This window comes from Streptomyces sp. NPDC058279, from assembly GCF_042881255.1.
Classification (GTDB): Bacteria; Actinomycetota; Actinomycetes; order Streptomycetales; family Streptomycetaceae; genus Streptomyces.
Genome location: NZ_JBHVYA010000003.1, coordinates 57,068 through 114,263, shown reverse-complemented (window position 1 = coordinate 114,263; position 57,196 = coordinate 57,068). Strand labels below are relative to the sequence as shown.

Sequence of the window (57,196 nt, the reverse complement as noted above, 5' to 3'; positions counted from 1 at the left end):
GCGAGTCGCGGATCGTGTTCCTGCGCAAGGGGGACGCGTACCTGGAACTCTTCGCCGCCGGCACCGATCCGGCGCGGCCGGCGCTGGGGGTCCCCCCAGCGGTAGCTGGGGGAGACGGGCCGCAGGCCCCGGGCCGGATGCGCCACCTGGCCTTCCAGACCGACAGCGTGGACGCGTTCCTCGCGGACTTGGGCGACGCGGCGGAAGTGACCCTGGGGCCGCTGGACTTCGACGACTTCATCTGCGGGTGGCGGACCGTGTGGGTCCGCGACCCCGACGGGGTGATCGTCGAGGTCAGCCAGGGATACGAGGACGACAGCTCTCACGACAAGGACGGTGTGTGAAACATGGCTGACGCCGTGGGTTTCTCCTTCTCCGACACGATCGCGGGCTACGTCGTCCGCTTCGACTCCCACAGCCGGCTGCTGCGGCTGAAGACCTCCGACGGCCGCGAGTTCGAGGTGTCGCTGGCCGGTGACCCGAGCGCGGAGCTCGTCCGCAACCTCGACGAGCCGTACATCGACGCCTCCGGGCACATCGACGAGATGCTCTCGCCGGGCCGGCTCCTGTTCGTCTACGGCGTCCACTACCCGGAGTCGGGCGGGCGCTTCGACGCCAAGCGCCTGGTCTTCCTCGGCCGCGGCGCCGAGGACTACCGGTTCGAGGAGCCCAGCTGGTGGATCAAGCAGATCGAGTCGCTGGCCGACTTCTACAAGCGGGCCCAGTTCGGCGACGGACCGGTGGACTTCGCCCAGTACCGCACCGAGATCCGGCTCGGCGGCGACAAGACCGCCAGCCACGTCCAGGAGACCGACACGATCTCCCGTCTGGTCTACGGCATGGCCTCGGCCTACCTGCTGACCGGCAAGGACGAGTACCTGGAGGTCGCCGAACGCGGCACCGAGTACCTGCGCAAGCACATGCGGGTCGTGGACAGCGAGGAGGACGTGGTCTTCTGGTACCACGGCATCCGCGTCGACGGGGACAGCGAACGCAAGCTGTTCACCTCGGAGTTCTCCGACGACTACGACGCGATCCCGATGTACGAGCAGATCTACGCCCTGGCCGGCCCCATCCAGACGTACCGCGTCACCGGTGACGTACGGATCAAGAACGACGCGGACGCCACCATCCGACTGTTCGACAAGTTCTTCAAGGACGAGGAACTGGGCGGCTACTACTCGCACATCGACCCGATCCTGTTCAGCGCCGACCACGAGTCGCTGGGCGAGAACGCGGAGCGCAAGAACTGGAACTCGGTCGGCGACCACGCGCCCGCCTACCTGATCAACCTGTACCTGGCGACCGGCGACCAGAGGTACGCCGACTTCCTGGAGTACACCTTCGACACCATCGCGGACAAGTTCCCGGACTACAAGAACAGCCCCTTCGTCCAGGAGCGCTTCTATCGCGACTGGTCGCACGACACGACGCACAGCTGGCAGCAGAACCGCGCCGTGGTCGGCCACAACCTCAAGATCGCCTGGAACCTGATGCGGATGAACTCCCTCAAGGCCAAGCCGGCCTACGAGGAACTCGCCCGCAAGATCGGCGAGATCATGCCCGCCGTCGGCAGCGACCGCCAGCGCGGCGGTTGGTACGACGTGGTCGAGCGGGTGAAGGAGGGCGACGAGGACTCGTACCGCTTCGCCTGGCACGACCGCAAGGCGTGGTGGCAGCAGGAGCAGGCGATCCTCGCCTACCTCATCCTGAACGGCACGACCGGCGGGGACGACTTCCTGCGCGAGGCCCGGCAGGCGGAGGCGTTCTACAACACCTTCTTCCTCGACCACGACGAGGGTGCCGTCTACTTCAACGTGCTCGCCAGCGGCACGCCGTACCTGCTCGGCACCGAGCGGCTCAAGGGCAGCCACTCGATGTCCATGTACCACTCGGCGGAACTCTGCTACCTCTCCGCCGTCTACAACAACCTGCTCATCAACGGCCGGGAAATGGACTTCCACTTCCAGCCCGACCCCACGGACCTGCCCGACCGCGTCCTGCGCGTCTCGCCCGACCTCCTGCCCGCGGGCTCCGTCGAGGTCGCGTCGGTGGAGATCGACGAGAAGCCGTGGACGGACTTCGACGCGAAGGGCCTCACGGTCCGGCTGCCCGACGTCCAGGGCCGGGTCAAGGTCAAGGTCCGGCTCCGGCCGGTCACCAGGTAATGCCCAACGGGGGGCGCCCCACCATGAGGGGAAGAAGACAATGACTCTTCACGTGAAAGAACGCCGGAACAAGGGCGGCACGGTGCTCGTCGCCACCGGTGAGATCAACAGCGAGACCTCGGGGCAACTGCTCCAGGCACTGCTGCCGCTCGTCCGCGAGGGCCGGTCGCTGCGCATCGACCTCACGGCCGTCACCTACGTCTCCAGCGCCGGCCTGCGCACCCTGCTCGTCGTCTACCGCGAGGCCCAGCACGCCGGGGTCGCCGTCACCCTGTACGGGGTGAGCGAGGAAGTCCGGTTCGTCATGTCGGCCACCGGCTTCCTGGACTTCTTCTCCACCGGCGAGGCGGAGGCGGCCACCGCGAAGGCCCGGGCAGCGCTATGAGCGAATCCACGACCGAACAGGTGCTGCGCGTCGACGCCTACCCCACCCACGAGGTGGGCGGGTACCGGGTCCGCGCCGGCAAGCCGTACCCCTTCGGGGCCAACGTGGTCCCCGGCGGGGTCAGCTTCTCCGTCTTCTCCGACCAGGCCACCTCCATGACCCTGGTCATCTACAAGCGCGGCGAGCCCGAGCCGATGGCCGAACTGGAGTTCCCCGAGGAATTCCGCACCGGCAGCGTCTTCGCGATGACGGTCTTCGGACTCGACCACGAGAACATCGAGTACGGGTACCGGGCCGACGGCCCCTACGATCCCGTCACCGGCCACCGCTTCGACGCCCGCCAGGTGCTCTCCGACCCCTACGCGCGGCTGATCGCCGGCCGCGACGTATGGGGCGTGGAACCGGACCGCAGCCGCGGCTACCAGTACCGCTCGCGGGTCTGCCTCCAGGACTTCGACTGGGGCGACGACACCCCGCTGCGGATCCCCGCCGAGGACCTCGTCGTCTACGAGGCCCACGTACGCGGGTTCACCCGGCACCCCTCCTCGGGGGTCACCGCGCCCGGCACGTTCGCCGGGCTGCGCGAGAAGATCCCGTATCTCAAGGAACTCGGGATCAACTGCATCGAACTGCTCCCGGTGTTCGAGTTCGACGAGAGCGACAACCCGCGGAGCAACCCGGAGACCGGCGAGAAGCTCTACGACTACTGGGGCTACAACACCATCGCCTTCTTCGCGCCCAAGGCCGGCTACGCGGCCACCGGACGCTACGGCATGCAGGGCGACGAGTTCCGCACCCTGATCAAGGACCTGCACGCCGCCGGCATCGAGGTCATCCTCGACGTCGTCTTCAACCACACCGCCGAGGGCAACGAGCAGGGCCCGACGATCTCCTTCAAGGGGCTCGACAACGCCACGTACTACATGCTCACGCCCGAGGGGTACTACTTCAACTTCAGCGGCACCGGCAACACCGTCAACTGCAACCACCCCGTGGTGCGCAACTACGTACTCGACTGCCTGCGCCACTGGGTCGCCGACTACCACATCGACGGCTTCCGCTTCGACCTCGCGGCCATCCTCGGCCGCTCCGAGGACGGCACCCCGCTGCCCAACCCGCCCCTGCTGGAATCGCTCGCCTTCGACCCGGTCCTGCGGCACACCAAGCTCATCGCCGAGGCGTGGGACGCCGGCGGCCTCTACGAGGTCGGCAACTTCCCCGCCTACGGCCGCTGGGCCGAGTGGAACGGAAAGTACCGCGACACGGTCCGCAGCTTCCTCAAGGGCGACCCCGGGGTCACCGGGGAACTCGCCACCCGGGTGGCGGGCTCGCCCGACCTCTACTCCAGCCGCGGCACCTCGGCGTCGGTCAACTTCCTGACCGCGCACGACGGGTTCACCCTCGCCGACCTGGTCTCGTACAACGACAAGCACAACGAGGCCAACGGCGAGGGCAACAACGACGGCGGCAACGACAACGCCAGTTGGAACTGCGGGGCCGAGGGCCCCACGGAAGACCCCGAGGTCAACGCGCTGCGCCTGCGCCAGATGAAGAACGCGCTGGCCATCCTCTTCACCAGCCAGGGCATCCCGATGCTGCTGTCCGGCGACGAGGTCGCGCGCACCCAGCAGGGCAACAACAACACCTACTGCCAGGACAACGAACTGTCCTGGTTCGACTGGGACCAGGTCGACGAGAACACCGAACTGCTCCGGTTCACGCGGGAGTTGATCGCATTCCGCAAGCACCATCGCGAACTGCGCTCCACCTCCCACCCCACCGGACAGATGCGGGACACCCTCGGGCTGCCCGACATCAGCTGGCACGGGGAGCGGGCCTGGCAGCCCGACTGGTCCCAGGACAGCCGGCTGCTGGCGGTGGCCCGCTGCGGCACCGGGGACGACGACGTGGTGTACGTGGCCATGAACGCCCACTGGGAGCCGCACGACCTGGAACTGCCCGCCCTGCCGGGCGGGCGGACCTGGCACCTGTTCGCCGACACCTCGGCCGAGGCGCCGTACGACATCCGTACCCCCGGTGCGGAACAGGAGCTGGACAACGCCGGCAAGTACCTGATCGGCCCCCGCTCCGTCGTGATCCTCGTGGGCCGTACGAACGAGCCCGAGACGACCGGGACGTTCTGACCGAAGGAGACCTGACATGCCGCTTTCCGTGTCCCTGAGCATCGAGGGCGACACCACCGTGATCGAACTGACGGGCGAGCTGGACGCCAAGACGGCCCCGGACTTCCACCAGACCATCGAGAAGGCCGCGGGCCACGGCACCAGCACCGTCGAGATCCGGATGGCCGGCGTCGGCTACATGGCCAGTGCCGGACTGCGCTCCCTGGTCTTCGCCCAACAGAAGGTGGCCGACCACGTCACCATCAAGGTGGTCGGCGCCATCGAGCCCGTGTCCCGGACCATCCGCACCGCCGGACTGGACCGGAGCATCCAGCTCTCCGACGACTGACGGCCGTGGGCGACATGGTCGAACTGGCGAGCAAGCCCGCGGTCCTGGACGTGCCCGCGAAGGTCGGGGCACTGGGCGAGATCGCCGCGTTCGTCCTGCGGCTGGCCGGCCGGGCGGGCCTGGACAAGCAGGCCACCTACCGGATCCGGCTGGCCGTGGACGAGCTGGCCACGAACGTCATCATGCACGGGTACCGGGGCGGCGGCGGACGCATCACCGTCCGCGGCCACTCCGGTCCCGGCGGGGTGCGGATCGTCATCGAGGACGCCGCACCTCCCTTCGACCCCGTCGAAGGCTGTCTGCCCCCCGCCACCGGGATCCCCCCGGAACGGCGGCGGGTCGGCGGCCTCGGCATCCACCTGGCACTCACCAGCGTGGACGAATTCGGCTACGCACGCATGGACGGCCGAAACATCAGCACCCTGACCGTGAGGGCCGCTGACTGTGCAGGCTGAGGGGACGGACCCATGCCCTCCACGACCGTGATCATCCTCGACGAGTACCCGCCTCCCACGCCCGAACTGCTCGACGCGCTCAGGCTGATGGACGCGGAACTCGTCCCCCGCACCCTGACGGAACTGCTGCGCGGCCCACTGGAAGTGCTGCCCGTCGCGGACGTCCTGCTCGCCCCGGCCGAGGCCGACGGCGAGAGCGTGCGGATGGCCGTCCGCCGGCTGCGCCGCTGGGCGGGGGCCCCGATCGTGGTCGTCTGGACCGTGACCGAGTTCGCCGCCCTGGAGCAACACGTACGGCTCGGTCACGACTACCTCGTACCGCCGTTCCTGCCGGCCCTGGTCGGCGCCCGGCTGCACAGCTGCTCCGAGCGGGCCGGGCTCGGCAGGACCCTGCGCGAGGCGGACGCCCGCGCCGAGCTGATGGGATACGAGAAGGAGTTGGAGATCGGCCGGGAGATCCAGGCCGGCTTCCTGCCCGAATCGCTGCCCGTTCCGGCGGGCTGGGAGATCGACGTACGCTTCCGGCCCGCGCGGCAGGTCGCCGGGGACTTCTACGACGTCTTCGAGATGTCCCGTGGCCGCCGGCTGGCGGTGGTGGTCGCCGACGTCTGCGACAAGGGCGTCGGAGCCGCCCTCTTCATGGCCCTCATCCGCTCGCTGCTGCGGCACACCGCGGAGAACAGCGGACTCCAACACCTGATGGCGGCGGGCCGCACGGGCGGCAGCCGCCGTACCCCGGTCGTCGGCGCCACCCCGCTGCTCAACGCGGTCACCGCGACCAACGGCTACCTCACCCGCAACCACCTGCGGCAGGGCTACTTCGCCACCTTGTTCTTCGGCGTGCTCGACCCGCTCACCGGCAGCCTCGTCTACATCAACGGCGGCCACAACCCGCCGCTGCTGCTGTCCGGCTCCGGCGACGTACCCGTCCCGCTCGACGTCACCGGGCCCGCCGTCGGCGTCCTGCCCGACTGCGTCTACACCCTCGGCTACGCCCAACTGAACCCGGGCGACACCCTCTTCGCGTTCACGGACGGGGTGCCCGAGGCCCGCTGCCCGGAAGGCACCTTCCTCGGCGACGAGCGGATGCTGGAACTGCTCGCCGGCCCCCCGGTGAGCGGCAAGGACGTCGTCGACCGGGTCGACCTGGCGGTGCGCGAGCACACCGGTACCGCCGAACAGCACGACGACGTCACCATGCTGGCCCTGCACCGGCCACGTGCGGCGCGGGGGCCGCACGCCGACCGAACGGCGGCGGCCTGATGACCCGGACCATCGTGGTGCACTCCCACCGCGGCGGTACCGGCAAGTCCTCGGTACTGGCGAACCTCGCGCTGCTGATCGCGGCCGAAGGGCGCCGGGTGGGGGTGGTCGACACCGACATCCAGTCGCCCACCCTGGACCTGCTCTTCCGGATCGGCCCCGGCTCCGGCTCGCTCGCCGACTATCTCCTCGGCCGGTGCGAGATCGAGACCGCGGCCCAGCAGACCGGTGTGCCCGGCCTGTACGTCGTACCGGCCCGGACCGGGACCCCGGCCCTGCGCGAGCTCATGGCCACCGGCTACGACGTGGGGCTGCTCCCGGAGGGCTTCGACCGGCTGGCCGAGCACTACGCGCTCGACGTGCTGTTGCTCGACACCCACGCCGGGCTCAACAACGAGTCGGTGACGGCCATGGCCAGTGCCGACGTGGTGCTGATCATGGCCCGCGCCGACCGCGTCGACCTCTCCGGGGTCGAGGAGACCATCTCCCTCGCCGGGCGGCTCGCCTGTCGGCGGGCGCTCGTCCTGAGCATGGCCCCCGAGGGCGTCGACCGGGTGGACGCCCGCCGGCGCGCCGAGGAGGTCTACGGCGCACCCCTGGCCGGAATCCTTCCGTACGTACCGGAAATGGCCGCTCTGTACGGCGAGCGCATATTCGCAGAAGCCCATCCCGACCACCCCCTGGTCGGTGAATTCCGCACCATCATCTCGGCGCTGGACGCACGTGACGAAGTATCGCGCGCCTGACGCTCCCCCCTTACGCCCCTCGCGGGCGGCGTGTTGAATCGGCAGCGATTCCAGAACAAGGAGATCAGTCATGAAGATCCTCGTCGTCATGACGGCAAAGGCCACGCTTCATCTGCTCGACGGGGAACAGCACCCCTCGGGATTCTGGGCCGAGGAATTCGTCGTGCCCTACACCCTCTTCCGCGCCGCCGGCCACACCGTGGACGTGGCGACGATCGGCGGCCAGGCCCCGACGGTCGACCGGACCAGCGTCGACCCGCAGTTCCTCCAATGGGTCCGGCCCGCCGGCTCCCCCGACGAGGACGCCGCCAACGCGGCCGAGTACGTCCGGGTCATCGAGAACACCCCGCAGCTGCAGAACCCGATCGCGCTCGAAACCCTCGGCGAGAAGGACATCGCCGACTACGACGGGATCTACGTCAGCGGCGGCCACGGCGCCATCGGGGACCTGCCCAAGTCCGACGAACTCGCCCAGATCCTGCGGTGGGCCATCGCCCAGGACAAGCCGCTGGCCACCGTCTGCCACGGCCACACCTCGCTCCTCGCGCTCCGTGACGGCGAGGGCCGCTGGCCGTTCGAGGGCTACCGGATGACGGCCTTCTCGCACAGCGAGGAGCTCGTCACCAACATGGCCGGCCGGCTCCCGCTGATCCTGGAGGCCGAACTCACCAGACTCGGCGCCCGCTACGAGAAGGCCGAGGCGATCTGGGACTCCCACGTCGTCGTCGACCGCAAGCTCACCACCGGCCAGAACCCGTACTCCTCCAAGGCCCTCGCCGAGACCTTCTTAGCGCAGCTCGCGAAGGGCTGACAGGCCCCCCGCACCCCAGACACGGAAGGCAGCCATGACCAAGCGTGAGCTGAGCGGCCAGCCCCTCGCCAACCCCGGGAAGCTCTTCATCGGCGGCAGATGGGTCCCCTCCCAGGACGGCCGGACCGAACCGGACGTCAGCCCCGTGGACGGGCGGGAGATCGTACCGGTGGCCCAGGCCACCGCCGCCGACGCGGACGCGGCCGTGACCGCCGCCCGCACGGCGTACGAGGAAGGCCCGTGGAGCAGACTGTCCGCCCAGGAACGCGCGCTGCGGCTGAACCGGGTCGGGGAGCTCATCGAGCGGGACCTGGAGGAGATCGCCCTGCTGGAGACGGTGGACATGGGCAAGCCGTTCGCCTTCTCCAGCACGGTCGACGCCCCCATGGCCGCCCAGCTCATGCACTACTACGCGGGTGCGGTCACCCGTGTCGACGGCTCCTCCCGCGCCCCGGCGGGCGGCCAGCTCGCCTACACCCTGCGGGAACCGCTGGGCGTGGTGTGCGCCATCACCCCGTTCAACTTCCCGCTGCTGCTCTCGATGACCAAGATCGCCCCGGCCCTCGCCGCGGGCAACACGGTCGTCCACAAGCCCTCCCCGGCCACCCCGCTCACCGCCTTGAAGATCGCCGAGCTGTTCCAGGAGGCGGAGATCCCGGACGGGGTGCTGAACGTCATCACCGGTCCGGGCGTGGAACTGGGGGAGACCCTCACCGACCACCCCGGCATCGACAAGATCGCCTTCACCGGTTCCACCGCCGTCGGCCAGGCCATCATCCGCAAATCGGCCGGCACCCTGAAGAAGGTCACGATGGAACTCGGCGGCAAGTCCGCCAACATCGTCTTCGCCGACGCGGACCTCGCCGCCGCCGAGGAACTGGCCTTCTTCGGTATCTACTACAACAAGGGCGAGATCTGCACCGCCGGCTCCCGGCTGCTGCTCCAGCGCCCCATCCACGACGAGATGGTCGAACGGCTGGTGCGGCGGGCCTCCGCCCTCAAGCCCGGAGACCCCCGCGACCCGGCCACCCTGTTCGGGCCGCTCGCCCACCGGGGCCAGTTCGACAAGGTGAGCTCGTACATCGAGGTCGGCGAGAAGGAGGGCGCCGTCCTGCGCACCGGCGGCAGCGGGTGGACGCCCGAGGGCGCCGCCACCGGCCTGTCGGGCGGCCTGTACTTCCTGCCGACCGTCTTCACCGGCGTCGACAACGGGATGCGGATCGCCCAGGAGGAGATCTTCGGGCCGGTCCTGTCGATCATCCCGTTCGACACGGAGGAGGACGCCGTACGCATCGCCAACGACAGCGCGTACGGCCTGGCCGCCGGGGTGCACACCAAGGACCTGCGGCGCGCCCACCGGGTCGCCTCGCAGATCAAGGCGGGCACCGTCTGGGTCAACTGCTACAACCAGTACGACCCCTCCGTGCCCTACGGCGGCTACAAGGCATCCGGCTACGGCCGTGAGTGCGGGCCCGAATCCCTGGAGAGCTACACCCAGACCAAGTCGGTCTGGATCGGCATGGACTGAGGAGCGTCAATGCGGACAGGCATCATCGGCACCGGACGGATCGGCACGGTCCTCGCCCGCGTCCTGGTCGCCGCCGGCCACGAGGTCGTGCTCGCCAACGCCCGCGGCCCGCGGGCCCTGGCCCCGCTGCTGGCCGAACTGGGCCCCACGGCCTCGGCGGCGCACCCCGCCGAGGCCGCCGGCCGGGCCGACCTGGTGGTGCTGATGGTGCCCTTCGATCGCGTAAGGGGGCTGCTGCCCCCGCACGTCGTGCAGGACAAGGTCCTGGTGGACGCCACCAACGCGTTCGGCGGGTCCGGGTCCCCCGCCGACCTCGGCGGGCGCGGCTCCAGCGACCTGGTCGCCGACTGGTATCCCGGCGCCCGCGTCGTGAAATCCCTGAACACCATGCATTTCGAGACTCTCGCCGTGGCCGGCACCGCACCGGGCGAACGACTGGCCCATTTCACGGCGGGCGACGACGGGAAAGCGAAGGAAATCGTCGCGGGAATCATCTCGGATCTGGGATTCACCCCCGTCGACACCGGCCCGCTGCACTCCGGAGGAATTCTCCAACAGCCCGGCGGACCCCTCTTCAACCGGCCGCTCACGGAAGCGCAGGCGCTCGCATGGATCTCTCACTGAACGTGAACGGAAGACCCGAGCAGTTCTCGGCCCCGCCGAACGAACTGCTCGTGGAACGGCTCCGTGACGGCCTCGGACTGACCGGGACCAAGGTCGGCTGCGACACCGGCCAGTGCGGCTCGTGCGTCGTCCGGCTCGACGGCAGGTCCGTCAAGAGCTGCCTGATCCTCACCGCCTCGGCCGCGGGCTCCCGGGTGACCACCATCGAGGGGGTCACCACCCCCGGCGGTGAACTCACCGGCCTCCAGGAGGCGCTGCGCCAGGAGCACGGCACCCAGTGCGGCTTCTGCACCCCCGGCATGGTCATGGCCCTCGGCGAACTCGTCGACAACACCGCCGACCGCGAGGCACCCACCGAGCCCGAGATCCGCGAGTGGCTCACCGGCAACCTGTGCCGCTGCACCGGCTACCACAGCGTCGTGCGCGGAGTGCAGCGCGCCTGCTCGGCCGCCCGCGTCGAGGAACCCGCCGACGCGACCGCGACCGCGACCGCCACGGCCACCGTCGCGTCCGGACAGGAGGTGTGAGGCGATGACAGCAGTAACGGGGGAGAGCGCTCTCCAGGGCAACGGAGTGCTGGGACAGCCGCTGGACAGCCGGGAGGACCCGCAACTCCTGCGCGGCGAGGCCACGTACGTCGCCGACATCGACCTGCCGGGCACCGCCCACATGGCGATCCTCGGCAGCCCGGTGGCCCACGCGAAGATCCTGTCCATCGAGACCAAGGCCGCCGAACAACTGCCCGGCGTGCTGAAAGTGGCCACCGCCGCCGACTTCACCGACGTCATGCCGCTGCCGTGCATCTGGATACCCGGCGGGGTCGAGAGCCACTTCCCACCGCACCCCTACGGACTTCCCGGCGCCCGCCCGGTCCTGACCGGCGACACCGTCCGGCACGTCGGCGACCCGATCGCCGTCGTCGTCGCCGAGACCCCGCGCCAGGCCGCCGCCGCGCTCGCCGCCATCGCCGTCGAGTACGAACCGCTGCCCGTGGTCACCCGGGCCGACGAGGCCCTCGCCGAAGGCGCGCCCCAACTGCACGAGGCCGTGCCCGGCAACCTGAACGCGTACTGGACCTGCGGCGACAAGGAACGCACCGACGCGGCCATCGCCGAGGCCGAGGTCACCGTCGAACTCGACCTCGTCAACCAGCGCACCATCAACAGCCCGATCGAGCCCCGCGGCGCGGTCGGCGACTACCACGCGGCCACCGGCGAGTACACCCTCTACGCCTCCACGCAGGGCCCGCACAACCACCGCTTCCTGCTCTCCGCCCTGGTCCTCGGCATCCCCTTCAACAAGCTGCGGGTGATCGCGCCGACCGTGGGCGGAAGCTTCGGCACCAAGGGTTACCTCTACCCCGACATGGCGCTGGTCCTGCTGCTGTCCAAGGCGCTCGGCCGGCCCGTGAAGTGGGTGGACACCCGCACCGGCCTGATGAACTCCACCGTCCAGGGCCGCGACCACCGCCAGCACGTCACCCTCGCCGGCACCCGCGACGGCCGGATCACCGCCCTGCGCGCCACCAGCTACGCCAACCTGGGCGCCTACCCCTCCACCATCGGCCCCGGTGTCGCCACCGCCCTGATGGGACGCTCCATCAGCGGCATGTACGACATCCCCGCCGCCTTCTGCGAGGTCTACGCCGCCTTCACCAATACCGTCTCGCTCGGCGCCCAGCGCGGCAGCGGACGCGCGGAGGCCGCGTTCCTGATGGAACGCCTCGTCGACCGGTACGCCTCCGAGATCGGCATGGACCCGGCGGCGGTGCGGCGCAAGAACCTGGTGCCGAAGGAGAAGTTCCCGTACGACAACGGGCTCGGCTGGACCTACGACTCCGGGGACTACCAGCTCAACTTCGACCGGGCCGTGGAGCTGTCGGGGTACGCCGACATGCCCGCCCGCAAGGCCGAGGCCCGCACCCGCGGCAAGCGCCTCGGCGTGGGCCTGGCCACCTACGTCGCCATCTGCGGGGTCGGCCCCTCCACCCGGATGTCGAAGGAGGGCATGCTCGGCGGGACCTGGGAGAGCGCGAACATCCGCGTCCACCCCACCGGCGAGGTCACCGTGACGGTCGGCTCCGCCTCCACCGGCCAGAGCCACGGCACCGTCTTCGCCCAGGTCGCGGCCGACGAACTCGGCATCGACCCGGCGCAGGTGCAGGTGCTGGAGGGGGACACGCAGAAGGCCCCGTACGGGCAGGGCACCTACGGCTCGCGCTCCTACAGCATGGCCGCGCCGGCCGTCGCCCTGACCGCCCGCAAGCTCAAGGCGAAGCTGGTCAAGGCGGGCGCCGTCTTCCTCGGTGTCCCCGAGGACAAGGTCGTCTACGCGAACGGCGGCGTCCACGAAGAGGGCAACGAGGCGAACGCGAAGACATTCGCCGAGCTGGCGATGGCCATGTGGTACGGCTGGGGGCTGCCCCCCGAGATCGAACCCGCCCTGGACGAGACCACCCACTTCGACCCGCCGGACTTCAACTACCCGTTCGGCACGCACGTCGCGGTGGTCGAGGTCGACGAACTGACCGGCGAGACCGAGGTGGTGTCCTACACCGCCGTGGACGACGCGGGCCACATCGGCAACCCGAAGATCGTCCTCGGCCAGATCGAGGGCAGCATCGTGCACGGCCTCGGCCAGGCGTTGATGGAGATCGCCGAATACGGCGAGGACGGCCGGCTCGTCAGCGCCGACCTGAACCACTACGCCCTGCCGCGCGCCGCCGACGTGCCCTTCTTCTCCCTCGACAAGACGACCACGCCCAGCCCGCACAACCCGCTCGGCGCCAAGGGGGCCGGCGAGATCGCCACCGTGCCGCCGGCCGCCGCCGTCGTCAACGCCGTCGTCGACGCGCTCTCCGACCTGGGCGTCCGGCACATCGACATGCCCCTCACCCCCGAGAAGGTCTGGCGCCGCCTGAGAGGGGAAGCCCAGTGATCCTCACCGAGTTCGACTACGCACGGCCCGTCGGTCTGGACGAGGCGCTCACCCTCCTCGCGGCCACCCCCGGGGCGCTGGCCCTGGCGGGCGGCCAGAGTCTGCTGCCCGACCTGCGGGCCGGCGCCGCCCGGGCCCGCCTGCTGGTCGACGTACGACACCTGGAGGAACTCCGGGGCGTCGAAACGACCCCGGAGGGGACGCTGCGGATCGGGGCGCTGACCACGCTCGCCGAACTCGCCGCGCACCCGCTGGTGCTCGCGCGGGCCCCGGAGATCGCCGCCGCGGCCCGCGCCAACGGCGACCCCCAGGCCCGCAACCTCGGCACCACCGGGGGGAACCTGGCGGCCACCGGTCGGGCCACCGACCTGCCGCCGGCGGCCATCGCCGCCGGCGCGGAGGTCGAACTGGCCGGCCCGCGGGGACGGTCGACGGTGCCGGCCGAGGACCTCGCCGCCTCCGGGGTACCGCAGGGCCGGGTGATCACGGCGCTGCTGGTGCCGGCCGGCGGATCCGCCGCCGCCTTCGAGAAGAGCGCCGACCGGGCCACCCGCTACCCGCTGTGCGCGACCGCCGTACGCCTCACCGCCGACGGCCCCCGCATCGCGGTGACCGGAGCCACCACCCGCGCCGTGCGCCTGCGCGGGGTCGAGGACCGGCTGCGCGCAGGCCCGTACACGACGGAGAACGTGCTCGCGGCCTTCCGCGCCGAACCCCGGGAACTGTTCGTCCCGGGCCGCGGCACCTCGGCCGAGTACCTCGGCCACCTCGCGGGCGTACTGACCGCCCGCGCACTGGCGAGGGCCCAGGCGCTCGCCTGACCACCGCCCACCACGGGGGAGTTGACGACAGTGGCCGAACCGACCAAGACGACCACGACGACGGGGGACATCGCGCACCCGACCGGCCGGCCGGCCGGTGGGACCGCAGGCACCGGCTTCTGGGTGGTGGGCGCCGTCCTCGTGCTGCTGATGCTCTCCTCCTCCGTGCCGTCCGCCCTCTACGTGCTCTACCAGCAGAAGTGGGGGCTGTCCTCGGGCACCATCACCGTGGTCTTCGCCCTGTACGCCGTCACCGTGCTGGCCGGGCTGCTGCTGTTCGGGTCGCTGTCCGACACCCTCGGACGACGGCCCGTGCTCGCCGCGGCGCTGGTCCTCGCGATCGTGTCCATGGGCCTGTTCGCCGGCGCCCAGGGGCTCGGGCTGCTGTTGGCCGCCCGCGCGGTGCAGGGGCTGGCGGTCGGCCTGGCCACCGGGGCGATGGGCGCGGCGCTGCTGGAACTGACCCCGCGCTCCAGACCCGCGCTCGGGGCCCAGGTCAACAGCGCGGGCCCCACCGTGGGCATCGGGCTCGGCGGCCTGGGCGCCGGCCTCCTCGTCCAGTACGGGCCGGCCCCGACCGTACTGAGCTACGCCCTGCTGGTCGGGGCCTTCGCGCTCACCCTGGTCGGGGTGGTCCGGATGGGCGAGAGCGCACCGGGGCTGCGGGGCGGCCGCTTCCGGGTCGCCCCGCACCGCATCCGGATACCGCCGGGCGCGGGCGGTCGCTTCGCCGTCCTGGTGCTCACCATCGTCGCCGTCTGGTCGGTCGGCGGCTTCTACCTCTCGCTCGGCCCGCACCTGGCCCTGTCCCTGCTCCGCAGCACCAACTACCTGGTCGGCGGCGCCACCGTGGCCCTGCTCGCGGGCGCCGCGACGGCCGCGCAACTGCTGCTCGGCCGCACCGAGGCGCTGCGCACCGCCGTCGTCGGGCTGCTGGGCCTGCTGGCCGGCCTGGCGCTGGTGCTGCTGGCGCTCGGACTCGGCTCGGCCCCCGTCTTCCTCGGCGCCACGGCCGTGCTGGGCGCCGGCTGGGGCGCCGCCTTCCTGGGTTCCTTCCGGGCCCTGAGCACCCTCGCCGACCCGGCCCACCGCGGCGAACTCACCGCGGCCGTCTACGTGTTCGCCTACCTCGCCATGAGCGTCCCGTCGGTACTCGCCGGAATGCTCACCAACGTCCACGGTCTGCACCGCACCTCCGTGGGCTTCATGGCCGCCGTCGCCGGGGTGTGCGCGCTGGCCCTGATCGTGACCTTGCGGCTGTCGGCCCGTACCAGGGCAGAGGGGAGAACCGCATGAGCGGCCCGGAGTTGCGGTCGGCCCTGCGCGAACTGGAGATCTTCGCCGGTCTCACCGAGGAACAACTGGACTGGCTGGTGTCGGTCTCCGAACCCCGGGTGCTGAGCGACGGCGACGTCCTCTTCCGCGACGGTGACGAGGCCACCTGTTTCCACGTGCTCCTCGCCGGCGGACTCGTCGTCACCAAGGTCATCGACGGCCGGGAGGAGGTGCTCACCCGCCACTCCACCGAGGAGGAGAGCGCCGCCGCCGAGGAACACGACGGCAAACCCTCCGCCGCGCACCGCTTCACGGGGGAGCTGCCGCTGCTGACCGACGGCTCCTACGTGGCCACCGCGTCCGCGTCCGGTCCCGCGACCACCGTCGTCGGCTACCCCAAACCGGTGTTCTTCGAGATGCTGACCCGCTGCCACGGCGTGGCGGCCGTCCTGCTGCCCGTACTGGCCTGGCGGATCAAGTCCTCCGAGGTGCAGGCCCGCAAACGGGCCACCGTGGAGGCGCTCGGCACCCTCGCCGCGGGGCTCGCGCACGAGCTGAACAACCCGGCGGCGGCGGTGGCCCGGGCGGCGCAGGAACTGGCACCCGCGCTGGAGCGGCTGACCCGCACCGCGCACGCCTGGGGGGCGGCGGCCTCGGGTCCCGAGCGCTCCCTGCTGGACCGGCTGACCGACGAGTTGGACAAACTGCCGCCGCCGCAGACCGCCGACCCGCTGGCGCAGGCGGACGCCGAGGAGGAGATCGCCGACTGGGCCGAGGAGGCGGGCACCGAGCGGCCGGGACTGCTCGGCGCGGGCGTCTCGGACCTCGGGCTGGAGCTGGGCTGGCTGCTGGAGCGGCTGGAGGGGATCGGCGAGCCGGCCCTGCCCGCCGCGCTGGACCACCTGGCGGCGCTGCTGGAGATCCGCTCCCTGGCCGCCGAGCTGCGGGCGGCGGGCCCGCGCATCTCCCAGCTCGTCGCCGCCACCCGCGATTACGCCAACCTCGACCGGGCCCCCGAACAGCGCTTCCCGGTGACGGACGGGCTGGAGAACACGCTGGTCGTGCTCCGGTCGAAGCTCTCCGGCATCACCCTGGTACGCGAGTACGAGCCCGACCTCCCCGAACTGACGGGCTATCCGGGCGAGTTGAACCAGGTGTGGACCAACCTCGTCGACAACGCGGCCGAGGCCATGGAAGGCGCCGGCACCCTCACCCTGCGGGCCCGGGCCGAGGGGGTCTGCATGGTCGTGGAGGTCGTCGACACCGGCCGCGGCATCCCCGAGGACGTGCTGCCGCGGATCTTCGAACCCTTCTACACCACCAAGGACGTGGGGAAGGGCACGGGTCTGGGGCTGCACCTCAGCTACCGGATCGTGACCCAGCGCCACCACGGGTCGATCACGGCCCGCTCCCGTCCGGGAGAGACCCGGATGGTCGTGCGGCTGCCGCTCGCCACCCCGCCGCCGACAACCGCGGCAGCCGCTCCGGCCGGGTGAGCCGGTCGGAGCACCAGTTGAGCCCGTTCCCGTCGAGCCCGTTTCCGTCCAGCCCGTTCCCATGGAAAGAGTGGAGTCCGACATGGCCACGTACGACATCTCCAAGCTGCACCCCGTCTTCGTCCGCCAGATGGAGGCGCTGGCCGCCCTCGACATCGAGGCGGTCATGAAGAACTACACGGACGACGCGGTGCTGCTGCGCTTCGAGGGGGCCTCGGTGGGGATCGAGGCCGTCCGCGAGACGTTCACCGGCTACCTCTCGGTCAAGCCCACGCTCGTCGAACTCCAGGAGTACGTCGAGACCGAGGACACGATCTTCTACCGGGCGATCATGAACCTCAACGGACAACCGGAGCACGCGTTCGGGACACTTGTGGTCCGTGATGGCCGGATCTGGCGGCAGACCGCCGGATTCGGCGGCTGAGCCCCGAGAACTGGGTAGCGTGTGCGGGGAGGGCGGGGGCAGCGCCCTCCCCGCATGCGCGGAACGAGTGACAAAGGGGAGTCAATGGAGCGCGAAACCGGTCGCGTCGAGGCATTCAGCGACGGCGTGTTCGCCATCGTCATCACGATTCTCGTTCTGGAACTCAAAGTTCCGAAAGAAACGGGGTCGGAGTTCTGGCGCGGCGTGTGGGAACAGTGGCCGCATTACGCCGCCTATGTGGTGAGTTTCCTCATCATCGGCGTCATGTGGGTGAACCACCACACCATCTTCAGCCACCTCAAGCGGGTCGACCGACCGCTGTTGTTCCTGAATCTCCTGGTGCTGATGGTGGTATCGGTGATCCCCTACACGACCACCGTCCTCGCCGAACACCTCATGGAAGAAGGCGGATCGGCCAACGCGGCCGCCATCCTCTACAGCTCGCTCACCGTCGCGTACGCCCTGGCGTTCCTCGCCTTCTGGTGGTACGTCACCCGGGTCGGCCACCTCTTCCACGAACAAGTCGACAAGGACGGCGCCCGGGCGACCCGAATGCGGTTCGGTCTGGGGGCGATCGCTTACCCCATGACGGTGCTCCTGTCCTTTTTCTCCGCACCACTCACTCTCGTCGCACACTTCCTGATCGCGCTCTACTACGCGGCGAACCAGATCCCGATCCCGCTCGTGGTAGAGGAAGAGCGGCTCGCGACTGCCGGCGACCTCAGGAAGTAGCCGCCCTGGCCTACGGCCGTTCTACGCGGTCAAGTAGGGTATTGGATCTAGCTGGTCGCGGGGGAGGCCCAGATGGCTCGCGTAGTCCTGCCGGAGGATTCCGCAAAGGAAATCTCCGAGTTGATCGATGTCCTGATCTCTCTGTTCTTCGAGTCATTACCCCGGCGGGACCAGCGAAACTGGGCCCGCGTTTATCTCAATGGTCTGGTGCGGACCAATGGGAAGAAAACAATCCGTAACATCGCCGGAACCGGCGCGAGTTCCGTCGAGCAGAGCCTCCAGCAGTTCATCAGCAAATCCCCGTGGGACTGGACCCCCGTACGCCGGTCCCTCGCCCAGCACATCGAACGCACCGCCCAACGCCCGCTCGCCTGGGTGGTGCAGCCGATGGTCATCGAGAAGGCCGGCGACCGCTCCGTGGGGGTGGGCCGACAGTTCGTCCCCCAGCTCGGGCGCACCGCGAACTGTCAGCAGGCCGGGGGGATTTGGCTCGCCTCCAGCGAGGCCAGCTTCCCGGTCGAATGGACCCTCACCCTCCCCGGCCCCTGGACCAGCGAACTGCTGCGCCGCCGCCGGGCCGGCATCCCCGACACCGCGCGCTCGCTCACCCCCGCCCAGGACGCCGTACACGCCGTCCAGCGCATGGCCGCCGGCTGGCAACTCCAGCGGCGCCCGGTGGTGATGGAGGTCTCCAACAGCGACCTCCCGCAGTGCGTCGAGTCGTTCACGCTCCAGGACATCCCCTTCGTCTTCAAGGTCGACGGCTCGCTGCCCGTCTCCTTCGGCGGGTCCGGGCGCCACAAGCCCGGACCGCACACCGCGCCCGCCCGGGAACTCATCGACTCCCTGCGCTCCCAGCGGCGCGTCGTCGAATGGACCCGCCACGGCCGCGCCGAGGGCGCGGTCACCCTGCTGACCTCGGCCTCCATCCTCGCCACCGCCGGCGAGGACCGGGCCGCCCCGCCGCCCGCCACCCCGCTGTTGCTCGTCGGGGCGTGGACGGAGGCGGCCCTGCTGCCCTCCGAGTTCTGGATCACCAACATCGGCGATCGGCCGCTCGCCCAGCTCTTCCTGCTGGCCAAGCTCACCGACCGGGTCTCCCTGGACTTCGCCGAGACCTGCGAACCCGTCGGGATCCGCGACTTCGAGGGCCGCTCCTTCCGCGGCTGGCACCACCACGCCACCCTCGCCAGCGTCGCCCACGCCGCCCGACTGCTGGGCAGCGCCGGGGGCCGCCTCCCCGACCCGACGACCCTGCCCTACCAGGGCCCGACCAGGCCCCGCCCGCCCGCCGTCCTGCCGCCGAGGCCGCTCATACCCGGCCAGGCACCCCGTCGCGCGTACATCCGCTGATGTGGGACATCGCGGGGGAACTCCGCACCTGGTGCGCCGAGCGACGCGAGTTCGCACTGGCCACCGTCGTCGCCGTCAGCGGCAGCGCGCCGCGCGGGCCGGGTGCCTCACTGGCCGTCGACGCCGGGGGCACCGCGCTCGGCTCCCTGTCCGGGGGCTGCGTGGAGTCCGCCGTCCACGAGCTGTGCCTGGAGGCGATCACCACCGGCGAAGGGGGCGTCCACCGCTTCGGGTACAGCGACGACGACGCCTTCGCGGTCGGGCTGACCTGCGGCGGAATCCTGGACGTGCTGATCACCCCGCTACGCGGGCACGATCCCGTGCGACCCGTCCTGCGCACGGTGCTCGACCACGCCGGGACCGGCGCGCGGCCCGCACTGGCCCGGGTCGTCTCCGGCCCGCCCCGCCAGCTCGGCCGGGCGCTGGCCGTCCACGCCGACGGCTCCTACGAGGGCCACCTGGGCGGGGAGCCCGCCCTGGACCGGGCCGCCGCCGAACGGGTCCGGGACCTGCTGCTCGCCGGGCGGACCGGCACCGTCGAGCTGGGGACGGCCGGCGGGCTGTGCGGCCGGCCCCTGACCCTGCTGGTCGAGTCCGCCGCGGAGCCGCCCCGGCTGATCGTCTACGGGGCCATCGACTTCGCCGCCGCGCTGGCCCGGATCGGGGCGTTCCTCGGCCACCGGGTCACCGTCTGCGACGCCCGGGCCGTCTTCACCACCCCGACCCGGTTCCCCGAGGCCGACGAGGTGGTCGTGGAGTGGCCGCACCGCCATTTGGCCGCCGAGTGGGAGGCGGGCCGGCTCGACGCCCGTACCGCCGTCTGCGTCCTGACCCACGACGCGAAGTTCGACGTACCGCTGCTGTCCCTCGCCCTGCGGCTGCCGCTCTCGTACGTGGGGGCCATGGGGTCGCGACGCACCCACACCGAGCGGGCCGCCCGGCTGCGGGAGGAGGGGCTGCCGGAGACCGCGCTGGCCCGGCTGCGCTCACCCATCGGCCTGGACCTGGGCGGCGGGACCCCGGAGGAGACGGCCCTCGCCATCGCCGCCGAGCTCACCGCCGTCCGCCACGGCGGCAGCGTGACCCCGCTGACCGACCGCCCCGGTCCCGTCCACCGCCGGATGCTCCCGGTGGGCGAGCCGGCGGGGAGGGGATGAGGTCGTCGGGCGGCCCCGCCGGCGGCGGGGCCGCCCGGTCGCCGCGGTCGCGACGAGCCGGGGGACGGCCCCGGTCTGGAGGAAGCGACCAGGTGGTCCCTTATGTCCTGGACGATCGGACCGGGCTGCATAAACACCGGGCCATGGGAGAATGAAGTACGTGCGTTTCCTCGGCTGCCCTGTCGAGGGCCAACTCCGATCGACTGGGATGTTCAGCACGTGCGTTTCCTCAATGACCAGAAGCCGCCGTACGACCTGACGTACGACGATGTGTTCATGGTGCCGAGCCGCTCCGCGGTCGGTTCCCGCCAGGGCGTAGACCTCTCCTCGCCCGACGGCACCGGCACCACCATTCCGCTCGTCGTGGCCAACATGACCGCCATCGCGGGCCGCCGGATGGCCGAGACCGTCGCCCGCCGCGGCGGCATCGTCGTCATCCCGCAGGACATCCCGATCGAGGTCGTCACCGACGTCATCTCCTGGGTCAAGACGCGCCACCTCGTGCTGGACACCCCCATCACCCTGGCGCCCACCCAGACCGTCGCCGACGCGCTGTCGCTGCTGCCCAAGCGGGCCCACGGCGCGGGCGTCGTCGTCGACGCCGACAACCGGCCCGTCGGCGTCGTCACCGACCACGACCTGACCGGCGTGGACCGCTTCACCCAGCTCTCCGAGGTCATGTCGAAGGAGCTGCTGCTCATCGACGCCGACATCGACCCCCGCGAGGCGTTCAACAAGCTCGACGCCGGCCACCGCAAGCTGGCCCCGGCCGTCGACCGGGACGGCAGGCTCGTCGGCCTCCTGACCCGCAAGGGCGCCCTGCGCGCGACCCTCTACACCCCGGCGACCGACGCCAATGGCAAGCTGCGCGTCGCCGCCGCCGTCGGCATCAACGGCGACTTCGTCGGCAAGGCCAAGCAGCTGCTCGACGCGGGCGTGGACACGCTCGTCATCGACACGGCGCACGGCCATCAGGAGTCGATGATCAACGCGATCAAGGCCGTCCGGGCGCTGGACCCGCAGGTCCCGATCGTGGCCGGCAACATCGTCGCCGCCGAGGGCGTCAAGGACCTGATCGACGCCGGCGCGGACATCATCAAGGTCGGTGTGGGCCCCGGCGCCATGTGCACCACCCGCATGATGACCGGCGTGGGCCGCCCGCAGTTCTCCGCGGTGCTGGAGTGCGCGGCCGAGGCCAAGAAGCACGGCAAGCACGTGTGGGCCGACGGTGGCGTCCGACACCCGCGCGACGTGGCCATGGCGCTGGCCGCCGGCGCGTCGAACGTGATGATCGGCTCCTGGTTCGCCGGGACCTTCGAGTCCCCCGGCGACCTCCAGCAGTCCGCGGACGGCCGCTTCTACAAGGAGTCGTTCGGCATGGCGTCGGCGCGCGCGGTGCAGAACCGCACCTCGGAGGAGTCGGCGTACGACCGGGCGCGCAAGGGCCTGTTCGAGGAGGGCATCTCCACCTCGCGCATGTTCCTGGACCCGACGCGGCCTGGCGTCGAGGACCTGATCGACTCGATCATCGCGGGCGTGCGGTCCTCCTGCACCTACGCGGGCGCGGGCTCGCTGGCCGAGTTCGAGGAGAAGGCCGTGGTCGGCGTCCAGTCGGCGGCCGGCTACGCCGAGGGCAAGCCCCTGCACGCCAGCTGGAGCTGATACCTTCCCGTGGCCCCGGACCGTCCGCTCGGACGGGTCGGGGCCACGGGAAGGTCCGGGACCGACCACCACCGTTCGACCGGTGGACGGTGCCGTTCGGCGGCGCCGTTCGACCGGTCGGCGCCCGGGGCGCCCGGATACGTCAGGCGGCGGATAACTCCGCGCCGGGACGGGGTCACGCTCAGGTCATCCGACCCGGAAGAGGTGACCCGGTGACCACCGACCTCGCGCGCCGCACCACCGATGAGCAGGCCCTCGCCCGCCTCCACCGCGACCACGGCAAAGCCCTCCACGGATTCCTGCTCGGCCTGACCTTCGGGGACCGCCACCGCGCCGAGGACCTCGTACAGGAAACCCTCCTACGGGCGTGGCGGCATCCGGAAGCCGTCGAGAACGGGGACCACACCTCGATGCGGCCGTGGCTCTACACCGTCGCCCGGCGCCTCGCCATCGACGCGCGGCGGGCCCGGCTGGTGCGGCCCGCCGAGGTCGCCCCCGACGCCCTGGACCAGTCCCCGGCCGCCGACGACCGCACCGAGCAGGCCGTCGCCGCCCTCGACCTGCGCGAAGCGCTGCGCATGCTGAGCCCCCCGCACCGCGCCGTACTCGACCTGATCTACTTCCGCGGCGCGTCGGTCTGCGAGGCCGCCGCGCTGTTGGGCGTACCGGCCGGGACCGTCAAGTCCCGTACGTACTACGCCCTGCGGGCCCTGCGCGCGCTCCTGCCCGGCTACGGCCGCGCCGCCGCCTGAGCCGCCACCGCCGCCCGCGAGCGGACCTGGAGCTTGGCCAGGATGTGCGAGACATGCGTCTGGACCGTCCTGGGGGAGAGGAACAGGGCCGCCGCGATCTCCGGGTTGGTCCGGCCCTGCCCGACCAGCAGCGCGACCTTGAGCTCGGCCGGGGTCAGCGCGTCCCAGCCGCTCGACGCCCGGCGCCGCGCCGCCCGGCTGCCCCGGCGCACGCCCAGGCTCCGCAGCCGGGCGTCGGCCCGCGCGATGTCCCACCGGGCGCCCAGGCCCTCGTACGCGCCCACCGCCCCCGCCAGCGACTCCCGCGCGCCGACCAGGTCACCGCGCCACGCCCGGGCCACCGCGAGATCCTCCAACGTGTGCCCCAGCACCAGCGGCCGGCCGCCGGGCCCGGCCCGTGCCACGGCCCGCTCCAGCGGCTCCGGGTCCTGCGCGAACAGGCCCCGACAGCGCAGCAGCGCCAGCGCCGGTCCGGGGTACTCCGGCAGGGCCGCCGCGGTACGGGCGCAGGCCGCGACCGCCGACCGGGCCGTCGCCGCGTCCCCGCACTCCAGCGCCAGGCGCACCGCCTCCGACAACACCCACGGCCGGTCGTACACCGTCGCCCCCTCCACCCCGTCCTCCAGCGCGGGCAGCAACGCCGCCAAGGCGTCGGCGGGCCGCCCGTCCCGCTCCGCGAGCAGCGCCCGGGCCAACAGCACGTGCGAGGCGTACCGGCGGGCGGCCGGGCTGTCGAACGCCTCGGCCGGCAGCGCCGCCAGCTCCGCCGCGGCCGCCGCCCGGTCGTCGCGGTGACCCAGGACCAGCGCCCGCAGCCCGTGCACCACCACCGGCAGCCAGCCGTCCGACACCGCCAGGCCGTCCGCCCGCGCCACCCCGGCCAGCGCCGCGTCCCACTCCCCGCGCCGGTAGCGGAACTCCGCGGACAGCGCCTCGGTCACCACCAGCCGCCCCGTCGAACCGGTCCGCGTGGCCAGCTCCCGGGCTTCCCGCAGCGCCTCGGCCACCACCTCCGGCTCGTCGAACCGCAGGTGTTCCTCCGCCTGGTTGGCGAGCAGCAGCAGCCGCATGTCGTTGGCCGCCGGACTGCGCCGGGCGCAGGCGATGCCCTCCGCGACGTGCCGCAGCGACTCCCGGCCCCGGTTCAGGTGGAACAGCGCGAACGCCATCGCGTGCTCGGCCTCCGCCCCGCACAACGGATCACCCAGCCGCCGGGCCCGCTCCACCAGCGGCCCGGCCCGTTCGTACGCCTCCTGCGGCCGGTGCAGCTCGGCCAGCGCCAACACCCGGCAGGCCTCCAGGCGCAGCCGGTACGAGGCCGAACCGAACGGCTCCGCCAACGCCCGCCGGGTCACCTCCAGGGAACGCTCCATGTCGCCCCGGATCATCAGCGCGGACACCAGCTTGAAGGCGAGGGCCGCCCGCCGCTCCGGTTCCCCGGCCCGCTCCCACAGCGTGTCCAACAGCCGCACCGACCCCGGGCGGCGCAGCAGCAGTGCCGCGTCCGCCAGGTTCTCCTCCAGCGCCTCCAAGGCACCCGGCTCCGTCGCAGCCCCGCCCGGGGCCCGCGCGATGGCCCGCTCCAGCAGCTCCGCCGCGACCCCCGGGGCCACCGGGATCAGCTCCGGCGCCGCCCGCGCGAGCCACCGCACCGCCCACGCGTCCGGGACCCCGCCGCCCAGCAACTGCCCGGCGGTCCGGGCCGGTTCCAGCCCGGCCTCGGCGAAGGCCCGGGCCGCCTCCCGGTGCAGGGTGGAGCGGACCGACCGGGGGGTGTCACGGTAGAGCGCCTCGCGAAGCACCGGGTGCCGGAAGCGCAGGTGCTCGCCGGTGTCCTCCAGCAGCCCCTCCAGCAGCGGTTCCTCCAGCTCGGCGAGCAGCTCCCACACCGGCCGTTCCCGTACGACGGCCAGCTCGCGCACGGTGAAGGACGGACCCAGGACCGCGGCGTGGCGGAGGGTGGCGCAGGCCGCCCGGGACAGACCGTCCAACCCGCCGGTCACGGCGGCGGCCGGCGGGGTCAGGTCCCGCGTGGAGAGCGCCAGTTCGGCGACACCGGCCTCGACCCCGATGCTCCGGGACCAGTGCCGGGCGAGTACCCGTATGAGCCGCGGGTTGCCCCCGGCGGCCTCGGCCGCCGCCCGCAGCCGCGGTCCCGGGGGAGCCCCGAACAGCCCTTGGAGCAGCGCCGCCGACTCCTCGGCCGACAGCGGCCCCAGCCGCAGCACCCGCGCGCCCGGCTCGGCGCACAGCCGCTCCACCTCGGGCCGCCGCGGCACGGCCCGTCGGGTCGCGGCCAGCAGCAGCGGCAGCCGGCCCGCCGCCCGGCCCAGCCGCCGCCACACCAGCAGGCTCGCCGGGTCCGCCCAGTGCAGGTCGTCCAGGACCAAGAGCAAAGGGCCGTCCGCGCACCACGCCTCCACGGCGGCCACCAGCCGGTCCGTCGCCGCCAGCAGGGCCCCGCCCGGCCGGCCCGGATCGTCGGCCTCCCGCAACAGGGCGATGACCGCCGCCCGGTCCGGTCCGTCGGGGTGCAGGCAGTCCAGTACGGCCCGCAGCGCCGGACCCGCCCCGAGCGGGTCGGCGACGCCGTAGCGCACCCGGCAGCCCAGCGTCCGCGCCTCGACCAGCGCCTCCCGCACCAGAGCGGTCTTCCCCGCGCCGGCTTCCCCCTCCACGACCAGCCGGCCCCCGCCGCCCACCGCGCCGCCGCGCACCCAGTCCCGTAAAGCCTCACGCTGATGCTCTCGCCCGACCCGCACCTCGGCGGTCCCTCCGGTCATGCCGCGCCTCCCGCAGGATGCCACGTTCAAGGCCGGTCGGACCGTTCCCCCGGGCCCGAAGTGTGCACGCCCGCCCGGTACTTGGGAATCCGTACCGTGACCTTCATCCCGGCGCCGACCCCCGTTTCGATGACGAGCCCGTAGTCGTCCCCGTAGACCTGCCGCATCCGTTCGTCGACGTTCGGCAAACCCACCCCCGAGGAGGATCCCGTCCGCTCGCCGGCCAGGATGCGGCGCAGCAGGGCCGGATCCATCCCGACGCCGTTGTCCTCGATGGTGAGCACCGCCTCCGCACCCGCGTCCCGGGCCGCGATGGTGATCCGGCACCGGTCGGTGGAGTCCTCCAGCCCGTGCTTGACCGCGTTCTCCACCAGCGGCTGGAGACACAGGAACGGCAGTGCCACCGGCAGCACCTCCGGCGCCACCTGCAACGTCACCGTCAACCGGTCCCCGAACCGGGCGCCCGCCAGGGCCAGGTACTGCTCGATGGAGCGCAACTCCTCGGCGAGGGTGGTGAAATCGCCGTGCCGGCGAAACGAGTACCGGGTGAAGTCGGCGAACTCCAGCAGCAGGTCACGTGCCCGCTCCGGGTCGGTGCGCACGAACGAGGCGATCGCGGCGAGGGAGTTGAAGATGAAGTGCGGGGAGATCTGCGCCCGCAGCGCCTTGATCTCCGCCTCCATCAGCCGGGTCCGCGACCGGTCCAGTTCCGACAGCTCCAACTGGACCGACACCCAGCGCGCCACCTCCGTCGCGGCCCGCACCAGCACCGCCGACTCCCGCGAACCGTACGCGACGAGCGCGCCCAGCACCCCGTCCTCACCGGTCAACGGGGCGAACACCGCCCACTTCAGCGGGCAGTCGGGGCGCTGACAGCCGGTGCGCAGGCTCAGGCTCCGCCCCGACTCCAGCATCCCCGCCACCCGGGCCATCGCCCGCCGCTGGTGGTGGTCGGCGCCCGGGCCGTCCCAGGCCAACACCGTCTCCCGGTCGGTCAGGCACAGCGCCTCGGTACCCAGCAGCGACCGCAGCCGCCGGGCGGCCTTGCGGGCCGCGTCCTCGGTCAGGCCGGCCCGCAGCGGGGGAGCGGCCAGCGAAGCGGTGTGCAGGGTGTGGAAGGTGGCCCGCTCGACGGGGGTGCCCAGGTCCATCCCCGCGACGCGTTCCCCGCGCCGGGCGTGCCACCGGCCCGCCGCCCAGCCCAAGGCCGGCAGCCCCACCGTCGCCAGCGCGGCCACCGCCGGCAGCACCGCCCCCGTCACCACCTCTGCCGCCGCCCCCGTCATCGCCCCGGCCACCGGGCGCCCGCGGCCCGGCCCCCGGCGACGGCCTCCGGCAGGTGCAACCGGGCCAGGGTGGCCGCGGTCCCGGCCGGGACCCGGGACCGGGTGGCCAGCGAGACCGCCACCATCGTCAGGAACCCCAAGGGCACCGACCACACCGCCGGCCACGCCAGCAGGGTGTGCGCCCAGCCCGCCGGCACCAGCCCGGCCCGGGTCGCCACCACCGCGCCGAGCGCGGCCCCGCCCCCGGTGACCAGCCCCGCCACCGCGCCCGGCGGGGTCAGCCCGCGCCACCAGATGCCCAGCACCAGCAGCGGGCAGAAGGACGACGCCGACACCGCGAACGCCAGCCCCACCGCGTCCGCCACCGGCACGTCCGTCGAGAGCACCGCCCCCAGGAGCGGCACCAGCATCGCCACCACCACGGCGAACCGGAACGTCCGCACCCGGCGCCCCGGCAGCACGTCCTGGTGCAGCACTCCCGCCACCGCCATCGTCAGCCCCGAAGCGGTGGACAGGAACGCCGCGAAGGCGCCCCCGGCCAACAGCGCCCCCAGCAGCTCCCCGAGCAGTCCGCCCAGCACCCGCGCCGGCAGCACCAGCACGGCGGCGTCGGCGTCCCCGGTCAGGGCCAGTTCGGGCGCGTAGATCCGGCCGAGCGCCCCGTACACCGGCGGCAGCAGGTAGAACACCCCGACGAGGCCGAGCACCACCAGCGTCGTGCGGCGGGCGGTCCGCCCGTCGGGGCTCGTGTAGAAGCGCACGGCGACGTGCGGCAAACCCATCGTGCCGAGGAAGGTGGCCAGGATCAGCCCGTACGTGGCGTACAGCCGGTGTTGCCGCCCGGTTCCCGCCAGCCGTTCCGACCGACCGGCGCCCCCCGGGCCGGCCTGCGCCGCGGCCTCGGGCACCGCGCCGTCCCGGGGGAACCGGAGCACCGCGTGGGCCCGCACGGTGTGCTGCCCGGCGGCCAGGGTCACCGGCTGCGCCGCGTACGAGCGGCCGTCCACCTGCCCCGTCACCGTCAGCGTCAGCGGCGCCGCCAGCGATATCCGCAGGTCCTCGGCCGGGGTGACGGTGGTGTGCTCGCGGAACACCGCCGGGGCGTCGAAGGTGGCGCGCGGCGCCCCGTCCCCGGCCCAGGCGCCGATCAGGAAGAACGCCGGGACCAGCAGGGCGGTGAACTTGAGCCAGTACTGGAACGCCTGCACGAAGGTGATGCTGCGCATCCCGCCCGCCCCCACGGCCGCCGTGACCACCGTGGCGACGACGACGCCCCCGACCCAGTGCGGGGCCCCGGTCAGGATGGCCAAGGTCAGCCCCGCGCCCTGCAGTTGGGGCAGCAGGTACAGCCAGCCGACACCGATCACGAACAGCACCGCGATCCGCCGTACCGCCCGGGACTCCAGCCGGGCCTCGGCGAAGTCGGGCAGCGTGTAGGCCCCCGAGCGCCGCAACGGGGCCGCCACCAGGACCAGCAGCACCAGGTACCCCGCGGTGTACCCCACGGGGTACCAGAGCATCTCGGGCCCCTGGAGCAGCACGAGCCCCGCGATCCCGAGGAAGGAGGCGGCCGAGAGGTACTCGCCGCCGATCGCCGCCGCGTTGAGACGGGGCCCGACGGTGCGCGACGCCACGTAGAAGTCGGAGGTGGTCCGGGATATGCGCAGACCCAGCGCTCCGACCAGCACGGTTGCCAGGACGACGACGGTGACCGCGGTCAGCGCGTACGTCTGGTTCACCGGCGCGTCCTTCGACAGGGAGAGGGGTCTTGGGAGTGTACGCAGCGCCGAGGACCGGGCGACAGACGCGATCCGGCACAACGCCGGCCGAACCGCAGGTCACCCCGCGGGGGTTCGGACGGGGGCGGCAGGCGGTCGCCGGCGGCGGGGGATCAGACGGCCGGGTCGCGGTGTTCCGCGCAGTCCCGCAGGGCGATCTCCAGCTCCACGTACGACTCCTCCGCCCGCCGGAAGGCGAGCGTCAGCGCCGCTTCCGCACGCGGTGGCACCTGCTGCCGCGCGCCCTCCTGGGCGTCGTACAGCACATCGGCCCAGCGCGCCGCCACGCTGCGCAGCCGGGCGAGCAGCGCCTCCGCCTCGGCGGGGCCGGCGGGCCGGGTCCGGGGCAGTCCGGTGAGCGCGTCCAACAGCGCCTGGATGTCGGGCATGTGCGGGGCTCCTCCCGGACCGGAAGATCCACGATACGCAAGGGCCCTGCGGCCGGAGCGGGTTCCGTCCACCGCTGCGGCCGACGGGGCCGCCGGATCGCCGTACGCCCGTCCCGGCGCGACGAACGGCGCCCGCGCACGCCGGACGGTCGGCGGATGCCGTACACCGCGGGCCGGACGGCACCGCGCGCCGCCGGCCCGGGGCCCGGTGGCGCGGCCGAACTCCCGGCCGGACAGCGCCGGATCGGCCGGCGCCGAGCGGGCCGTGTTCCGCACCGCCCCCGGCCCGGGCCCGTCGGTCAGCCGGTCGCCTGCCGCATCAGCAGCTCCCGCAGCTCCCGCGCGTGCCGGCGGCTGACCTGGAGTTCAGCCGACCCGACGCGGACGCTGGTGGTGCCCCCGTCGAGGCGCAGTTCGTCGATCCGGCCGAGCGCCACCAGATGCCGCCGGTGGATCCGTACGAAGCCGCGCGCCGCCCAGCGTTCCTCCAGCGTGGACAGCGGGATGCGCACCAGGTGGCTGCCGTCGTCGGTGTGCAGTCGGGCGTAGTCGCCCTGGGCCTCGACGTACGCGATGTCGGCGATCGCCACGAAACGGGTCACGCCGCCCAGTTCGACGGCGATCTGCTCCGCGGACCGGTCGGCGACGGTGACCTCGGGGGTCGGCCTGCGCTGCGCGGGCACGGCCGGGGGAGGCGACGCCGGGGCCCCGATCGGGTCCCCCGGGGCCGCGGGTTCCGCCGCCCGGCCCAGTTGGGCGCAGGCCCGGCGGACGGCTTCCGCCAGCCGCTCCGGCCGGACCGGCTTGAGTACGTAGTCCACCGCCTTCAGGTCGAAGGCTTGGACGGCGAACCCCTCGTGCGCGGTGACGAACACGATCAGCGGGGGCGCCGCGAAACCGGCCAGCAGTCGGGCCACGTCCAGTCCGGTCAGCCCGGCCATGTGGATGTCGAGGAAGACCACGTCGATGCCGTCGGGCCCGTCCGGGCCGCTCTCCAGCGCCCTCGTGACCCGACGCAGGGCCTCGGTGGCGTCCGAGGCGCCCTCGGCGGTGCGCACGCGCGGGTCGGAGCGCAGCAGGTAGAGAAGTTCCTCCAGGAGGGGCTTCTCGTCGTCGACGGCGAGTACGCGCAGCATGGAGCCGAGTCTAGGTTCCGCTCCGCCGTGGGGGAACGGTGGAGGAGGACGGGTGCGCGGCCCCGGCCCTCGGGGGGAGGGGAGGACGGGGGCCGCGCGGTCCGTGGGTCGTGCCGGGCCCGCTACGGGGCCGTGATGAGCTTGCCGTCGGGGGCGACCGCGTACCAGGTGCCGCCCACGCCCTGGCCGTTGGTGTCACCGGCCTTCTTGTCCCCGGTGAAGGTGTAGACGGGCCAGCAGTTCACCGTCTGCTGCTTCTTGCCGTCGGGCCGGTCCAACACCAGGAAGTTCTTCTCGACGATGCCCTTGGCGTTCGCCTTGTCCACCGGCGGCACCACCGGCCACTTGGCCACGCAGTCGCCCTCGCACTTGGAGACCATCGGCCAGGCGGTGTCCGGCTTGAAGCGGTAGACCGTCATCCCGTTGCCGTCGACGATGTGCTCACCGAGCGTGGGATCCTTCGCCACGGTCAGCGCGCCCGTCGCCTGACCGGCGCCGGCGGGCGCGGCGGCCGGCTTGGCGGCCTTCTTGCCGTCCGGCGCCGCGGCGAACCACGTGCCGCCCACGCCCTGACCGTTGGTGTCGCCCGCCTTGGTGTCCTTGGCGAACCGGTACAGCGGCCAACCCGCGACCGTGAGCTGCTTGCTGCCGTCGGTCCGCACCACCTCGCCGAGCAGCGACGCGTCCATGCCCGCGGCGGCGGTGGCGTCACCGGCCGCGACCGCCGGCCAGTTCTTCGCGCAGTCGCCGTCGCAGTTCGACTTGGCGGGCTTGGCGGTGTCCTTGTCGAAGCGGTAGAGGGTGAAACCGGCGCTGTCGGTGAGTACCGAACCCAACTGGCCGTCGGCCGCGATCGCCAGCTGCCCGGCGCCCTTGGCGGCCGACGCGCCGGTCGCGCCGGCCGCCGCCGGGTCGGCCCCGTAGGGATCGGCGACGGGAGCCTGGGAGGCGACGGCCGCGGCCGGCTTGGTGGTGTCGGCCGCCTTGTCGTCGCCGCCGCACGCGGTCGCCGTCATGGTGACGACGATCGCGATCGCGGCCAGGGACGTTCCGCGCTTGATGCCCATGGTGATGTCTCCCACGTGTGGTGTCCGCCGAGTCCGTCGCCGGAGCGTCGGCAATGTGTGCAGGACACGTCGTCGGGGGAGCGCTCTGTTCAGCCCGGCCGGTGTGGGCTCTTTCACCTACCCCGCGTCGAACCCGGCCCGCCGCAGGGCCGTGACCACAGCGAGGCCCAGGACCCGGTGCCCGTCGTCGTTGGGGTGCAGCCCGTCCGCGAGGTGCTCGGGCCCGAGCAGGTCCCCGCCCGGCAACAGGGCCAGCCGACCGTCCCCGGCCGCGATCCGGTCGTGGACGGCGCGCTCCATGGCGTCCCGCAGGGTGCCCAGGGTGGCGCCGAGCCGGTTCGGGGTGCGCTCGGCGTCGGGGCGCAGCAGGGGGGACAGGAGCAGCAGGGGGGTGCGCGGGTGGCCCTGCCGGACGAGGTCGAGGAACGCGCGCGTGGTCTCGTAGAGCATCGGGGCGGAGAAGGGCACCCGGGACCAGCAGTTGGTGCCGAAGGCGAGCGTCAGGACGTCGGCGGGGAGCTTGGCGAGCTGTTCGGCGGTGGCGAGTTCGCCGCGCGCGGCGCCCGCGTACCCCAGGTTGACGGTGTCCCAGCCGAGTTCCCGCCCGGCGACCGCGGCCCAGCCGTGGGCGGGGCGGGTGGACCACCAGCCCTCGGTGATGGAGTCGCCGTGCACCACCCAGCGGAGGGTCGGCGGGGCGGGGGCGAGGGGGCCGCCGATCCCGCGCACCGCGAGGATCAGCGGCGCCTGGGCCTCGGGCGGGTGGACGGTGAACGGCCCGGGGCCGCCGGGCAGTCCGATCCGGACGACGGCCTCGGGGGCGGGCTCGGTCCACACCTCGCGCAGGGCCCCGTGGCGGTCCCAGAGGGCGAAGCCGTGCGCGACGTCGCGCAGCGCGTCGGTGGGCCCGGGCACGGTCGCCCGGTAGCGGATCTCCAGGGCGTGGGCCCGGTCGGCGGTGAACTCCAACCGCACCCCGATGGGCAGCGTCGCGCGTTCACCGGTGTCCCAGGGCAGCCGCATGGTGTCCGCCGGGTCGGCGCGCACCGGCCGGCCCTCGTCCAGCCAGGCGACCCCGCGCAGGAAGGGGCCCGGGTCCTGCCACGCGTCGTCCGCGCCGCTCACCGCTCTCACGCATCGCCTCCGGTCGTCGGGTGGGGGAACGCTTCGATTCGTACCCCGCCGAGAGGGGTTCACCGCCCGCGCGGTCGAACCCCTCCAAAAGCGTCCGTGGGGTGGTCTGCGCAGTGATCGATCATCCGCGCGCAACAAAGGACCATCCGGGACAGATCCGCGCAACGATCGTGCGTCAATGTGCAAGGATGGTGCATTACGGGCGGTATCACTCAGCTCGTAGGCTCACTCGCTGTACGTGGAGTGGCGCGGACCGCCTGCTCGGCGGTCCCCCATGCCCAGGCAGGCTTCCCGCTCGCCTGTTCTGCTCCGGATCGCTGCGGTCGACGCCTGAAAGTCCCCATCCGCAGTGTCAAAGGAGTCCTTTCGTGCTCGAAACCGGCCAGGCGCCACCGCTCACGTCCGAGCCCCGCAAGCCTGCCCATCCTTTGCTGCGCCGCAAGCCGGTCGAGCAGTTGGTCGCCGAGGGCGGCCAGGGTGAGGGCGGCTCCCTGCGCCGCTCGCTCACCATGTGGCAGCTGACCATGATCAGCATCGGCGCCACCCTGGGCACCGGCATCTTCGTCGTCCTCGGTGAGGCCGCCCCCAAGGCGGGCCCGGCCGTGACGATCTCCTTCATCCTCGCGGGCCTGACCGCGCTGTTCTCGGCCCTGTCCTACGCCGAGCTCGCCGGCTCCGTCCCCGTCTCGGGGTCCTCGTACTCGTACTCCTACGCCACCATGGGCGAGTTCGTCGCCTGGGTCTGCGGCTGGTGCCTGGTCCTGGAGTACGCGGTGTCCGTCGCGGCCGTCGCCGTCGGCTGGGGCCAGTACCTCAACGAACTGCTCGACGGGACCATAGGCGTCACCCTCCCCGAGAAGATCGCCGCCCCGATGGGCGAGGGCGGCTGGATCAACCTGCCCGCGCTCGTCGTGGTGCTGCTCGCGATGGTCTTCCTGATGCGCGGCGCCAAGGAGAGCGCCACCATCAACTCGATCATGGTCGGCGTGAAGATCGTGACGCTCGTCCTGTTCATCGGCATCGGCGTCATGGGCATCAAGTCCGGCAACTACACCCCGCTGGCCCCGCTCGGCGTCACCGGCATCAGCGCTGCCGCCTCCACGCTCTTCTTCTCCTACATCGGCTTCGACGCCGCCTCCACCGCCGGTGAGGAAGCCAAGAACCCGAAGAAGGACCTGCCGCGCGCGATCATGCTGTCGCTGGGCATCGTCACGGTCCTCTACGTCCTCGTGGCCTTCGTCGCCGTCGGCGCCATGCCGTGGAAGGACTTCGAGCACACCGAGGCCGCGCTCGCCCAGATCATGACCGACGTCACCGGCACCAGCGTCTGGGGCGTCGTCCTCGCGGCCGGCGCGGTCGTCGCCATCGCCTCCGTCGTCTTCGCCGTGCTCTACGGCCAGACCCGCATCCTCTTCGCGATGTCCCGCGACGGCCTCGTCCCCAAGGTCTTCGCCAAGGTCGACGCCAAGACCGGCGCGCCCCGCGCCAACGTCGTGATCGTCTCGCTCTTCTGCGGCGCGCTCGCCGCCTTCATCCCCCTGGGTGAGCTGGCGAACGCCACCAGCATCGGCACGCTCTTCGCCTTCGCCCTGGTGAACGTCGCCGTCATGATCCTGCGCCGCACCAAGCCCGACATGCCGCGCACCTTCAAGGTGGCGCTGTACCCGGTGACGCCGATCCTCGGCTTCATCGCCTGCGCCTACATGATGTACAGCCTGCCGGGCGCCACGTGGGTCGCGTTCGGTGTCTGGATGGCCGTCGGCCTCGTGGTCTACTTCCTGTACGGCATCCGCCGCTCCCGACTGGCCACGGCAGAGAAGTGATCCACCCGCAGTGCGACTGAACGATCTCGACGAACGCATCGTGCACGCCCTCGCCGAGGACGCCCGCCGCTCCTACGCGGACATCGGCTCCGAGGTCGGCCTCTCCGCCCCCGCCGTGAAGCGGCGCGTGGACCGGTTGCGCGCGGAAGGGGCCATCACCGGCTTCACCGTCCGTGTGGACCCGGCCGCCATGGGCTGGGAGACCGAGGGCTTCATCGAGATCTACTGTCGCCACAACACCTCGCCGGACGACATCCGGCGAGGTCTGGAGCGGTACCCCGAGGTGGTGTCCGCGTCGACCGTCACCGGCGACGCGGACGCCCTCGTCCAGATCTTCGCCTCCGACATGCGCCACTTCGAGCGGGTGCTGGAGCGCATCGCGGGCGAGCCCTTCGTGGAGCGCACCAAGTCGGTCCTGGTCCTGTCCCCGCTGCTGCGCCGCTTCACCTCCGGCGCCCCCGCCTGAGTCCGCTCGGACGGTCCGCTCAGACGCGGGCCGGGGTGCGGTCGTCCAGCAGGGCGCGGCGCTCCTCTTCCGTGAGGCCGCCCCACACCCCGAACGGCTCGCGGGTCGTCAGCGCGTGTTCCAGGCAGGCCGCGCGCACCGGGCATCCGGCGCAGACGCGCTTCGCCGCCTCGTCCCGGACCTCGCGGTCCTCCCCCCGCTCCCCGGCGGGGTGGAAGAACCGGCCGGAACCCAGGTCCCGACAGGCGGCACGGGCCTGCCACTGCCAGTGGTGGTGGACGGAACCCGGCAGGCGGGAGACGTCGGACATGGCGGTTCCTTTCCGTGGGAAGTCGTCGGTATCAGCCCGTGTGACCCGTCCCCGCGCACTGAAACCGTTCCTGATCAGTGAGCAGGAAAAGAGTCTTGGACCCAAGCGTGGTCAACTGGCGCATCCCGAACGGTTGTGGATGCACTGGTCACCTGCGTTCGCGCCGCGTCCGGCGACACGGATCGTGTCCGTGGTCCGGGGATAGGGGGGCGGGTTTCCTCACACCCGCGGGTGCCGTGTCCGGCCTGGGCGGTCCGATGCCCTACACGATCGCTCTGGTCGTGTGGGGGCGGTGCCGTCCGTCGCCGGACGCGGTGCCCGAGAGCGCGTCGTCCGATCGCGACGCCGGCGGCGTCGTGGCGGGTGGTCTTGCAGTTCTTGCTGTTGAGGGGCTTCTGCCAGTGCTCGGCGCCCCAGCGGGAGGTGTAGGCGGGATCGACGACAACGATGCTGATGCCGAGTGCGGCGGCCATGGACACGAGCCGTGCCCGAAGTTCGGCGACGGGCAAATGCCGGAGATCAGCTTGCGGAACCGCTTCCTGCGGCCGTGCTTCTCCCGCGTCTTCTCCGCGCCGAAGTCCAGGTCCTCGATCGCGATGGAGACGTCTTCGCTTCCTGCCCAGTGAAGGAGGCGAGTGAGGGCGTGCCTCACCTGGGCGTCCCGGTAGGTGGCCGGCCCGTCGAGGTCGTAGAAGAATCGGCGGGGCTCACGCATCGGGTTGCCGTGCTCATCCAGACGCCACGCGGCGAAGTGGTCGGCGTTGGTGTCCACACCGATCAGCCCGTTCGCCCTGGCTACGGCCAGGGGAACGGTCTGGACCGGAGGAATCTTCCACGACGCGGTGAGGTACCAGCGGCCCCGGTCCACGTCCAGGTGGATGCGGTAGGCGACAGCACGGTTCGCCGATACGCGGTCGGCCCACTCTTCGCCGCGGTGCCGGAAGTCGACCCGGCCGTCGAGCACGTACCGGCCGCGCGGGGCGTTGGCCAGATGAGCCAGCGGAGCCGGGAGCTTGATGCCCATCTCGCCGTCGGAGCCGACGCGGATGGTTTCGTTCCCAAAACGCTTCCCCGACTCCCCGTCTGCCCGGAGGAACCAGCGTTCGGCATCCCAGCGCCTGCGCCACTCGTACTCGGTGAGCTGGGCAGCTTCCAGATTGTGCCGGTGTCGAGCCAGTCGCTTCCCGCCCCGCACCACGTGCACGACACCGGCCTCACGGTCGGACCGCTCGCGTTCCAGCCGGTCTTCCAGCACATGCAGGCGCCGGGTCTTTCGGAACCACTCCTGCTTCGTGCGGTAGCCGCCCGGCGCCCGCTTCGCACCCTCCTCCTACGGGAATCCCCCCTGCCCCCTGCCCCCTGCTGCCTGCCGGCCCCTGCCCCGGGCCCGCTTTCGCGCCGGCCCCTCCGGGTCTTGAGCGGGGGGTGGGGCGGGCGCCCGACCACTGCGTGTCCGCCGTCACCCCCCTGTTCATCACTCAACCCGGCGACGACGCTACGGGAGCGGTCGGCCGCACTCAATGAACGCCGTGTTTCGGCTTCCTTTCCACGTCAGAGGCCAGGTCTGGCGCCGCCCCCGGGGTCGCGTCCGGCTCGGCGGCGGGAGTGCGCAGCCCGATGAACACCGGCTCGCGGCGCAGGGTGAAGCCCATCGACCGGTACAGCCGGATCGCGCCGGTGTTCGCGGCGGCGGCGTGCAGGAAGGGGACGTCCCCCCGCTCGCGCACGGCGGCGACGACCGCGCGGACCAGCCGCCCGGCCAGGCCCTCGCCCCGGTGGTCGGGACGCGTGCACACCGCGCTGATCTCCGACCAACCGGGCGGCCGCATCCGCTCACCGGCCATCGCGACCAGTCGGCCCCCGCGCCGGATCCCGAGGTACGTGCCCAGCTCCACGGTGCGCGGGGCGAACGGGCCCGGCTCGGTCAGGCGCACCAACTCCAGCATCTCGGGCACGTCGGCCGCTCCGAGCCGGACCGCCTCGGGGTCGGCCTCGGCCCGCACCGCGCTGCCGTCCAACTGCACGCCCGGTATGGACCGCACCGTCTCCCACCCCTCGGGAGGGGTGGGCAGGCCGGTGAGCCAGACCTCCCGGCCGGGACCGACGAGCGCCGCCAGGTCCGCCCAGGCCCGGGGGTCCGCCGGATCGGCGAGGGCCGCGAAGGGGCCGGCGTCGCGCAGGTAGCGGGCCGCGCGGCCGGCGACTTCCGCGAAGTCCCGGTGCGTTCCGGTGAGGGCGGCCCAGACCGGATTGTCGAGGGGGTGGGCGGCGGTGGCGGTGAGGGTGTCCGAGTCGGGGGCCATGGACGGCGGGGTCCTTCGGGTCGGAGGCGGAGGCATCGCGGCGCGTCCCCCTTCTTGACGGCCCTGCGGGACGCCACGACACTGCGGGGGACGGTCAGCATCGTCAGCGCCCGCACCGGGCGCTTTATGCCCGAGGACAGGATGGGATCGGTGGACATGCCCCGGACACCCGGCACGGAGGCCCAGCCCCTCCGCCGCTGCCGGCTGACCCGGCGCCTCTACATCGACCTCCTGCGGGTCTGCGGCGCGCAGCGCGCCTGACCCGTCGTCCCCGGCGCCGCCCGGCGCGAACCGGTCCCGTGGGCGCACCGCGCCCCGGCGGGCAGCCGGCGACGCCCCCGCCCCGCCATCGTGGCGCACCCGCACGCCCGGTCGCCTTGTCCGTGCGCCCCTTGCCGTGCCCGTGTGCCCGTGTGCCCTGCGCCCCTGTGTCCCCGTGTCACTCCACCGCACCCACCCAGGAGAGCCATGCTCCAGATGGTCCTGCCCCGCACCGGCCCCGCCCCGACCCTGCGCGGCCGCATCGGCGCGGGCTTCTCGCCCGAGCCGCACCGTTACCACCTCTACCTCTCCGCCGGCTGTCCCCGCTCCCACAGCCTGACCACCGCCCTCTCCCTGCTCGGCCTCGCCGACTCCGTCGGCACCACCGTCCTCGGCCCGCCCGCCACCCACGCGGCGCTGCGCCGCGCCTACGAGGCCACCGGACACCACTACGACGGGACCCTGACCGTGCCCGCCCTGTGCGACACCTGGAGCGGCCGCGTCGTCAGCAACCACACCCCCGACATCCTCGAAGGCCTCGCCCGCCTCGCGGGCCGCCCCGACCTCGCGCCGCCCGGCGAAGGCGTCCGCTGACCCCGGCGCACGGACCGGCGCGGGCCCGCGCGTACCCTCGTACGTACGCCGTTCCCGCGCCCCCGCCTCCGCGATGAGGGGCCCACGCGGCGGCCGACGCAACGAATGTCCGTAGCGGCCCCGAAACACGCAACGAATCGATGCTCCGAGCGCAACGGACACCTCTTGTCGTGGTCTGACGGGCGAACGTACCGTCTAGGGACACCCTTCCCACCCGTCACAGAGGTACGCCCATGCCCCCGCTGCGCACCGCTCTCCTCCAGAGCTCCGGAGTCCTCGGCCACCCCGCCGAGAACCTCAAGAGGCTCGACGAGGCCGCGGCGCGCGCCGCACAGGGCGGGGCCGGGCTCCTCGTGACCTCGGAGATGTTCCTGACCGGCTACGCGCTGGACCTCCAGGACATCCCCGGGCTCGCCGAACCGGCCGACGGCCCGTCCGCCGTCGCCATCGGCGAGATCGCCCGCCGCCACGGTGTCGCCGTCCTCTACGGCTACCCGGAGCGGGCGGGCGCGGCGGTCTACAACTCCGCGCAGCTCATCGGCCCCGACGGGAGCGCGCTCGCGAACTACCGCAAGACCCATCTCTTCGGCTGCTTCGAACAGGACGCCTTCACCCCCGGCGACACCCCCGTCGTCCAGGCGGACCTGAACGGCCTCCGCGTCGGCGTCATGATCTGCTACGACGTGGAGTTCCCCGAGAACGTCCGGGCCCACGCGCTCGCCGGGACCGACCTCCTCCTGGTCCCGACCGCGCAGATGCACCCGTTCCAGTTCGTCGCCGAACAGCTGGTCCCCGTACGGGCCTTCGAGAACCAGATGTACGTCGCGTACGTCAACCGCACCGGCCCCGAGGGCGAGTTCGAGTTCGTCGGCCTCAGCTGCCTCGCCAGTCCCGACGGGGTCACCCGCACGCGGGCCGGCCGCGGCGAGGAGCTGGTCCTCGGTGACGTGGACCCCGAGCTGCTGCGGGTCTCGCGCGAGACCAACCCGTACCTGCGCGACCGCCGCCCCGGGCTCTACGCCTCCCTCGTCTGAGCCCGCCCCCGCCTGATCCCCCCCACCTGCCACAGTCCGTTCGCAAGGAGCCGTACCCCATGACGTCCACGGTGCCCACCGCCGTCCCGCACAGCGACGGACAGCCCCCGATCACCATGTTCGGTCCGGACTTCCCGTACGCGTACGACGACTTCCTCGCCCACCCGGCGGGGCTGGGCCAGATACCGGCGACCGAGCACGGTACCGAGGTCGCGATCATCGGCGGCGGGCTGTCCGGCATCATCTCCGCCTACGAGCTGATGAAGATGGGCCTCAAGCCCGTCGTGTACGAGGCCGACCAGATCGGCGGCCGGCTGCGGACCGTCGGGTTCGACGGCCCGGGCACGGACGGCCTGACGGCCGAGATGGGCGCGATGCGCTTCCCGCCGTCCTCCACCGCCCTCCAGCACTACATCGACCTCGTCGGCCTGGTCACGGAGCCCTTCCCGAACCCGCTCGCCGAGGCCACCCCCTCGACGGTCGTCGACCTCAAGGGCGAGACCCACTACGCCGAGACCATCGCCGACCTCCCGCAGGTCTACCGCGACGTCGCCGCCGCGTGGAACGCCTGCCTGGAGGAGGGCGCGGACTTCTCCGACATGAACACCGCGATGCGCGAGCGGGACGTCCCGCGCATCCGCGAGATCTGGGCGAAGCTCGTAGAGAAGCTCGACAACCAGACCTTCTACGGCTTCCTGTGCGAGTCGCAGGCCTTCCAGTCCTTCCGCAAGCGTGAGATCTTCGGCCAGGTCGGTTTCGGTACCGGCGGCTGGGACACCGACTTCCCGAACTCCATCCTGGAGATCCTGCGCGTCGTCTACACCGAGGCGGACGACCACCACCGCGGCATCGTCGGCGGCTCGCAGCAGCTGCCGCTGCGGATGTGGGAGCGCGAGCCCGAGAAGATCATCCACTGGGCCCAGGGCACCTCGCTCTCCTCCCTGCACGACGGCGCCCCGCGCCCTGCCGTGACCCGCCTGCACCGCACGGCCGGCAACCGCATCACCGTCACGGACGCCTCCGGAGACATCCGCACCTACCGGGCGGCGATCTTCACGGCCCAGTCGTGGATGCTGCTGTCGAAGATCGCGTGCGACGACACGCTCTTCCCGATCGACCACTGGACGGCGATCGAGCGGACCCACTACATGGAGTCCAGCAAGCTCTTCATCCCCGTGGACCGGCCGTTCTGGCTGGACAAGGACGAAGAGACGGGCCGCGACGTCATGTCGATGACGCTGACGGACCGGATGACCCGCGGTACCTACCTGCTGGACAACGGCCCCGACCGGCCGGCCGTCATCTGCCTGTCGTACACCTGGTGCGACGACAGCCTGAAGTGGCTGCCGCTGTCCGCGAACGAGCGGATGGAGGTCATGCTGAAGTCCCTCGGCGAGATCTACCCGAAGGTCGACATCCGCCGCCACATCATCGGCAACCCGGTGACGGTGTCCTGGGAGAACGAGCCCTACTTCATGGGCGCGTTCAAGGCGAACCTGCCGGGCCACTACCGCTACCAGCGCCGCCTGTTCACCCACTTCATGCAGGACCGCCTCCCCGAGGACAAGCGCGGCATCTTCCTCGCGGGCGACGACATCTCCTGGACGGCGGGGTGGGCGGAGGGCGCGGTCCAGACGGCCCTCAACGCGGTCTGGGGCGTGATGCACCACCTGGGCGGCTCCACCGACGCCACCAACCCCGGCCCGGGCGACGTCTACGACGAGATCGCCCCGGTCGAACTCCCCGAGGACTGACCCTCCCCGGACCCTGATCCCGGGCCGCCCCCGCGCTTCCCCCCAGCGCGGCGGCGGCCCGTTCCCATACCCGGCCCGTTCTCATGCCCGGCCCGTCCGGATACCCGGTCAGGACGCGAAGGCCCGGGCCACACGGGGAGCCAAGGGCGTCGGGGTCAGCAGGCAGCGGCTGACCAGGCCGACACTCGCGTCGAGGGATTCGCGGAACTCCTCGGCGATGTCCGGGGTGCGGCGCAGCGTCCACAGCAGCCGGGCCGCCGCCCAGGCGCCCGAGCGGGCCCGCTCCAGGCTCCAGGAGCCGAGCAGGTGCGTCAGCGGATCGGCGACCTCCAGCAGGTCGGGACCCGGCATCAGGTCCTCGCGGATGCGCTCCTCCAAGGAGACCAGCACGTCCCCGACCCGGTCGAAGTCCCCTTCCAGCGCCGCCGGTTCGCAGTGCAGCCGGTGGCAGGTGGCGACCACCGCCAGCGCCAGGTCGTGCCCGATGTGCGCGTTGATCCCGGCCAGCGCGTGCTGGAGCGGACGGACGCCGGGGTGGCGGCGGTACTGGATCAGGGGCCGCCAGCAGGCCGGGGCCCGGTCCGCTTCCACCGCCGCCAGGTAGCGCTCGGCGAAGCGGACCGTCAGGGTCTGGGCCCGGCGCGGCGCGGGGAAGTCACCCTTCCGGACGCGCCGCTGGAGCGTCTCCGTCACCGTCAGGTAGACCCGGTTGAAGACGGCGACGCCGTCGTGCGCGGGCAGCCGCTCGTCCAGGGCGCGCATCCGCGCGAGCACCGCTTCCACTGTTCTCCCTGAGTCGTCTCCGGGGCCTGCCGCGGCGCAGTACGCTGAGCGCCTGCTCTTGAGCAGCGGTCAGGGCTTGGCCGTCACGAGGCTCGATGTAGCCAAGTGAGAAGCCACCCCGTTCGCGGGGTGGAGGAGTCACGGAGGCAGCGTCGCAGACTGCAGTGCAGGTCTGGGCAACTCGGCCTCAACCTTCGCCGGATTGGGCGAACGGCGCTCAAGACCGCGTGTCCTGGGCGCCCGGCCCCCTGTCGTCCTGGTCGTCGTACGCGGAGGTGCCCGCGTCGAGCAGCGGCCCCGGGCCCTTGAGGTGCGCGGGCGCGAAGTACCGCAGCGCGTGGTAGCCGCCGACCACCACGATCGTGCCGAGCGCGATGCCGCCCAGCTCGAACGTGTCGGTGATGTGCAGCTTGACGCCTCCGATGCCGATGATGATGCCCGCCGCGGCCGGTACCAGGTTCAGCGGATTGCGCAGGTCCACCCCGGCGTTGAGCCAGATCTGGGCGCCGAGCAGGCCGATCATCCCGTACAGGATCACGGTGATGCCGCCGAGCACCCCGCCGGGGATGGCGGCGACGACCGCCCCGAACTTCGGGCACAGGCCGAACAGCAGGGCGAAGCCCGCCGCCGCCCAGTACGCGGCCGTCGAGTAGACGCGGGTGGCCGCCATGACGCCGATGTTCTCGGAGTACGTGGTGTTCGGCGGCCCGCCGAGCGCGGTGGACAGCATGGAGGCCGCGCCGTCGGCCGCGATGGCGGTGCCGAGCTTGTCGTCGAGCGGGTCGCCGGTCATCTCCCCGACGGCCTTGATGTGCCCGGCGTTCTCCGCGATCAGCGCGATGACGACCGGCAGCGCGACGAGGATCGCCGACCACTCGAAGGCCGGCGCGTGGAAGGAAGGCAGCCCGATCCAGTCCGCCTTGGAGACCGCGGAGAGGTCGAGCCGCCAGTGGTCGACCGCGGGGCCGCCGCCCACCGTCGAGTGGATCTTGCCGAAGACGAGGTCGAAGAGCCAGGAGACCGCGTACCCGAAGACCAGACCGAGGAAGATCGCGATCCGGGACCAGAACCCGGGTAGGCACACCACGGCCAGTCCGGTGAAGACCATCACCAGCAACGCCGTCCACTGGTCCTGCGGCCAGTACGTCGACGCCGTCACCGGAGCCAGGTTGAAGCCGATCAGCATCACCACGGCGCCGGTGACCACCGGCGGCATCACCGCGTGGATGACCCGTGCCCCGAACCGCTGGACGGCCAGACCCGCGAGGAACAGCGCCACGCCGACCACGAACACGGCGCCCGTAACGACCGCGCTGTCCCCGCCGGCCGCCCGGATCGTCGCGGCGACGCCCACGAACGAGAGGGAACAGCCCAGGTACGAGGGCACCCGGCCGCGCGTCGCCAGCAGGAAGAGGACGGTCGCGACCCCCGACATCATGATGGCGAGGTTCGGGTTCAGGCCCATCAGGACCGGCGCGACGAAACTCGCGCCGAACATCGCCACCACGTGCTGGGCGCCGAGCCCGACGGTACGCGGCCACGACAGCCGCTCGTCCGGCCGGACCACCGCGCCGGGGGCGGGCGTCCGCCCGTCCCCGTGCAGGGTCCAGCCCACGCCGAAGCCCATGTCCACCACTTCCGTTCCGCCGCCCGATGGTCGATATTGGCTGCACGCGGTCAAACGCGCGGGCCAGCGGACATCCTACGGCCGGATAGCGGCCGGTTCGTCCCGATTGGCCGGGCCGCCGCCTTCCCCGCCCGCCGGCCGGCGCCGCAACACCGCCGCCCCCGCGACCAGGGCGAACGCCAGCAGGGTGACCAGGCCGAACGACACCACCAGCGAGGTCGCGTCCGCCACCGCCCCGATCGCCGAGGGGGCGATCAGCCCCGAGGTGTACGTGATCGTCGCCACCCCCGCGATGGCCTGCGCCGGTGCGGGCCCGCTGCGCGCCGCCGCCGCGAAGGCCAACGGCACGACCACCGCGATGCCGAGCCCGATCAGGGCGAACCCCGCCAGGGCGCCGGCCGGCTGCCGGACCACGACCACCGACAGCCCGCCGGCGGTGGCCAGCAGGCCGCCCGCCCGCACGGTGCGCACCGGGCCGAAGCGGTCGACCACCCGGTCCCCGACGAGCCGCGCGACCGCCATGGTCAGGGCGAACGCGGTGGTGGAGGCGGCCGCGAGGCCGGCGTCGGTGTGCAGGACGTCCCGCAGGTAGACGGCCGACCAGTCCAGGCCCGCGCCCTCGGCGAAGACCGCGCAGAACCCCACCACGCCGATCAGCAGCGCCGACTTCGGCGGCAGCGTGAAGTGCGGCGGCGCCTCGGCCTCCGCGTCGCCGCGCGGGTCCAGGACGCCCCGTACGGCGAACAGCCCCGCCGTCGTCAGGAGGAGCGCGGCGATCAGGTGGTGCGGTCGGGCGTCGGTACCGGTGTGGGCGGCGACCGTACCGGCCGCCGAGCCGATCAGCGCCCCCACGCTCCACATGCCGTGCAGCGACGACATGATCGAGCGGCCGAGCCGGTCCTCGGTCTCCACGCCGAGCGCGTTCATCGCCACGTCGGCCATGCCGGAGGTGGCCCCGTAGACGAACAGCGCGCAGCAGAGGGCGGCCAGGTCGGGGGCGAGGCTCGGCAGGGCGAGGGACAGGGTCCACAGGGCCAGCAGGCCGCGCAACGCGGTACGGGCCCCGAACCGGTGGTTGATCCGGCCGGCGAGCGGCATCGCCAGGGCGGCCCCGAGGGCGGGGAAGGCCAGGGCCAGACCCAACGAGCCCGCGCCGAGCCCGGCGTGCTCCTGGATCCAGGGGATACGGGTGGCGAACGAGCCGGTGACCGCCCCGTGCGCGCAGAACACGGCGGCGATCGCGGACCGGGCACGGCGCAGGCGCACGGGCGTCAGGTCCGTTTCCCCGGTCGTCATGCCGACAACCTACCGAAGCGCGCCCACCGCCGGCCCGCCCCGCGGCACACCCGGCCCCGCTCCACCCGCCACCGCGCTTCGAACCCGCCCCGCCGTCAGCCGGCGGCGCCGCGCAGGAACTCCGCGAAGCTCTCGCGACCCACCGCCCGCGACGGAGCCAGGTGCCCGCCCCGCCGGAACGCCGCGTACGCCTTGCCCGCCAGCGGCACCCGGACCACCCACCGCCGGCGGCCCGTCGCCGCCAACCGGGCCCGGACCAGCCCCGTCAGCGGGCGGATCTCCGGCCCGCCCATGTCCGGGACCCGCCCCGCCGCGGCCGGTACCGCCAGCTCGGCGAGCCGGTCGGCGACCTCCCCGACCGCGATCGGCTGGACCCGTACGTCCTTCGGCACCGGCACCACCGGCAGCCTGCCCAGCGCGTCCGCGAACTGCCCCACCAAGTCGTGGAACTGGGTGGTCCGCAGGATCGTGACGCCGAGCCCCGACTCCTCCAACAGCCGTTCCACCTTGTGCTTCGTCACGTAGTAGCCGAACGGCACCACGTCCACCCCGACGATCGAGATGTAGACGACGTTGGTGACGGTCCCCGCCCGTCGGGCCGCCTCGATCAGGTGGCCGGCCGCCACGTCGTCGCCGCCCCGCGGGGAACTCGCGCAGTGCACGACGACCTCCACCCCCGCCAGCGCCGCGTCCAACCCGCTGCCGTCCCGCAGGTCGACCGGGTACTCCTTCGAATGCCGGCTCAGGACGCGGACCTCGTGGCCCGCCGCCCGCAGCCGGGTGACGACGAGCGCTCCGAGGGTGCCGGTTCCTCCGGTGACCAGAATCGTGCTCATGGTGGTGTGCGTCCTTTCGGGAAAGTGCGTTCACCAGCCCGGACCGGGCAGCCTCCCCGGATGTGACAACTGCCGCAGCACGAATTCCAGCTTCTGCGGGTTCACGACCGCCCGCATCCCGCCGACCAGCGCGTCCCCGCCGTCCGGGCCCTCCTCGAACTCCATCACCAGCACCGCCGCCCCGCCGAACACCAGCGCCGGCATCCCGTTGACCTCCGCGTGGGCGACCGGCAGGCCCGCCGTGTACTTCCCCAGCGCCCCGCGCACGAAGCGGGCCACCTTGTCCCGCCCCACGATGGGCCGCCGGGCGGCGTTGACCACGCCGCCACCGTCCGCCACGTACCGCACGTCGGCGCTGAGCAGGCTCTCCAGCCGCGCCACGTCCCCGTCCCGGGCCGCCGCCATGAAGGTCTCCACCAGGCCCCGCCACCGGCTCGGGTCCGCCCGGAAGCGCGGTCGCGGCGCCTCCACCCGCTGGGCCGCACGCCGGTACAGCTGACGGGAGTTGGCCTCGGTGAGGTCGAGCAGTTCGGCGATCTCCCGGTGCCCGTACGCGAACGCCTCGCGCAATACGTACACCGCCCGCTCCACCGGCGTGAGCTGCTCCAGCAGCACCAACAGGGCCATGGAGACGCTGTCCCGCCGCTCCGCCGAGTCCAGCGGGCCGAGCGTGCCGTCCGAGGTGAGCACGGGCTCCGGGAGCCAGGGGCCGACGTACTCCTCGCGCCGGGCCCGGGCCGAGGTCAGGCGGGTGAGGCACAGGCGGGTCACGGTCTTGGCGAGCCAGGCCCCGGGGTGCTCGACGTCCCCGCGGTCGGCCGCGCTCCAGCGCAGGTACGCGTCCTGGACGGTGTCCTCGGCCTCGTGAGCGGAGCCCAGCATGCGGTAGGCGATGCCGAACATCCGGCCCCGGTGTTCCTCGAAGTCCGCCGCTGAGGCGGATGCGGGCGTGTTCACCGGAGCAGCCTACGGGCGAGGACCCGGTGGCCGCCGGGCCACCGGGTCCTCGCCGTGGGCGGGAGTCACCCGCCCTCACCCGCCGGTGTCAGCAGGCGCCCTGGTCCTTCCAGACGCCCCAGTCGCCGGTGGTGCCGGGCTCCTCGTTCTGCGTCCACCACTGGGCCTTCCAGGTGTGGCCCTTGTGGGAGACGACCGTTCCGCCCGGGTACACCTGGCCCGCGACGTAGGCGGGGGCGGTGCAGGTTCCCCCCGGGGGAGGCGTCGTGGGCGGCGTGGTCGGCGGCGTGGTCGGGGTTGGAGTGGGGGTGGGGGTGGGGGTGGGGGTGGGGGTGGGGGTGCCGCCCGGCTCGACCACCGTCGTACCCCGCGCCAGGTCGCCGGCGATCCCGTATGTCCTGCCGCCGAAGGTCACCGTCCAGTTGGACGGGGTGGAGGTCGGCAGGTAGTAGACGAAGTCCGGTTCCGCCGAGGCGCCGGGGGCCAGCGACTGCCAGGCCGGCAGCTTGAGCGATACCCGATTGTAGTCGCCCTTCAACCCGCCCACGTTGCTGCCGGTGTGGTCGCTGCGGATGACGGTGGTGCCCCAGCCGGACTGGTCCTTGGCGTTGTTCGGCGCCGAGGAGGAGTAGTCGAACCGGAACTCCGTGCCGCCCGGCAGGGTCGTCGCCGTATTGTTGGTGATCTTGAGCTTGGGGCTGATCGGGTAGTTGGAGTCGCCCAGCGGGAACTGGGTGAAGTCCACGTCCACCTTGACCGCTTCGGCCGGCATGGGGATCGTCGCGCGCTTCGCGCCGTAGGGCGTGGCCGACTTGAACTTCTCGTACATCGTCGTGGTGAGGGTGTCGCCCATCTCGTACTGGCCCTTGGCGGCGTTGTAGCCGTAGTCGCCCGCCAGTTCCCAGACCATCGTGCCGCCTATGCCCTTGTTCACCACGTAGTCGGCCTTGGCGGCCACGGACTGCTCGTCCTCCGTGGACAGGAAGACCTTCTTCTGGTCGTTCCACAGCCACGGCGCCACCAGCGTGGAGTCGTACTTGCGGACGTAGGTGCCGGTCAGCGTGGTGTTCGCGGGGAAGCCGTACTTCGTGACGTAATCGCCGACGACGCCCTTCTCCAGGTTCTTCGCGTGCCACATCGGATTGGAACCGGCCGGGGCCTCCTTGCCCGCGGTGTCCAGGTCGTGCCACAGGTTGTCGATGCCGACCGCGCCGTCACCGCACTTGGTCAGCCCCGCGCCGGCCGGACAGCCGGTGGCCGGGGCCTTGCCCCACAGGCCGTCCGTGCCGCCCTGCACGTTCTTGAAGCCGCGGGTGTAGTACGGCAGGCCCATGTTGATGCGGCCCGCCGGCATCGAGCCGCGGAAGTAGTGGTAGGCCCAGTCGGAGTTGAGGTAGCCGATCCCGCCGTACTGGGAGGTGGAGTAGACGCCGGCGGCGGTCAGTTCGCCGTCCTTGCCGTCGTCGAAGAGGGAGGCGTTGGGGCCGACGTACTCGTTCCAGGCGCCGTGCAGGTCGTAGGACATGATGTTGACGTAGTCCAGGTACTTCTGCATCTGGAACGTCTCCATGCCCCGCAGCAGGTAGCCGGAGGAGGGCGCGGCGACCGAGAGCAGGTAGTGCTTGCCGTCGGCGGCGCCCGCCCGGTCGAGCCGCTCGCGCAGCGACTTCATCAGCGCGGCGTAGCCCTTGACCAGCCCGGCCCGACGGGCGTTGGAGAGCTGCCAGTCCAGCGGGTTGCCCGCGTCCTTCATCGTCGTGGGGTACTCGTAGTCGATGTCGACGCCGTTGAAGCCGTAGGTGCGGATGAAGGCGACGGAGGAGTCGGCGAACGTGTCGATGCCGGCCTGGTTGACGGAGCCGTCGGCGTTGGTGGCCATCGAGTAGAAGCCGCCGGAGGCGACCCGGGTCCCGTCGTCGCCGAAGTAGCCGCCCGTCTCCGCCCAGCCGCCCACGGAGATGAGCGTCTTGACGTTCGGGTACTGCTTCTTGAATTTGTTCAGCAGGTTGAAGTGGCCCTTGTAGGGGAGCGTCGGGTCCATCTCGGCCCCGGCGACGCCGGGCCAGGTCATGCCGGTCGCGGCGTTGTTCGCGTTGTCCGCGCCGACCGAGATCTTGTTGTCGGCTCCGACGTGGGCGAAGGCGTAGTTCAGGTGGGTGACCTTGGACCACGGGACGTTGCCGGCGAGGTAGGCCGGCGTGCCGTCCTTGCCGGTGCGCCAACCGGTGAAGTAGCCGATCACGCGCCGCTGGTGGTCGGCGCCCATCTTCTCGCGGCCTTCGGAGTCGTAGACCGAGCAGTACGGGACGTTGACACCGGGCGTCTTGTAGAGCCCGTCGGGACGACAGCTCTCCTGGTCGGCGGCCTGTGAGACGCCTGTCGAGAGCCCGGCGACCAGCAGTCCGGCGATGGCCGCGCCGGATGCCAGGAGCATCGCTCTCGTACGTGTGGGGGACGGCATGGTGCCTCCTGGGGAGGGGAGGATGGCAGGACATGGCGGCTCAACGCGCAGGGGAATGGCGCTGGTTGGCCCGCGGCGTGCGCACGCCGGCGGACCTCCTCCCGGGGAAGATGAAGGGAACGTTAAGAGGACTAGACCACCCCGTCAATAGGTCTGGACCAAAGTGCGCACCCCGTCCGGTCCGCCTCCCGGGCCGCCCCCGCCCCGCACCCCGCGCCGCACTCCGCCCCGCCCTCCGGCCGGCTCGATGGCCCCGCTTGAGAATGGCCGGTTTGTGAGCCAGGCCACAGCGCCTCACCCGCATGGGCGCAGATCGCCCGTGGCACACTGGCCCTAGTACCAGTAGCAGCGCACTCCGGGGTCGGTGTAATTCCGAACCGGCGGTTATAGTCCGCGACCCGTCCGCAGCCGGCGGCCGGTTGACCAGGTGAAATTCCTGGACCGACGGTTAAAGTCCGGATGGGAGGCAGTGCGCGGCGGGCCAGTCACCGGTACGCCGCCGTCGGCGGTCCATCGGGCGTATCCCCAACGGGATACCACCGGAGGGACCCGCTCGTCCGGCCTCGGCGTCCTCGCGTGTGCTACCCGCTTCATCTGTCGTATCCCGACAGGCCCCGGAGTCCGTGCCCGATGAGGCAGGAGGACCCGGTGGCGACAGACGCCGCGCAGACCGCACCCGAGACGGGTGCCGCCGCCATGCGCCGGGCGATCGCGCTCGCGGCCCGCGGACTCGGTTCCACCAGCCCCAACCCCGTCGTCGGCTGCGTCATCACCGACGCCGCCGGAACGGTCGTCGGCGAGGGCTGGCACCAGCGGGCCGGCGGCCCGCACGCCGAGGTCCACGCCCTGCGCGCCGCCGGCCCCGCCGCCCGCGGCGGCACCGCCTACGTCACCCTCGAACCCTGCAACCACACCGGCCGCACCGGCCCCTGCGCGCAGGCCCTCATCGAGGCGGGCGTCGCCCGTGTCGTCTACGCCGTCCCCGACCCGAACCCGCAGGCCAGTGGTGGCGCCGCCACCCTGCGCGGCGCCGGGATCGAGACCGAGGGCGGCTTCCTGGAAGCCGAGGCCGCGGCGGGCAACACCGCCTGGCTGACCTCCGTACGCCTGGGCCGCCCCCACGTCACCTGGAAGTACGCCGCCACCCTCGACGGCCGCAGCGCCGCCGCCGACGGCAGCAGCCGCTGGATCACCTGCCCGGAGTCCCGCGCCGACGTCCACCGGCTGCGCGCCGAGGCCGACGCCGTCCTGGTCGGCGGCGGCACCCTGCGCGCCGACGACCCGCACCTCGCCGTACGCGGCGTCGCAGGGGCCACCCAGCCCCTGCGCGTCGCCCTCGACACGCACGCCACCCTGCTGCCCGGCGCCCGGGTCCTCGACGACGCGGCCCCCACGCTGGTCGTGGTCGCCGAGGACGCCGACACCCGGCACCTGCCCGGCGTCGACCTGCTCCGGCTGCCCCTGCACGACGGCCGCGTCGCCGTCCCCGAACTCCTCACGGCGCTGCACGCCCGCGGCGTGCGCTCCGTGTTCCTCGAAGGCGGCCCCGCCCTGGCGGGCTCCTTCCTCGAAGCGGGGGCCGTCGACCGCGTCGTCGGCTACCTCGCCCCGGCCCTGCTCGGCGCGGGCCCCGCGGCCCTCGCCGACGCCGGCGTCACCACCATCGCCCACGCGGTGCGCCTCGACATCACCGAGGCCGTCCGCGTCGGCACCGACCTGCGCATCACCGCCGTCCCCACCACCGCCCCCAAGGAGCACTGAGTGTTCACCGGAATCGTCGAAGAACTGGGCGAGGTCACCGCCGTCGAGCAGCTCGCCGAAGCCTCGCGCTTCCGCCTGCGCGGCCCCCTCGTCACCGAGGGCGCGAAGCACGGCGACTCCATCGCGGTCAACGGTGTCTGTCTGACCGTCGTGGAGACCGCGGACGGCGAGTTCACCGCCGACGTCATGCAGGAGACCCTGAACCGCTCCGGCCTCGGCGCCCTCGTCAAGGGCTCGCGGGTCAACCTGGAGCGCCCGATGGCGCTCGGCGGACGCCTCGGCGGCCACCTGGTGCAGGGGCACGTCGACGGCACCGGCGAGATCCTCTCCCGCACCCCCTCCGAGCACTGGGAGATCGTCAAGGTCGCCCTCCCGGCGCACCTGTCCCGCTACGTCGTGGAGAAGGGCTCCATCACCGTCGACGGGGTCAGCCTCACCGTCGTGGAGGCCGCCGCCGACTGGTTCACGGTCAGCCTCATCCCGACCACCCTGGCCCTGACCACGCTCGGCCTCAAGCAGCCCGGCGACCCGGTCAACCTGGAGGTCGACGTGCTCGCCAAGTACGTGGAACGGCTGCTGGCCGCCGGAGTGAACCCGCTGCGCACCGAAGGAACCGAAGGAGACGCCCAGTGAGCGCCCTGACCTGGCTCAACGCCCAGGCGTTCGAGATCGTCGGCCAGAAGGTCATCTGGTCCGACATGATCGGCAACCTGATGGGCCTGGCCGCCCTCGCGCTCGGCTGGCGCCGTTCCCTGTGGACCTGGCCCGCCCAGCTCCTGTCCGGCCTCATCCTGATCGCCGCCTACGCCTCCGCCCACCTCGCCGGCGGCGTCGGCAAGCAGCTCCTCGTCATCGGCGTGGCCGTATGGGGCTGGCGGGCCTGGCAGCGCGGCCGGCGGCAGGCCCAGGACGGCTCCATCGCCGTGCGCACCGCGAGTTGGCGCGAGCGCGGTGTGCTGCTGGCCGGAGCGGCCCTCGGCACCCTCGCCGTGGGCGGCCTGTTCACCCTGTTCCCGAACCTGTCGTGGAGCCCGTGGGCCGACGCGTACATCTTCGTCGGCACCATCGTCGCGATGGTCGCCCAGGCCCGCGGCCTGGTCGAGTTCTGGTTCGCCTGGCTCCTCGTCGACCTCGTCGGCGTCCCGCTCGCCTTCACCAACGGCCTGGCCTTCTCCGGCCTCGTCTACGTCGTCTACTTCGCGCTCGTCCTGTGGGGCGCGTACGACTGGTACCAGCGCTCGCGCACCACCACCGCCCCGGCCCTCGAAGGAGCAACGGCATGACCACCCTCAAGCCCGTGCCGGACGTGCCCGAAGACGCCCCCGAGGAGACCTTCCGCCTCGACCCCGTCGAGCAGGCCGTCCGGGACATCGCGGCAGGCCGCCCGGTCGTCGTCGTCGACGACGAGGACCGCGAGAACGAGGGCGACCTCGTCATCGCCGCCGAGAAGGCCACCCCCGAGATCATCGCGTTCATGATGAGCGAGTGCCGCGGGCTGATCTGCGCCCCCATGGAGGGGCCCGAGCTGGACCGGCTCGAACTGCCCCAGATGGTCCAGCACAACACCGAATCGATGAGGACGGCCTTCACCGTCTCCGTCGACGCGAGCGCCGCCCACGGCGTCACCACCGGCATCTCCGCCGCCGACCGCGCCACCACCCTGCGGCTGCTGGCCGCCGGGACCTGCGAGCCCTCGGACTTCGTCCGCCCCGGCCACATCTTCCCGCTGCGCGCCAAGCCCGGCGGCGTCCTGGTCCGCGACGGCCACACCGAGGCCGCCGTCGACCTCGCCCGCCTCGCGGGGCTGCGCCCGGCCGGCGCCATCGTGGAGATCGCCGGCGAGGACGGCGTCATGCTGCGGCTGCCCGAGCTGATCCCCTTCGCCCGCAAGCACGGCCTGACGATCATCTCCATAGAGGATCTGATCGCCTACCGCCGCTCCGCCGAGCCGACCGTGCGCCGCGAGGCCGAGGTCAACCTGCCGACCGCCTTCGGCGGGTTCACCGCGTACGGCTACCGCTCCACCGTCGACGGCGTCGAACACGTCGCCCTCGTCCACGGCGAGGTCGGCGAGGGCGACGACATCCTGGTCCGCATGCACTCCGAGTGCCTGACCGGCGACATCTTCCAGTCCCAGCGCTGCGACTGCGGTCCCCAGTTGCACGCCTCCATGGCGCGCATCCAGGCCGAGGGCCGCGGCGTGGTCGTCTACCTGCGCGGCCACGAGGGCCGCGGCATCGGACTGCTGTCCAAGCTGCGCGCGTACGAACTCCAGGAGCGCGGTCGCGACACCCTCGACGCCAACCTGGAGCTGGGCCTGCCCGCCGACGCCCGCGACTACGGGGCCGGCGCCCAGATCCTCGCCGACCTCGGCGTGCGCAGCGTGCGGCTGCTCACCAACAACCCCGACAAGGCGGACGCCCTCGTCGGCCACGGCATCGCCGTCGCCGGCCGGGAGTCGATGCCGATCGAGGCGGGCGAGCACAACCTGCGCTACCTGCGCACCAAGCGCGACCGGATGGGTCACGACCTGCCCTGGCTGGAGGGGCCCGTGACCACCTCGGCCTGCGGCAACCAGTAACCCTTCACCATCCCCACCCGTACCGACCCCCTACACGAACCACGAGGAGCAGAGCTGTGAGCGGCAAGGGCGCACCCGAACTGAGTGTGAAGAACTGTGGCGACCTGCGGGTCGCCGTGATCGCGGCCCAGTGGCACGAGAAGGTCATGGACGGCCTGGTCGACGGCGCCCTGCGGGCCCTGCACGAGCTGGGCATCGACGAGCCCACCCTGCTGCGCGTCCCCGGCAGCTTCGAGCTGCCGGTCGTGGCGAAGGTACTGGCCGGTCGCGGCTACGATGCCATCGTCGCCCTCGGTGTGGTCATCCGTGGCGGCACCCCGCACTTCGACTACGTCTGCCAGGGCGTCACCCAGGGCCTGGTACAGGTGTCGATCGACACCGGAGTCCCCGTCGGCTTCGGCGTCCTGACCTGCGACAACGACGAGCAGGCGCTGGACCGCGCCGGGCTTGAGGGGTCGAACGAGGACAAGGGGCACGAAGCGGTCACCGCCGCCGTCTCCACCGCCATGACCCTGCGGACCGTCAGCGAACCCTGGCGCTGAGCGGCGGCGGGGGACCCCTTATTCTGAGGACCATCATGGCGAACAAACCCACCAAGAGCTTCGAAGAGCTCTTCACCGAGCTCCAGCTCAAGGCCGCCAACGGCGACCCCGGCTCCTCCCGCACCGCCGAGCTCGTCGGCAAGGGCGTCCATGCCATCGGCAAGAAGGTCGTCGAGGAGGCCGCCGAGGTCTGGATGGCCGCCGAGTACGAGGGCAAGGAAGCCACCGCCGAGGAGATCTCGCAGCTGCTGTACCACGTCCAGGTGATGATGGTCGCGCGCGGGATCTCCCTCGACGACGTCTACGCGCACCTGTAGACCCCGGCCGGAGCACAGCCCGCGGGTCCCCCGCCCGCACCCGTTCTTTCGCACCTACGCACCCGAGGAAGCCCCATGCTGCGCATCGCCGTCCCCAACAAGGGTTCACTCTCCGGACCGGCGTCGGCGATGCTCCATGAGGCCGGCTACCGGATGCGCAAGGAGTCCAAGGAGCTCGTGGTCGTCGACCCCGAGAACGGGGTCGAGTTCTTCTACCTCCGCCCCAAGGACATCGCGATCTACGTGTCCTCCGGCAAGCTCGACATCGGCATCACCGGCCGGGACCTGCTGCTCGACTCCGGGGCCAGCGCCGAGGAGATCCTGCCGCTGAACTTCGGCAGGTCCACCTTCCGCTACGCCACGCTGCCCGGCACCGCGAAGGGCCCCGAGGACTTCACCGGCATGACGATCGCGACCTCGTACGAGGGAATCGTCGCCAAGCACCTCGCCGAGAAGGGCATCGACGCCTCCGTCGTCCACCTCGACGGCGCGGTCGAGACCGCCATCCAGTTGGGCGTCGCCCAGATCATCGCGGACGTCGTGGAGACCGGCACCAGCCTGCGCAACGCCGGCCTGGAAGTCATCGGCGAGCCGATCCTCACCTCCGAGGCCGTCGTCATCCGCGGCAACGGCACCGACCCGGACGACCCGCAGGCCCAGCAGTTCCTGCGCCGCCTCCAGGGCGTCCTGGTGGCCCGCAGCTACGTGATGATGGACTACGACTGCCGCGCCGAGCACCTGGAGCGCGCGGTCGCCCTCACCCCCGGCCTGGAGTCGCCGACCGTCTCCCCGCTGCACAACGAGGGCTGGGTCGCGGTCCGCGCCATGGTTCCCGCCAAGGAAGCCCAGCGGATCATGGACGACCTGTACGAGCTCGGCGCGCGCGCGATCCTCACCACCTCGATCCACGCCTGCCGGCTCTGACCCCGACCCTCCGGAACCTCGCAGAACCGAGCGCACACCATGGCCGACGCCGCCGCCCAGCCCGCACCCCCCGCCCTGCCGGTCACCTTCCGGCCGACCCGCACCCGGGCCGTCCTGCTGGGCGCCGGCCTCGCGATCCTCGTCACCATCACGGCGATCGCCCTGCTCCTGGACCTGCACCCCGGCGAGCGGATCAGTTTCGTCTGCACCGCGGTCCTGCTCAGCTCGGTCCTCGTGCTGCTCAGCCGCCCCAAGGTGGTCGCGGACGAGGCGGGCGTCACCGTCGTCAACCTCACCCGGACCCGGCGCCTGGCATGGGCGCAGATCCTCCGGGTGAACCTCCGTCCGGGCGACCCCTGGGTCTTCCTCGACCTGAGCGACGGCACCAGCCTCCCCGTCCTGGGCATCCAGCCCGGCATCGCCAAGGCCCGGGCCATCGGCGACGCGCGGGCCCTGCGCGCCCTCGCCGAGGCCCGCGGGAGCGGTGCGAAGGAGCACTGACCCCGGGTTCCCCGCTGCGTCCCATTGCGGCGGCGATCCCAATGACTACCCTGGTGGCGGGGCGCGATCGTGCGCCCTCCCACCGGCCCCGGGACCCTGTGGCCCGTGGGCACCTGCGACTTGAGGAGTGACTCCCTCCAGCAATGGACGGATCGTCCGGTAGTACCCGCGCCGCCCTTCCCCCGGAGGCGGCGGCATGACCACCCCGCTACTCCTTCTCGTGGCGGCGTTCGCCCTGATCCTCGCCAACGGCTTCTTCGTGGCGGCCGAGTTCGGCCTCGTCACCGTGGAACGGCCCGAGGCCGAACGCGCCGCCGCCGACGGGGACCGCCGTGCCCGCACGGTCGTCGCCGCCCTGCGCGAGTTGTCGTTCCAGCTCTCCGGGACCCAGCTCGGCATCACCATCACCTCACTGGTCGTCGGCATGCTCGCCGAACCGGCCCTCGCGGCCCTGCTGTCGGGCCCGCTCGGCGCCACCGGCCTGCCCGCGGGCGCCGTCTCCGGCGCCGCCGTCGTCATCGGCATGCTGCTCGCCTCCGCCCTGCAAATGGTCGTCGGCGAGCTCGTCCCGAAGAACTGGGCGGTCTCCCGGCCGCTCCAGGTGGCCCGGTTCGTCGCCGGACCGCAGCAGACCTTCTCCCGTGCCTTCCGGCCGGTCATCGCCGCCCTCAACGCCGTGGCGAACCGTCTCGTACGGGCGCTCGGCGTGGAGCCGGCGGAGGAGATGGCGTCCGCCCGCACCCCCGGCGAGCTCGTCTCCCTCGTCCGCCATTCGGCCCAGGCCGGCGCCCTGGAGCAGGACACCGCCGACCTCTTCGTGCGGACCCTGTCGCTGGGCGGGCTCACCGCCCAGCACGTCATGACGCCCCGGGTGAAGGTCAGCGCCCTCCAGCACACGGCCACCGCGGCCGACGTGCTCAACCTGACCCGGGCCACCGGCCTGTCCCGGTTCCCCGTCTACCGCGAGCGCATCGACGAGATCACCGGCGTCGTCCACCTCAAGGACGCCCTCGCCGTACCCGAGGCGGAGCGCGCCCGCACCACCGTGACGCGCATCTGCGTCGCCCCGCTGCTGGTGCCCGGCTCGCTGCCGGTACAGCCGCTGCTGGAGCGGCTGCGCAGCGAACAGCCGATGGCCGTCGTCGTCGACGAGTACGGCGGCACCGCCGGAGTCGTCACCCTGGAGGACATCGTGGAGGAACTCGTCGGCGAGGTCCGCGACGAACACGACCTCGTGGACGACGACGGCCCCGAGCTGGCCGCCGTGGCCGCCGAGGACGGCCGCCCCTCCTGGGAGGCCGACGGGAGTTGCCGGGTGCACACCCTGCGCCGGATAGGCATGGAGGTGCCCGAAGGCCCGTACGAGACCGTCGCCGGTCTCGTCGCCGACCTGCTCGGCCGGATCCCGGCCCCCGGGGACCGCGCCGAACT

51 protein-coding genes, 1 pseudogene and 1 riboswitch (2 of these 53 cut by a window edge) are annotated in these 57,196 nt (G+C 72.3%); of the genes and pseudogenes, 36 read left to right on the top strand and 16 right to left on the bottom strand.

The window, feature by feature from the left end; genetic code table 11:
- The 22 genes from ACFVXJ_RS07955 to ACFVXJ_RS07850 form a co-directional block, all read left to right on the top strand.
- On the top strand, positions 1-344 hold the 3' portion of the coding sequence (locus ACFVXJ_RS07955; protein WP_389660374.1) for a VOC family protein. 103 nt of this gene lie to the left of the window's left edge; the window shows 344 of its 447 coding nt (coding positions 104-447); its start codon lies off the left edge, out of view; its stop codon occupies positions 342-344.
- A 3-nt stretch (positions 345-347) separates the two neighbouring features.
- The gene (locus tag ACFVXJ_RS07950; protein ID WP_389660371.1) at positions 348-2,168 is read left to right on the top strand and encodes an AGE family epimerase/isomerase; all 1,821 of its coding nucleotides are present in this window, start codon (positions 348-350) and stop codon (positions 2,166-2,168) included.
- A 40-nt stretch (positions 2,169-2,208) separates the two neighbouring features.
- Entirely contained in the window at positions 2,209-2,553 is a 345-nt protein-coding gene (locus tag ACFVXJ_RS07945; RefSeq protein WP_389660368.1) for an STAS domain-containing protein, read from the top strand.
- A complete protein-coding gene (gene glgX, locus ACFVXJ_RS07940; RefSeq protein ID WP_389660365.1) occupies positions 2,550-4,697 on the top strand; it encodes a glycogen debranching protein GlgX in 2,148 nt (715 codons plus the stop codon). Before ACFVXJ_RS07945 ends, glgX begins: the two co-directional genes overlap by 4 nt.
- Before the next feature lie 16 nt (positions 4,698-4,713).
- The gene (locus ACFVXJ_RS07935) at positions 4,714-5,025 is read left to right on the top strand and encodes an STAS domain-containing protein (RefSeq protein ID WP_389660362.1); all 312 of its coding nucleotides are present in this window, start codon (positions 4,714-4,716) and stop codon (positions 5,023-5,025) included.
- 14 nt (positions 5,026-5,039) lie between these two features.
- Positions 5,040-5,480, top strand: coding sequence for an anti-sigma regulatory factor (locus ACFVXJ_RS07930; protein ID WP_361315845.1), 441 nt, complete (start codon positions 5,040-5,042; stop codon positions 5,478-5,480).
- Between the two features lie 12 nt (positions 5,481-5,492).
- Entirely contained in the window at positions 5,493-6,743 is a 1,251-nt protein-coding gene (locus ACFVXJ_RS07925) for a PP2C family protein-serine/threonine phosphatase (RefSeq protein WP_389660359.1), read from the top strand.
- On the top strand, positions 6,743-7,489 hold the full coding sequence (locus ACFVXJ_RS07920; protein WP_389660356.1) for an AAA family ATPase: 747 nt from the start codon (positions 6,743-6,745) through the stop codon (positions 7,487-7,489). The genes ACFVXJ_RS07925 and ACFVXJ_RS07920 overlap by 1 nt, the downstream gene beginning before the upstream one ends.
- 70 nt (positions 7,490-7,559) lie before the next feature.
- Positions 7,560-8,300, top strand: a complete 741-nt coding sequence (locus ACFVXJ_RS07915; protein ID WP_389660353.1) for a type 1 glutamine amidotransferase domain-containing protein — start codon at positions 7,560-7,562, stop codon at positions 8,298-8,300.
- A 34-nt stretch (positions 8,301-8,334) separates the two neighbouring features.
- The gene (locus ACFVXJ_RS07910) at positions 8,335-9,828 is read left to right on the top strand and encodes an aldehyde dehydrogenase family protein (RefSeq protein WP_389660350.1); all 1,494 of its coding nucleotides are present in this window, start codon (positions 8,335-8,337) and stop codon (positions 9,826-9,828) included.
- Between the two features lie 9 nt (positions 9,829-9,837).
- Complete coding sequence (locus ACFVXJ_RS07905) at positions 9,838-10,452, top strand: NADPH-dependent F420 reductase (protein ID WP_389660347.1); 615 nt, start codon at positions 9,838-9,840, stop codon at positions 10,450-10,452.
- Positions 10,437-10,979 carry a (2Fe-2S)-binding protein gene (locus ACFVXJ_RS07900; RefSeq protein WP_389660344.1) on the top strand — a complete coding sequence of 181 codons (543 nt, stop codon included), beginning with the start codon at positions 10,437-10,439 and terminating at the stop codon, positions 10,977-10,979. The genes ACFVXJ_RS07905 and ACFVXJ_RS07900 overlap by 16 nt, the downstream gene beginning before the upstream one ends.
- Before the next feature lie 4 nt (positions 10,980-10,983).
- Positions 10,984-13,389 (top strand): xanthine dehydrogenase family protein molybdopterin-binding subunit, encoded by a 2,406-nt coding sequence (locus ACFVXJ_RS07895; protein ID WP_389660341.1) that lies wholly within the window; start codon positions 10,984-10,986, stop codon positions 13,387-13,389.
- Entirely contained in the window at positions 13,386-14,210 is an 825-nt protein-coding gene (locus ACFVXJ_RS07890; RefSeq protein WP_389660338.1) for an FAD binding domain-containing protein, read from the top strand. The genes ACFVXJ_RS07895 and ACFVXJ_RS07890 overlap by 4 nt, the downstream gene beginning before the upstream one ends.
- Before the next feature lie 30 nt (positions 14,211-14,240).
- A complete protein-coding gene (locus ACFVXJ_RS07885; protein WP_389660335.1) occupies positions 14,241-15,506 on the top strand; it encodes an MFS transporter in 1,266 nt (421 codons plus the stop codon).
- Positions 15,503-16,981, top strand: a complete 1,479-nt coding sequence (locus ACFVXJ_RS07880; protein WP_389660332.1) for an ATP-binding protein — start codon at positions 15,503-15,505, stop codon at positions 16,979-16,981. The genes ACFVXJ_RS07885 and ACFVXJ_RS07880 overlap by 4 nt, the downstream gene beginning before the upstream one ends.
- Before the next feature lie 82 nt (positions 16,982-17,063).
- Complete coding sequence (locus ACFVXJ_RS07875; RefSeq protein WP_136210809.1) at positions 17,064-17,405, top strand: nuclear transport factor 2 family protein; 342 nt, start codon at positions 17,064-17,066, stop codon at positions 17,403-17,405.
- 84 nt (positions 17,406-17,489) lie between these two features.
- Complete coding sequence (locus tag ACFVXJ_RS07870; RefSeq protein WP_389660328.1) at positions 17,490-18,137, top strand: TMEM175 family protein; 648 nt, start codon at positions 17,490-17,492, stop codon at positions 18,135-18,137.
- A 72-nt stretch (positions 18,138-18,209) separates the two neighbouring features.
- Entirely contained in the window at positions 18,210-19,490 is a 1,281-nt protein-coding gene (locus tag ACFVXJ_RS07865) for an IS701 family transposase (protein ID WP_389660325.1), read from the top strand.
- Complete coding sequence (locus tag ACFVXJ_RS07860) at positions 19,490-20,647, top strand: XdhC family protein (RefSeq protein ID WP_389660321.1); 1,158 nt, start codon at positions 19,490-19,492, stop codon at positions 20,645-20,647. The genes ACFVXJ_RS07865 and ACFVXJ_RS07860 overlap by 1 nt, the downstream gene beginning before the upstream one ends.
- Positions 20,648-20,866: 219 nt before the next feature.
- The gene (locus ACFVXJ_RS07855) at positions 20,867-22,309 is read left to right on the top strand and encodes a GuaB1 family IMP dehydrogenase-related protein (protein WP_389660318.1); all 1,443 of its coding nucleotides are present in this window, start codon (positions 20,867-20,869) and stop codon (positions 22,307-22,309) included.
- Between the two features lie 212 nt (positions 22,310-22,521).
- The gene (locus tag ACFVXJ_RS07850; protein WP_389660315.1) at positions 22,522-23,061 is read left to right on the top strand and encodes a sigma-70 family RNA polymerase sigma factor; all 540 of its coding nucleotides are present in this window, start codon (positions 22,522-22,524) and stop codon (positions 23,059-23,061) included.
- Here ACFVXJ_RS07850 and ACFVXJ_RS07845 read toward each other — a convergent pair.
- The 7 genes from ACFVXJ_RS07845 to ACFVXJ_RS07815 all read right to left on the bottom strand — a co-directional run bounded on the left by ACFVXJ_RS07845 (position 23,040) and on the right by ACFVXJ_RS07815 (position 32,634).
- A complete protein-coding gene (locus ACFVXJ_RS07845) occupies positions 23,040-25,844 on the bottom strand; it encodes an ATP-binding protein (protein WP_389660312.1) in 2,805 nt (934 codons plus the stop codon). The two genes, ACFVXJ_RS07850 and ACFVXJ_RS07845, sit on opposite strands and share 22 nt — an antisense overlap.
- A 26-nt stretch (positions 25,845-25,870) precedes the next feature.
- A complete protein-coding gene (locus tag ACFVXJ_RS07840) occupies positions 25,871-27,130 on the bottom strand; it encodes a sensor histidine kinase (RefSeq protein ID WP_389660309.1) in 1,260 nt (419 codons plus the stop codon).
- Positions 27,127-28,869 (bottom strand): cation acetate symporter, encoded by a 1,743-nt coding sequence (locus tag ACFVXJ_RS07835; RefSeq protein ID WP_389660306.1) that lies wholly within the window; start codon positions 28,867-28,869, stop codon positions 27,127-27,129. Before ACFVXJ_RS07835 ends, ACFVXJ_RS07840 begins: the two co-directional genes overlap by 4 nt.
- 152 nt (positions 28,870-29,021) lie before the next feature.
- Positions 29,022-29,297, bottom strand: a complete 276-nt coding sequence (locus ACFVXJ_RS07830) for a hypothetical protein (RefSeq protein ID WP_361315702.1) — start codon at positions 29,295-29,297, stop codon at positions 29,022-29,024.
- Positions 29,298-29,596: 299 nt separating this feature from the next.
- Entirely contained in the window at positions 29,597-30,433 is an 837-nt protein-coding gene (locus ACFVXJ_RS07825; protein ID WP_389660303.1) for a LytR/AlgR family response regulator transcription factor, read from the bottom strand.
- 122 nt (positions 30,434-30,555) lie between these two features.
- Positions 30,556-31,500, bottom strand: a complete 945-nt coding sequence (locus ACFVXJ_RS07820; RefSeq protein WP_389660988.1) for an SCO0930 family lipoprotein — start codon at positions 31,498-31,500, stop codon at positions 30,556-30,558.
- 117 nt (positions 31,501-31,617) lie between these two features.
- Positions 31,618-32,634, bottom strand: coding sequence for a GDSL-type esterase/lipase family protein (locus tag ACFVXJ_RS07815; RefSeq protein WP_389660300.1), 1,017 nt, complete (start codon positions 32,632-32,634; stop codon positions 31,618-31,620).
- A 368-nt stretch (positions 32,635-33,002) separates the two neighbouring features.
- Here ACFVXJ_RS07815 and ACFVXJ_RS07810 point away from each other — a divergent pair, with 368 nt between their 5' ends.
- Both ACFVXJ_RS07810 and ACFVXJ_RS07805 read left to right on the top strand, forming a co-directional pair.
- Positions 33,003-34,457, top strand: a complete 1,455-nt coding sequence (locus ACFVXJ_RS07810) for an amino acid transporter (RefSeq protein ID WP_389660297.1) — start codon at positions 33,003-33,005, stop codon at positions 34,455-34,457.
- A gap of 10 nt (positions 34,458-34,467) precedes the next feature.
- Positions 34,468-34,923, top strand: a complete 456-nt coding sequence (locus ACFVXJ_RS07805) for an Lrp/AsnC family transcriptional regulator (protein WP_030027017.1) — start codon at positions 34,468-34,470, stop codon at positions 34,921-34,923.
- Positions 34,924-34,942: 19 nt separating this feature from the next.
- On the opposite strand, the gene ACFVXJ_RS07800 is transcribed toward ACFVXJ_RS07805, so the two are convergent.
- From ACFVXJ_RS07800 to ACFVXJ_RS07790, 3 genes and pseudogenes are all read right to left on the bottom strand, one after another.
- Entirely contained in the window at positions 34,943-35,233 is a 291-nt protein-coding gene (locus ACFVXJ_RS07800) for a WhiB family transcriptional regulator (RefSeq protein WP_389660292.1), read from the bottom strand.
- Positions 35,234-35,264: 31 nt separating this feature from the next.
- Positions 35,265-36,563, bottom strand: a pseudogene (locus tag ACFVXJ_RS07795) (IS200/IS605 family accessory protein TnpB-related protein); the annotation flags it as partial.
- A gap of 187 nt (positions 36,564-36,750) precedes the next feature.
- Entirely contained in the window at positions 36,751-37,536 is a 786-nt protein-coding gene (locus tag ACFVXJ_RS07790; RefSeq protein ID WP_389660289.1) for a GNAT family N-acetyltransferase, read from the bottom strand.
- Between the two features lie 468 nt (positions 37,537-38,004).
- Here ACFVXJ_RS07790 and ACFVXJ_RS07785 point away from each other — a divergent pair, with 468 nt between their 5' ends.
- The 3 genes from ACFVXJ_RS07785 (at position 38,005) to ACFVXJ_RS07775 (ending at position 41,179) form a co-directional block, all read left to right on the top strand.
- On the top strand, positions 38,005-38,391 hold the full coding sequence (locus ACFVXJ_RS07785; RefSeq protein ID WP_389660286.1) for a hypothetical protein: 387 nt from the start codon (positions 38,005-38,007) through the stop codon (positions 38,389-38,391).
- A gap of 233 nt (positions 38,392-38,624) precedes the next feature.
- Positions 38,625-39,425 (top strand): carbon-nitrogen hydrolase family protein, encoded by an 801-nt coding sequence (locus ACFVXJ_RS07780; RefSeq protein WP_389660283.1) that lies wholly within the window; start codon positions 38,625-38,627, stop codon positions 39,423-39,425.
- A gap of 59 nt (positions 39,426-39,484) precedes the next feature.
- Positions 39,485-41,179: a flavin monoamine oxidase family protein gene (locus ACFVXJ_RS07775; RefSeq protein WP_389660280.1), complete on the top strand. Its 1,695-nt coding sequence runs from the start codon at positions 39,485-39,487 to the stop codon at positions 41,177-41,179.
- Between the two features lie 108 nt (positions 41,180-41,287).
- On the opposite strand, the gene ACFVXJ_RS07770 is transcribed toward ACFVXJ_RS07775, so the two are convergent.
- The 6 genes from ACFVXJ_RS07770 to ACFVXJ_RS07745 form a co-directional block, all read right to left on the bottom strand.
- Positions 41,288-41,962: a DUF5995 family protein gene (locus tag ACFVXJ_RS07770; protein ID WP_389660277.1), complete on the bottom strand. Its 675-nt coding sequence runs from the start codon at positions 41,960-41,962 to the stop codon at positions 41,288-41,290.
- Positions 41,963-42,179: 217 nt separating this feature from the next.
- Complete coding sequence (locus ACFVXJ_RS07765) at positions 42,180-43,589, bottom strand: uracil-xanthine permease family protein (RefSeq protein ID WP_389660274.1); 1,410 nt, start codon at positions 43,587-43,589, stop codon at positions 42,180-42,182.
- Between the two features lie 75 nt (positions 43,590-43,664).
- The gene (locus ACFVXJ_RS07760) at positions 43,665-44,885 is read right to left on the bottom strand and encodes an MFS transporter (protein WP_389660271.1); all 1,221 of its coding nucleotides are present in this window, start codon (positions 44,883-44,885) and stop codon (positions 43,665-43,667) included.
- A gap of 95 nt (positions 44,886-44,980) precedes the next feature.
- Entirely contained in the window at positions 44,981-45,721 is a 741-nt protein-coding gene (locus tag ACFVXJ_RS07755; RefSeq protein WP_389660268.1) for an SDR family oxidoreductase, read from the bottom strand.
- Positions 45,722-45,751: 30 nt separating this feature from the next.
- Positions 45,752-46,678 carry an RNA polymerase sigma-70 factor gene (locus ACFVXJ_RS07750; RefSeq protein ID WP_389660265.1) on the bottom strand — a complete coding sequence of 309 codons (927 nt, stop codon included), beginning with the start codon at positions 46,676-46,678 and terminating at the stop codon, positions 45,752-45,754.
- Positions 46,679-46,766: 88 nt separating this feature from the next.
- Positions 46,767-49,139 (bottom strand): chitinase C-terminal domain-containing protein, encoded by a 2,373-nt coding sequence (locus tag ACFVXJ_RS07745; protein ID WP_389660262.1) that lies wholly within the window; start codon positions 49,137-49,139, stop codon positions 46,767-46,769.
- A 346-nt stretch (positions 49,140-49,485) separates the two neighbouring features.
- Positions 49,486-49,616: riboswitch (FMN riboswitch) on the top strand.
- 219 nt (positions 49,617-49,835) lie between these two features.
- On the opposite strand from ACFVXJ_RS07745, the gene ribD reads away from it, so the two are divergent.
- The 9 genes from ribD to ACFVXJ_RS07700 all read left to right on the top strand — a co-directional run.
- A complete protein-coding gene (ribD, locus tag ACFVXJ_RS07740; RefSeq protein ID WP_389660986.1) occupies positions 49,836-50,900 on the top strand; it encodes a bifunctional diaminohydroxyphosphoribosylaminopyrimidine deaminase/5-amino-6-(5-phosphoribosylamino)uracil reductase RibD in 1,065 nt (354 codons plus the stop codon).
- Positions 50,901-51,533 carry a riboflavin synthase gene (locus ACFVXJ_RS07735; protein ID WP_389660259.1) on the top strand — a complete coding sequence of 211 codons (633 nt, stop codon included), beginning with the start codon at positions 50,901-50,903 and terminating at the stop codon, positions 51,531-51,533.
- The gene (locus ACFVXJ_RS07730; protein WP_389660256.1) at positions 51,530-52,183 is read left to right on the top strand and encodes a nicotinamide riboside transporter PnuC; all 654 of its coding nucleotides are present in this window, start codon (positions 51,530-51,532) and stop codon (positions 52,181-52,183) included. The genes ACFVXJ_RS07735 and ACFVXJ_RS07730 overlap by 4 nt, the downstream gene beginning before the upstream one ends.
- Positions 52,180-53,481, top strand: coding sequence for a bifunctional 3,4-dihydroxy-2-butanone-4-phosphate synthase/GTP cyclohydrolase II (locus ACFVXJ_RS07725; protein ID WP_389660253.1), 1,302 nt, complete (start codon positions 52,180-52,182; stop codon positions 53,479-53,481). Before ACFVXJ_RS07730 ends, ACFVXJ_RS07725 begins: the two co-directional genes overlap by 4 nt.
- A 56-nt stretch (positions 53,482-53,537) precedes the next feature.
- On the top strand, positions 53,538-54,023 hold the full coding sequence (gene ribH / locus ACFVXJ_RS07720) for a 6,7-dimethyl-8-ribityllumazine synthase (protein WP_007262951.1): 486 nt from the start codon (positions 53,538-53,540) through the stop codon (positions 54,021-54,023).
- 35 nt (positions 54,024-54,058) lie between these two features.
- Positions 54,059-54,340, top strand: coding sequence for a phosphoribosyl-ATP diphosphatase (locus tag ACFVXJ_RS07715; protein WP_136210765.1), 282 nt, complete (start codon positions 54,059-54,061; stop codon positions 54,338-54,340).
- A gap of 75 nt (positions 54,341-54,415) precedes the next feature.
- Entirely contained in the window at positions 54,416-55,264 is an 849-nt protein-coding gene (hisG, locus tag ACFVXJ_RS07710) for an ATP phosphoribosyltransferase (RefSeq protein WP_389660249.1), read from the top strand.
- Between the two features lie 39 nt (positions 55,265-55,303).
- Positions 55,304-55,765: a PH domain-containing protein gene (locus ACFVXJ_RS07705; protein WP_389660246.1), complete on the top strand. Its 462-nt coding sequence runs from the start codon at positions 55,304-55,306 to the stop codon at positions 55,763-55,765.
- Positions 55,766-55,961: 196 nt separating this feature from the next.
- Positions 55,962-57,196, top strand: partial view of a hemolysin family protein gene (locus ACFVXJ_RS07700; RefSeq protein WP_389660243.1) — the 5' portion only. The gene runs 115 nt beyond the window's last position; only the first 1,235 of its 1,350 coding nucleotides appear in the window; the start codon lies at positions 55,962-55,964; the stop codon falls past the right edge of the window.

Bases quoted from the DNA above. Each gene is read 5' to 3' on its own strand.
- ACFVXJ_RS07870 (WP_389660328.1), top strand. From the start codon at position 17,490: ATGGAGCGCGAAACCGGTCGCGTCGAGGCATTCAGCGACGGCGTGTTC.
- ACFVXJ_RS07915 (WP_389660353.1), top strand. From the start codon at position 7,560: ATGAAGATCCTCGTCGTCATGACGGCAAAGGCCACGCTTCATCTGCTC.
- ACFVXJ_RS07880 (WP_389660332.1), top strand. From the start codon at position 15,503: ATGAGCGGCCCGGAGTTGCGGTCGGCCCTGCGCGAACTGGAGATCTTC.
- ACFVXJ_RS07905 (WP_389660347.1), top strand. From the start codon at position 9,838: ATGCGGACAGGCATCATCGGCACCGGACGGATCGGCACGGTCCTCGCC.
- ACFVXJ_RS07790 (WP_389660289.1), bottom strand. From the start codon at position 37,536: ATGGCCCCCGACTCGGACACCCTCACCGCCACCGCCGCCCACCCCCTC.
- ACFVXJ_RS07830 (WP_361315702.1), bottom strand. From the start codon at position 29,297: ATGCCCGACATCCAGGCGCTGTTGGACGCGCTCACCGGACTGCCCCGG.
- ACFVXJ_RS07935 (WP_389660362.1), top strand. From the start codon at position 4,714: ATGCCGCTTTCCGTGTCCCTGAGCATCGAGGGCGACACCACCGTGATC.
- ACFVXJ_RS07765 (WP_389660274.1), bottom strand. From the start codon at position 43,589: ATGGGCTTCGGCGTGGGCTGGACCCTGCACGGGGACGGGCGGACGCCC.
- ACFVXJ_RS07775 (WP_389660280.1), top strand. From the start codon at position 39,485: ATGACGTCCACGGTGCCCACCGCCGTCCCGCACAGCGACGGACAGCCC.
- ACFVXJ_RS07725 (WP_389660253.1), top strand. From the start codon at position 52,180: ATGACCACCCTCAAGCCCGTGCCGGACGTGCCCGAAGACGCCCCCGAG.
- ACFVXJ_RS07760 (WP_389660271.1), bottom strand. From the start codon at position 44,885: ATGACGACCGGGGAAACGGACCTGACGCCCGTGCGCCTGCGCCGTGCC.
- ACFVXJ_RS07755 (WP_389660268.1), bottom strand. From the start codon at position 45,721: ATGAGCACGATTCTGGTCACCGGAGGAACCGGCACCCTCGGAGCGCTC.
- ACFVXJ_RS07840 (WP_389660309.1), bottom strand. From the start codon at position 27,130: ATGACGGGGGCGGCGGCAGAGGTGGTGACGGGGGCGGTGCTGCCGGCG.
- ACFVXJ_RS07945 (WP_389660368.1), top strand. From the start codon at position 2,209: ATGACTCTTCACGTGAAAGAACGCCGGAACAAGGGCGGCACGGTGCTC.
- ACFVXJ_RS07910 (WP_389660350.1), top strand. From the start codon at position 8,335: ATGACCAAGCGTGAGCTGAGCGGCCAGCCCCTCGCCAACCCCGGGAAG.
- ACFVXJ_RS07875 (WP_136210809.1), top strand. From the start codon at position 17,064: ATGGCCACGTACGACATCTCCAAGCTGCACCCCGTCTTCGTCCGCCAG.
- ACFVXJ_RS07920 (WP_389660356.1), top strand. From the start codon at position 6,743: ATGACCCGGACCATCGTGGTGCACTCCCACCGCGGCGGTACCGGCAAG.
- hisG (WP_389660249.1), top strand. From the start codon at position 54,416: ATGCTGCGCATCGCCGTCCCCAACAAGGGTTCACTCTCCGGACCGGCG.
- glgX (WP_389660365.1), top strand. From the start codon at position 2,550: ATGAGCGAATCCACGACCGAACAGGTGCTGCGCGTCGACGCCTACCCC.
- ribD (WP_389660986.1), top strand. From the start codon at position 49,836: ATGCGCCGGGCGATCGCGCTCGCGGCCCGCGGACTCGGTTCCACCAGC.
- ACFVXJ_RS07860 (WP_389660321.1), top strand. From the start codon at position 19,490: ATGTGGGACATCGCGGGGGAACTCCGCACCTGGTGCGCCGAGCGACGC.
- ACFVXJ_RS07800 (WP_389660292.1), bottom strand. From the start codon at position 35,233: ATGTCCGACGTCTCCCGCCTGCCGGGTTCCGTCCACCACCACTGGCAG.
- ACFVXJ_RS07825 (WP_389660303.1), bottom strand. From the start codon at position 30,433: ATGCTGCGCGTACTCGCCGTCGACGACGAGAAGCCCCTCCTGGAGGAA.
- ACFVXJ_RS07705 (WP_389660246.1), top strand. From the start codon at position 55,304: ATGGCCGACGCCGCCGCCCAGCCCGCACCCCCCGCCCTGCCGGTCACC.
- ACFVXJ_RS07820 (WP_389660988.1), bottom strand. From the start codon at position 31,500: ATGGGCATCAAGCGCGGAACGTCCCTGGCCGCGATCGCGATCGTCGTC.
- ACFVXJ_RS07865 (WP_389660325.1), top strand. From the start codon at position 18,210: ATGGCTCGCGTAGTCCTGCCGGAGGATTCCGCAAAGGAAATCTCCGAG.
- ACFVXJ_RS07745 (WP_389660262.1), bottom strand. From the start codon at position 49,139: ATGCCGTCCCCCACACGTACGAGAGCGATGCTCCTGGCATCCGGCGCG.
- ACFVXJ_RS07715 (WP_136210765.1), top strand. From the start codon at position 54,059: ATGGCGAACAAACCCACCAAGAGCTTCGAAGAGCTCTTCACCGAGCTC.
- ACFVXJ_RS07900 (WP_389660344.1), top strand. From the start codon at position 10,437: ATGGATCTCTCACTGAACGTGAACGGAAGACCCGAGCAGTTCTCGGCC.
- ACFVXJ_RS07925 (WP_389660359.1), top strand. From the start codon at position 5,493: ATGCCCTCCACGACCGTGATCATCCTCGACGAGTACCCGCCTCCCACG.
- ACFVXJ_RS07845 (WP_389660312.1), bottom strand. From the start codon at position 25,844: ATGACCGGAGGGACCGCCGAGGTGCGGGTCGGGCGAGAGCATCAGCGT.
- ACFVXJ_RS07785 (WP_389660286.1), top strand. From the start codon at position 38,005: ATGCTCCAGATGGTCCTGCCCCGCACCGGCCCCGCCCCGACCCTGCGC.
- ACFVXJ_RS07930 (WP_361315845.1), top strand. From the start codon at position 5,040: ATGGTCGAACTGGCGAGCAAGCCCGCGGTCCTGGACGTGCCCGCGAAG.
- ACFVXJ_RS07895 (WP_389660341.1), top strand. From the start codon at position 10,984: ATGACAGCAGTAACGGGGGAGAGCGCTCTCCAGGGCAACGGAGTGCTG.
- ACFVXJ_RS07780 (WP_389660283.1), top strand. From the start codon at position 38,625: ATGCCCCCGCTGCGCACCGCTCTCCTCCAGAGCTCCGGAGTCCTCGGC.
- ACFVXJ_RS07950 (WP_389660371.1), top strand. From the start codon at position 348: ATGGCTGACGCCGTGGGTTTCTCCTTCTCCGACACGATCGCGGGCTAC.